Annotated in this window: 50 protein-coding genes (2 of these 50 running past the window's edge); 8 read left to right on the top strand and 42 right to left on the bottom strand. The window is 44.8% G+C overall.

All coding sequences use genetic code 11. From position 1 onward, the window contains the following. From FHS86_RS13745 to folP, 11 genes are all read right to left on the bottom strand, one after another. Positions 1–1,199: the 5' portion of an NAD(P)/FAD-dependent oxidoreductase gene (locus FHS86_RS13745; RefSeq protein ID WP_429414713.1), read on the bottom strand. 94 nt of this gene lie to the left of the window's left edge; 1,199 of the gene's 1,293 nt are visible here — the first part of the coding sequence; its start codon is at positions 1,197–1,199; the stop codon falls past the left edge of the window. Between the two features lie 144 nt (positions 1,200–1,343). Continuing rightward, positions 1,344–5,336 carry an MG2 domain-containing protein gene (locus FHS86_RS13750; protein WP_429414716.1) on the bottom strand — a complete coding sequence of 1,331 codons (3,993 nt, stop codon included), beginning with the start codon at positions 5,334–5,336 and terminating at the stop codon, positions 1,344–1,346. A 43-nt stretch (positions 5,337–5,379) separates the two neighbouring features. Then, positions 5,380–6,867: a TolC family protein gene (locus tag FHS86_RS13755; RefSeq protein WP_429414719.1), complete on the bottom strand. Its 1,488-nt coding sequence runs from the start codon at positions 6,865–6,867 to the stop codon at positions 5,380–5,382. A 27-nt stretch (positions 6,868–6,894) separates the two neighbouring features. Further along, positions 6,895–7,578 carry an ABC transporter ATP-binding protein gene (locus FHS86_RS13760; protein WP_429414722.1) on the bottom strand — a complete coding sequence of 228 codons (684 nt, stop codon included), beginning with the start codon at positions 7,576–7,578 and terminating at the stop codon, positions 6,895–6,897. A 15-nt stretch (positions 7,579–7,593) separates the two neighbouring features. Then, positions 7,594–8,832, bottom strand: coding sequence for an ABC transporter permease (locus FHS86_RS13765; protein ID WP_429414725.1), 1,239 nt, complete (start codon positions 8,830–8,832; stop codon positions 7,594–7,596). A 1-nt stretch (position 8,833) separates the two neighbouring features. Then, entirely contained in the window at positions 8,834–10,039 is a 1,206-nt protein-coding gene (locus tag FHS86_RS13770) for an efflux RND transporter periplasmic adaptor subunit (protein WP_429414727.1), read from the bottom strand. Next, positions 10,032–11,264 (bottom strand): efflux RND transporter periplasmic adaptor subunit, encoded by a 1,233-nt coding sequence (locus FHS86_RS13775; protein ID WP_429414730.1) that lies wholly within the window; start codon positions 11,262–11,264, stop codon positions 10,032–10,034. Before FHS86_RS13775 ends, FHS86_RS13770 begins: the two co-directional genes overlap by 8 nt. A gap of 15 nt (positions 11,265–11,279) precedes the next feature. After that, positions 11,280–12,500: an efflux RND transporter periplasmic adaptor subunit gene (locus FHS86_RS13780; protein WP_429414732.1), complete on the bottom strand. Its 1,221-nt coding sequence runs from the start codon at positions 12,498–12,500 to the stop codon at positions 11,280–11,282. Positions 12,501–12,619: 119 nt separating this feature from the next. Beyond that, positions 12,620–13,708, bottom strand: a complete 1,089-nt coding sequence (locus FHS86_RS13785) for a mechanosensitive ion channel family protein (RefSeq protein WP_429414735.1) — start codon at positions 13,706–13,708, stop codon at positions 12,620–12,622. 8 nt (positions 13,709–13,716) lie between these two features. Beyond that, positions 13,717–14,499, bottom strand: coding sequence for a diadenylate cyclase CdaA (cdaA, locus tag FHS86_RS13790; RefSeq protein ID WP_429414738.1), 783 nt, complete (start codon positions 14,497–14,499; stop codon positions 13,717–13,719). After that, on the bottom strand, positions 14,499–15,377 hold the full coding sequence (gene folP / locus FHS86_RS13795; protein ID WP_429414741.1) for a dihydropteroate synthase: 879 nt from the start codon (positions 15,375–15,377) through the stop codon (positions 14,499–14,501). The genes cdaA and folP overlap by 1 nt, the downstream gene beginning before the upstream one ends. Positions 15,378–15,481: 104 nt before the next feature. Here folP and FHS86_RS13800 point away from each other — a divergent pair, with 104 nt between their 5' ends. Further along, positions 15,482–16,027: a DUF1599 domain-containing protein gene (locus FHS86_RS13800; RefSeq protein ID WP_429414743.1), complete on the top strand. Its 546-nt coding sequence runs from the start codon at positions 15,482–15,484 to the stop codon at positions 16,025–16,027. Positions 16,028–16,085: 58 nt separating this feature from the next. Beyond that, complete coding sequence (locus FHS86_RS13805; RefSeq protein WP_429414745.1) at positions 16,086–17,222, top strand: BT_3928 family protein; 1,137 nt, start codon at positions 16,086–16,088, stop codon at positions 17,220–17,222. 121 nt (positions 17,223–17,343) lie between these two features. Here FHS86_RS13805 and FHS86_RS13810 read toward each other — a convergent pair whose 3' ends face one another. The 15 genes from FHS86_RS13810 to FHS86_RS13880 form a co-directional block, all read right to left on the bottom strand. Beyond that, the gene (locus FHS86_RS13810) at positions 17,344–17,793 is read right to left on the bottom strand and encodes a GatB/YqeY domain-containing protein (RefSeq protein ID WP_429414747.1); all 450 of its coding nucleotides are present in this window, start codon (positions 17,791–17,793) and stop codon (positions 17,344–17,346) included. Between the two features lie 63 nt (positions 17,794–17,856). Beyond that, on the bottom strand, positions 17,857–19,281 hold the full coding sequence (ftsZ, locus tag FHS86_RS13815) for a cell division protein FtsZ (RefSeq protein ID WP_429414749.1): 1,425 nt from the start codon (positions 19,279–19,281) through the stop codon (positions 17,857–17,859). A gap of 92 nt (positions 19,282–19,373) precedes the next feature. Beyond that, entirely contained in the window at positions 19,374–20,612 is a 1,239-nt protein-coding gene (gene ftsZ, locus FHS86_RS13820) for a cell division protein FtsZ (RefSeq protein ID WP_429414752.1), read from the bottom strand. Between the two features lie 12 nt (positions 20,613–20,624). Beyond that, positions 20,625–21,896 (bottom strand): cell division protein FtsA, encoded by a 1,272-nt coding sequence (gene ftsA / locus FHS86_RS13825; protein ID WP_429414755.1) that lies wholly within the window; start codon positions 21,894–21,896, stop codon positions 20,625–20,627. 31 nt (positions 21,897–21,927) lie between these two features. Continuing rightward, positions 21,928–22,680, bottom strand: coding sequence for a cell division protein FtsQ/DivIB (locus FHS86_RS13830; protein WP_429414758.1), 753 nt, complete (start codon positions 22,678–22,680; stop codon positions 21,928–21,930). Next, positions 22,677–24,068 carry a UDP-N-acetylmuramate--L-alanine ligase gene (murC, locus tag FHS86_RS13835; RefSeq protein ID WP_429414761.1) on the bottom strand — a complete coding sequence of 464 codons (1,392 nt, stop codon included), beginning with the start codon at positions 24,066–24,068 and terminating at the stop codon, positions 22,677–22,679. Before murC ends, FHS86_RS13830 begins: the two co-directional genes overlap by 4 nt. Beyond that, a complete protein-coding gene (murG, locus tag FHS86_RS13840; protein WP_429414764.1) occupies positions 24,065–25,171 on the bottom strand; it encodes an undecaprenyldiphospho-muramoylpentapeptide beta-N-acetylglucosaminyltransferase in 1,107 nt (368 codons plus the stop codon). Before murG ends, murC begins: the two co-directional genes overlap by 4 nt. Before the next feature lie 52 nt (positions 25,172–25,223). Further along, positions 25,224–26,435 (bottom strand): FtsW/RodA/SpoVE family cell cycle protein, encoded by a 1,212-nt coding sequence (locus FHS86_RS13845; protein WP_429414767.1) that lies wholly within the window; start codon positions 26,433–26,435, stop codon positions 25,224–25,226. A 17-nt stretch (positions 26,436–26,452) separates the two neighbouring features. After that, positions 26,453–27,793, bottom strand: a complete 1,341-nt coding sequence (gene murD / locus FHS86_RS13850) for a UDP-N-acetylmuramoyl-L-alanine--D-glutamate ligase (protein WP_429414769.1) — start codon at positions 27,791–27,793, stop codon at positions 26,453–26,455. Then, on the bottom strand, positions 27,794–29,047 hold the full coding sequence (mraY, locus tag FHS86_RS13855; RefSeq protein ID WP_429414772.1) for a phospho-N-acetylmuramoyl-pentapeptide-transferase: 1,254 nt from the start codon (positions 29,045–29,047) through the stop codon (positions 27,794–27,796). Between the two features lie 10 nt (positions 29,048–29,057). Then, positions 29,058–30,515 (bottom strand): UDP-N-acetylmuramoyl-L-alanyl-D-glutamate--2,6-diaminopimelate ligase, encoded by a 1,458-nt coding sequence (locus FHS86_RS13860; RefSeq protein ID WP_429414775.1) that lies wholly within the window; start codon positions 30,513–30,515, stop codon positions 29,058–29,060. A 27-nt stretch (positions 30,516–30,542) separates the two neighbouring features. Beyond that, positions 30,543–32,651, bottom strand: coding sequence for a penicillin-binding protein (locus tag FHS86_RS13865; protein WP_429414778.1), 2,109 nt, complete (start codon positions 32,649–32,651; stop codon positions 30,543–30,545). A gap of 6 nt (positions 32,652–32,657) precedes the next feature. Next, the gene (locus FHS86_RS13870) at positions 32,658–32,999 is read right to left on the bottom strand and encodes an FtsL-like putative cell division protein (protein WP_429414781.1); all 342 of its coding nucleotides are present in this window, start codon (positions 32,997–32,999) and stop codon (positions 32,658–32,660) included. Continuing rightward, positions 32,999–33,907 carry a 16S rRNA (cytosine(1402)-N(4))-methyltransferase RsmH gene (gene rsmH, locus FHS86_RS13875; protein WP_429414784.1) on the bottom strand — a complete coding sequence of 303 codons (909 nt, stop codon included), beginning with the start codon at positions 33,905–33,907 and terminating at the stop codon, positions 32,999–33,001. Before rsmH ends, FHS86_RS13870 begins: the two co-directional genes overlap by 1 nt. Next, the gene (locus FHS86_RS13880) at positions 33,900–34,370 is read right to left on the bottom strand and encodes a division/cell wall cluster transcriptional repressor MraZ (protein WP_429414787.1); all 471 of its coding nucleotides are present in this window, start codon (positions 34,368–34,370) and stop codon (positions 33,900–33,902) included. The genes rsmH and FHS86_RS13880 overlap by 8 nt, the downstream gene beginning before the upstream one ends. 280 nt (positions 34,371–34,650) lie before the next feature. Between FHS86_RS13880 and FHS86_RS13885 the strand changes: the two genes are divergently transcribed. Together FHS86_RS13885 and FHS86_RS13890 are read left to right on the top strand one after the other, a co-directional pair. Then, positions 34,651–35,514 (top strand): 1-acyl-sn-glycerol-3-phosphate acyltransferase, encoded by an 864-nt coding sequence (locus FHS86_RS13885; RefSeq protein WP_429414790.1) that lies wholly within the window; start codon positions 34,651–34,653, stop codon positions 35,512–35,514. 36 nt (positions 35,515–35,550) lie between these two features. Further along, positions 35,551–36,510: a GNAT family N-acetyltransferase gene (locus tag FHS86_RS13890; protein ID WP_429414793.1), complete on the top strand. Its 960-nt coding sequence runs from the start codon at positions 35,551–35,553 to the stop codon at positions 36,508–36,510. A 78-nt stretch (positions 36,511–36,588) separates the two neighbouring features. Here FHS86_RS13890 and FHS86_RS13895 read toward each other — a convergent pair whose 3' ends face one another. Both FHS86_RS13895 and FHS86_RS13900 read right to left on the bottom strand, forming a co-directional pair. After that, a complete protein-coding gene (locus FHS86_RS13895) occupies positions 36,589–38,490 on the bottom strand; it encodes an amidophosphoribosyltransferase (protein WP_429414796.1) in 1,902 nt (633 codons plus the stop codon). Between the two features lie 20 nt (positions 38,491–38,510). Beyond that, entirely contained in the window at positions 38,511–39,020 is a 510-nt protein-coding gene (locus FHS86_RS13900) for an SPOR domain-containing protein (protein ID WP_429414799.1), read from the bottom strand. Between the two features lie 211 nt (positions 39,021–39,231). Between FHS86_RS13900 and FHS86_RS13905 the strand changes: the two genes are divergently transcribed. After that, positions 39,232–40,047 (top strand): class I SAM-dependent methyltransferase, encoded by an 816-nt coding sequence (locus FHS86_RS13905; RefSeq protein ID WP_429414802.1) that lies wholly within the window; start codon positions 39,232–39,234, stop codon positions 40,045–40,047. Between the two features lie 59 nt (positions 40,048–40,106). Further along, positions 40,107–41,330 carry a sensor histidine kinase gene (locus FHS86_RS13910; RefSeq protein ID WP_429414805.1) on the top strand — a complete coding sequence of 408 codons (1,224 nt, stop codon included), beginning with the start codon at positions 40,107–40,109 and terminating at the stop codon, positions 41,328–41,330. A gap of 28 nt (positions 41,331–41,358) precedes the next feature. Here FHS86_RS13910 and ovoA read toward each other — a convergent pair whose 3' ends face one another. The 7 genes from ovoA to rpmB all read right to left on the bottom strand — a co-directional run bounded on the left by ovoA (position 41,359) and on the right by rpmB (position 47,481). Continuing rightward, a complete protein-coding gene (ovoA, locus tag FHS86_RS13915; RefSeq protein WP_429414808.1) occupies positions 41,359–43,461 on the bottom strand; it encodes a 5-histidylcysteine sulfoxide synthase in 2,103 nt (700 codons plus the stop codon). A gap of 149 nt (positions 43,462–43,610) precedes the next feature. After that, the gene (locus tag FHS86_RS13920) at positions 43,611–44,144 is read right to left on the bottom strand and encodes a GNAT family N-acetyltransferase (protein ID WP_429414811.1); all 534 of its coding nucleotides are present in this window, start codon (positions 44,142–44,144) and stop codon (positions 43,611–43,613) included. 56 nt (positions 44,145–44,200) lie between these two features. Then, positions 44,201–45,493, bottom strand: coding sequence for a 30S ribosomal protein S12 methylthiotransferase RimO (rimO, locus tag FHS86_RS13925; protein WP_429414814.1), 1,293 nt, complete (start codon positions 45,491–45,493; stop codon positions 44,201–44,203). A gap of 204 nt (positions 45,494–45,697) precedes the next feature. Next, a complete protein-coding gene (gene ftsY, locus FHS86_RS13930) occupies positions 45,698–46,651 on the bottom strand; it encodes a signal recognition particle-docking protein FtsY (protein WP_429414816.1) in 954 nt (317 codons plus the stop codon). A gap of 224 nt (positions 46,652–46,875) precedes the next feature. Then, the gene (locus FHS86_RS13935; protein WP_429414819.1) at positions 46,876–47,028 is read right to left on the bottom strand and encodes a DUF4295 domain-containing protein; all 153 of its coding nucleotides are present in this window, start codon (positions 47,026–47,028) and stop codon (positions 46,876–46,878) included. Between the two features lie 7 nt (positions 47,029–47,035). Then, entirely contained in the window at positions 47,036–47,224 is a 189-nt protein-coding gene (gene rpmG, locus FHS86_RS13940; RefSeq protein ID WP_429414821.1) for a 50S ribosomal protein L33, read from the bottom strand. Between the two features lie 14 nt (positions 47,225–47,238). Continuing rightward, on the bottom strand, positions 47,239–47,481 hold the full coding sequence (rpmB, locus tag FHS86_RS13945; RefSeq protein ID WP_429414824.1) for a 50S ribosomal protein L28: 243 nt from the start codon (positions 47,479–47,481) through the stop codon (positions 47,239–47,241). A 505-nt stretch (positions 47,482–47,986) separates the two neighbouring features. Here rpmB and FHS86_RS13950 point away from each other — a divergent pair. Continuing rightward, the gene (locus FHS86_RS13950; RefSeq protein WP_429414827.1) at positions 47,987–48,823 is read left to right on the top strand and encodes a CPBP family intramembrane glutamic endopeptidase; all 837 of its coding nucleotides are present in this window, start codon (positions 47,987–47,989) and stop codon (positions 48,821–48,823) included. Between the two features lie 84 nt (positions 48,824–48,907). After that, positions 48,908–50,179, top strand: a complete 1,272-nt coding sequence (locus FHS86_RS13955) for a DUF819 family protein (RefSeq protein ID WP_429414830.1) — start codon at positions 48,908–48,910, stop codon at positions 50,177–50,179. 11 nt (positions 50,180–50,190) lie between these two features. Here FHS86_RS13955 and FHS86_RS13960 read toward each other — a convergent pair whose 3' ends face one another. From FHS86_RS13960 to FHS86_RS13990, 7 genes are all read right to left on the bottom strand, one after another. Beyond that, positions 50,191–50,784, bottom strand: coding sequence for a DUF308 domain-containing protein (locus tag FHS86_RS13960; RefSeq protein WP_429414833.1), 594 nt, complete (start codon positions 50,782–50,784; stop codon positions 50,191–50,193). Positions 50,785–51,197: 413 nt separating this feature from the next. Further along, on the bottom strand, positions 51,198–52,883 hold the full coding sequence (gene hcp / locus FHS86_RS13965) for a hydroxylamine reductase (RefSeq protein WP_429414836.1): 1,686 nt from the start codon (positions 52,881–52,883) through the stop codon (positions 51,198–51,200). 521 nt (positions 52,884–53,404) lie between these two features. Then, positions 53,405–54,136, bottom strand: a complete 732-nt coding sequence (locus tag FHS86_RS13970; RefSeq protein ID WP_429414839.1) for a DUF4249 family protein — start codon at positions 54,134–54,136, stop codon at positions 53,405–53,407. Positions 54,137–54,203: 67 nt separating this feature from the next. Then, positions 54,204–56,534 (bottom strand): TonB-dependent receptor, encoded by a 2,331-nt coding sequence (locus tag FHS86_RS13975; protein ID WP_429414842.1) that lies wholly within the window; start codon positions 56,532–56,534, stop codon positions 54,204–54,206. Continuing rightward, positions 56,535–57,197, bottom strand: a complete 663-nt coding sequence (locus FHS86_RS13980; protein ID WP_429414845.1) for a hypothetical protein — start codon at positions 57,195–57,197, stop codon at positions 56,535–56,537. A gap of 24 nt (positions 57,198–57,221) precedes the next feature. After that, complete coding sequence (locus FHS86_RS13985; protein ID WP_429414847.1) at positions 57,222–57,566, bottom strand: hypothetical protein; 345 nt, start codon at positions 57,564–57,566, stop codon at positions 57,222–57,224. 12 nt (positions 57,567–57,578) lie between these two features. Continuing rightward, positions 57,579–57,671 carry the end of a hypothetical protein gene (locus FHS86_RS13990; protein WP_429414850.1) on the bottom strand. It continues 234 nt past the right edge of the window, so 93 of the gene's 327 nt are visible here — the last part of the coding sequence; its start codon lies beyond the right edge, outside the window; it ends in the stop codon at positions 57,579–57,581.

Raw genomic sequence — 57,671 nt, forward strand, 5'->3', positions numbered from 1 at the left:
ATGATCAGCCGGTTTTTAACCCCGACGATCGACATTAAATGGACAAACATCCATACCATCCACGCTGGAAATCCGCTAAAACGAAAGCGGGGTAAATCCACCACTGCCCGGTTTCGGCCAATGGTAGCCATTGAGCCCCGATCGTGGTATTCAAACGGTTTTAGTGCTTTGTTTTTTTGAAGTGCAATCAGATTGTAAGCCAGCTGCCTTGCCTGTTGCAGCGCTACCTGCGCTACCTGAGGATGTCCGTGAGGATATTTTTCGGTTTCCATACAGGCAATATCACCAATGGCGTAAATATGTTCAAAACCATTCACCTGATTGAAACGATTCACATTGACCCGGTTTCCCCGGGCAAGGATGCTTTGAGAAAGACCATCGGGCATCTGTCCCTTAATACCGGCCGCCCAAACCAATGTTTCACTTTCGATTTTCCGGCCGTTTTCCAGCGTAAGCAACTCACCATTATAATCAGTTACCTTATGATTGGTCAGTACGCTGATTCCCATTTCTTCGAGATATCGTCTGGCTTTTTCACCCGATTCAGGATTCATCCCCTGCAACAGATGCGCCTGCGCTTCAATCAGCGTAATGTGCATTAAATCGAAGTTAATGTGAGGATAATCCTTGGGAAGCACAAATTTACGCATTTCAGCAAGTGCACCGCAAATCTCAACGCCCGTAGGACCGCCCCCAACCACCACCACATTCATGATTTTCCGAAGTTTGGCTTCATTTGAAATGGTTACGGCCTTTTCAAAATTCAAAAGCAGGGTATTTCGCAAATACACCGCTTCGGCTGTCGATTTCATTGGAATCGTAAATTTTTCAAAACTGTCCATCCCAAAATAGTTGGTTGTGGCTCCGGTTGATAATACCAGATAATCGTACTTCAGTTTGCCCAGACTGGTTTTGACTTTTTTCCTTTCAGGAATCACTTCTTCCACCTTGGCAATTCGAACATGGATATTTTTTTCCTTCTGAAATATTTTACGCAAAGGAAAGGAGATGGCACTGGGTTCAAGCCCTGATGTAGCCACCTGATAAAGCAGCGGTTGAAACTGATGATAATTGTTCTGATCGATCAAAACAATCTGAAAACCTTTATTCAGTAATTTTCGTGCAAGTTTGAGCCCGGCAAATCCTGCTCCTACAATAACAACCCGGGGCTCTTCGGTACGCGGTATGTTGATAGCCATCGTGCGTTTTTAGGAGACAACAAGTTGCTTCAACGAATGTTTTACCTCCCGGATTACTTTCATACATTTTTTTCAGTACAAATTCTCCCTCGAAAAAGCATCGTGTTCAAACAATGATAGCCCGACAAAAATTTTCGATGCAGCTTACTGTTTGTATTCCACTTCGTGCTTTAAAAACCTGAATTGTTCATCGATGATGGATGATGAAGGCAGGAGCCAGGCTTTACGCCATTGTACCGGCTGGTATTCGGGATGACTGTTGTATCGGCTGCGCTGCTCCATTTCGTTGGCATCGCGTTCAATTAATCGTGGCCATTCCCCCTTGCTTTCATGCCATACGGCCTCACGGATGATCGAGGCACTGTTTCCGTTTTGTTTAAAATTCACTTCACTGCGTGCATAGGCCGGAAGCCACCTTGCGTCCTTGAAGTTCCAATACATTTCGTTGCGCTCATGCCTTAACTCAAAGGTCTGCTGATCGCCTCCCGAAGCCAGAAACTCATCGGGCATCAGGTACCTGTAGCCTTTCGGACTAATACGCCACTGCATCCATACAGGCCCTCTGGTTTCGGCATCGATGTACATTTCGCCGGTGTAAAGTGCCCAGGGAGCCGACTCCAGCTGATCGAAAACCAGGTGATAAACCTTGCGACCATTCCATTCCAACAAGCCCTTCGCTTTAAACTGATAGTGCTTTAGCATGTTCCAGGTGAGAAATGATTTGGCCGAATAAAAAGGATCGAAAAGAGGAAGTACATCTCCTGAACGATTTTGTGGGGTAAACTTGATGTGGTCGGTAAATCCGGATGAGCGATAACACCGCCCATTGAGCAGGTGCGTGCTTACTTTTTCACTGCTGTTTGCCAGCGAAGGCCATTGTTGCACCCATTCAAAATCGGTGAGCTGATGCAATTCCTTGTTAAATAATAGCATTTCCCGGTAGGCTCCTTCGTACAGATGATGCTGTGATGAAAGGTTTTCTCCGGCTTTCTTCAGCACTTCTTTCATTAGTTCAAGTGCATTGATTTCAACAGTTTCGTCAACTATTTTCTTTAATCGAAGTGCTTCTTTTTCAGCCTCGCCCACCCTTACTGCCAGCTCCTGATATCCTGCACACAAAAGCAGTAACTGGTCATCATCGTTAAATATAAGGGAATCAAGGTCGAACCAGCCACCAGCCGAACTTATTGTTTGCCACGAGTGTTTTTCGCTTCGAATAAGCACCGAGGCAGCCGGGTTGCCATCGGGAAGCAATACCCTGTAAGGTTTACTACCTGACGCTGAATCGGCCTGTTTCCTTGCTTCCAAATCGGACTGGGCCCTGTCGCGGTTGAATATGGCTTTTTCGCGCTCATAGATTAATGCACCCGGAACTCCGCTTTCGGAAATACCATTGATTTCAATCCGATAACGGTCTGAAACATCGGAGGTATAAAAACTCAGCTGTGCTTTTCCCGTAGAATCGCTCTGAACCCGGGGAAACCAGGCAAGTGTAGAACGAAGATCGAAAAGAATGCTGTCGGCATCGCTGCCTGCATAATTGGGATGGTAAAACTCCTTTACACGCGAAAAGCCCTGCAAGTTTAGCTTTACCATTCCCTTGTATTTTTCTTTTCCGAAAATCCCCTGCCCATCGTTGGTATAAACCGACAAGACAGCAAGCGGAGCCGAATACAGATCGGAAAACGCTTCGAGACCGGCAAGATCTTCAAATACCGACACTTCAACGTCTTCCTGCATTTCATACTCATGAAATTCGGCATCGGCATGCAGCGAGGAAGTTTTTTTGCCCATGTCAGGAAAAATAAGATCGACCGAGGCAACGCGCCCGGGATCGATGGAAATCAGATCGTCGACCTGATAAATACTGAACATTCGCGAAAGCACTCCTTCAGGATCACTGGCTCCCACCAACTCTCCGTCGACAAACACAAAGAAGCGATGCCTTGCTTCATTTTTCAGGCGAAATAGTATGCTTGAGCTTTCGTTGACAATCAGCGATGAAGCTTTGCTTTGGGTTGGCATGCTTAACGAAGGAGGTGCGGCTTGCATTTTGTTCATTCCTATTGAGGTGGGTCTCACCTGAATGTCAAGTCCGGGAAAGGCATTAGCCAGTACAGTCATCAGTCCAAAATGCCAGGGCTTTTGCTGCACCAGGTCGCTAATTTGCCGCCGTCCGACCGATTGCTCCGGCGAGCCGTATTTTCGGGTGATGGAAGCTTTGGCATTGCGTTTTTTTTCACCTTCCACCTGAACTTCGCCAATGGCATAATCGGTAGTTATCACGAAGGTGTCGCTTTCGATGGCGCGGCTTAGTTCCCGACTCAGTTCATCTGCTTCGAACAGTTGCTGCTTTGTTCTGATCCTGCCTGTATCTGCCTGTACCTGGTGCCAATCGCTCAACCATGAGTAATCGGCCGGTTTTGAATGGATGTTGCTTTTCAAATCAAGCCCAAAATCCTTGTTGTTTTTTAGTCGGTTTTTGGTTTGAACCACGGCACTCAGGGTATCGTTAAAATCGTTCAGAAGGAAAATAAAACGTCCTTCATCATCGGCTTTTTCTGTGAACAGCTGCATCGCAGTACCACTGGTCATCATGGTCACTTCGATGCCCGGCTTTACCTTGTTGTTTCGCATGTTCGACATCACCTGCCCTTCAATATAAATTCCGGATTCGACAAAATACTCAGGAAGTGCGATGGTGTCGGCCAGAATTTGATGCCAGTCATAGCGCCGCCAACCGTTGGTGAGCATCAGTAATTCATTTTTAAAACGGGCACTGCCTGTATTATCCAATAAGCCATTGGCATCGGGTATGGCTTGTCCCAGGTCGGAAAACAAAGCCAGGTAGTTCACCAGGTCGTGATGCTGATAAAGCGATGATGGAATTCGTCCGGCATCGTTTACCGATACTGAAAAATCACCCTTAACAGCCTGACCATCACTTGTAGTAAACACCAATTCGAGCTCAAGTAACTCACGCGGTGCTTTGGGTTCATTCAGCTCACGTACTGAAATGTTCAACTGGTCCTGATTGTCGATCATAACGAGTCGTTCGCTTCGGGGCATTTTATTGGCATCGAAAAGGGTGAAATGTACAATGCCGGTTTTGAAGTCTGCTTTATCGAAGCTCAGACTTACCGGCTCATCTGCTTTCAACTTTAATTTGACAGCATGTTTGGCTATGCCATGTTGCATGCAAAGCAAGAAAGCGTCCGACTCGCCCGGGGTTTCCGCTTTCAGTACGATGTTCACCTGAAGCTGATCACGATGTGCATGATTCACCACCGATAAGTTCATTCCAAGCTTTGCTGCCCCTGGTAATGGAAAGCGTTGCACTGCTCCCCGCCGGTTTTCAATCTGAGCATAATAGTGTTTGCCGGCCTGTGGTGTAAGCATAAAAAATCCTTTGCCATTCCACATTGCGTTGATGGCAGCCACCACTTCCCCCATTTCATCGAAAACCATTCCACCAGCCTTGACTGCACGGCCAGATTCATCGCGCAGTTCAAAAGCCACTTTGGAGTTGATGCCTTCGAGCAAATGTCCCCCTTCGGGATAAAATTGCATGGAATATCCTGGCTCAACGGCATTAGCCGCCTCATCTGCGATAGGCTGCTGCTTGCTCGTACTGTCTGCCACAAGCGAATCATAAACCGGTGAAGCCGTTCTTCCTGCTTTGTTAATCTGAATTTGTTTTCTGAAATAGAGCGCACTTCCGGCATTGCGTTGCCAGTTGGTATAAGCCTGTAAAAAACAGCTTCCTCCCTGCATTGATTCCGGGAGTTCCAACTGCCCTTCGGCTATTCCGTCGTTTATTTTGAAAATTTGCTTTTGAAGCAGGACGCCATCGGGCGCCAATAATTCAATATACAGAACACATTCGCTTTTATTGAGTCGTTGTGTTGCTGCACTGAGCACAAAGGCACTGAACCAGATGGTTTCACCAGCTACATAAGCCGGCCGATCGGTTTGTACAAACACTTTTTCCTGCCGGTGAATGGCCGTGTAAACCGCTGCTTTCTGAAGAATATCTTCTTCCCACGACTGTGAGCTTACCGTGAGCGGAAAACCGAACAACAGCATAGCCAGCAAAATGCAAATCCTGCCGGCAACAAAAGCAGCACCTTGAAGCATATATTTATTATTTAAGCTATTGGTAAAATAGCCGGTTTGCACGCTACATCAGCGGTTTATCGCTTTTAAAGTCGAAAAACGTTTTTCGCATTAAGTCGGCAAGGTTCAACTCGTACTGAATGTAAGCCGAAAGATGCGAAATATAGGCAGAATTCAAACGCTCCCGCTCAAGAGCAAGGTCCTGACTGTCGATGTCGCCATCGGAAAAACGCATACGGGTAATCTCAAAACTTTTTTCAGCCACATCGACATTCTTTTCCAAAAGCTGAAGACGTTTCAGGCTGCTGTTCAAGCCGGCTACCAGATTTTTCACTTCGGTTTCGATGTTTCGGGTCGTCTGTTCCTTGTCGTACAGGTTTTTTTGCAGGCGGGCTTCGGCTGCCTGTACCAGGGCTTTGTTTTCCCCCCAGTCGATGATGGGAATGTTGATGGAAATTCCTACGCCAAAGTTACCAGGACGCTCCTGAAAATCGGTAAAAGAATTGTCAAACGAAGCGCCCAGTTCATCGCTCATAGGGGAATCGTGCACCCCAATTTTTTCATAATAGGCATTCAGATTTCCGCTAATCATTCCCTGGGCCTTTTGTCTTTTCAGATTTAACTGATTCAGCTCAATGGCAATTTCCTGTTCTCTTATTTCGGTTCTGTTTTGAAGCGCGAGAGCAACTGCATGATCGGCATCGACCACAATGAGCTGGTAGGCCATGTCGTTAGAAATGATGACCGTGTCGTTTAAGCCAATGCCAATCAATTGCTTGAATTCGTTTTCGGCTGACGAACGATCGATGATCGACAAATCATAGTTATTGCGGGCTGCAGCCAGGTCCACCTCCATCTGCAGGGCATCGACCTCGCGGATGAGCCCGGCATCAAATTTATTCTTGGCAATTTGATAAGCCTCCTGCTGCCTTTCGAGGTTCAGGCGGGCAATTTCTTCACGTTTTTGCACCGAAAGCAAACGATAAAAGGCATTACTTACATAATAAACCAGATTTAATTCTTCTCTTTTTAAACGTTTTTGCGACTGCTCGTAGGCCAACTCGGCTGTTTTGAATGCCGATTTTATATTATTATAGCCATACAAGGCATCGATGGGCTGAGTAAAACCCAGTCGGGTATTCATGCGCAACCAGCGCTTGCTGTCGTTGTAATCGTCGGTTGAACTCAGTCCCGAACTGATGTAGATATTACCATCGGTGGGCAGCGGCTGGTTGATGGTCAACTCACTGCTGAGCAGGCTTTGCCGGATGGGATAAAAGGTAATACCGGTACTGTCTTCGAACTGTCGCACCGTTTCGGTATAATTGGGCATATTCAGATCCAGATCGACATGGGTTTTAAAACGGCTGGTAGTCGATTTCAGATTGTATTCTGCGATTTTCAGATCCTGCTTCAAACTGAGCATATCGAAACTTTTCATTTTTGCGATGGCGATGCTTTGATCGAGATCGAGACGATGCGTTTCGGCTTTCAGTTGCTCAAAAAACAAGCTAAGGAAAATCAGGCTGGCAAGTATCGTTGATGTTTTCATGTTCAATATCAATAGAATTTATCGGCTTTATTTCTGGTTGGGTTCATCGCTAAAAATCAAACCGTCTTTCAGGAAGATGGTCCGATGGGCATATTCGGCAATTTCCTTCTCATGGGTAATGAGGATGATGGTATTTCCTTCGGCATGTAATTCGTCGAAGAGTTCCATGATTTCCTCTCCTGTTTTTGAATCGAGGGCTCCTGTAGGCTCGTCGGCCAGCAGAATGCCAGGATTTGAAACCAGGGCACGGGCAATGGCCACACGTTGTCGCTGGCCGCCACTTAATTCAACAGGTTTGTGTTCCATACGCTGGGCAAGCCCCACCCTTTCGAGCGCGCTCACTGCCCGGTCGCGTCGTTCCTGTTTGGGAACGCCGGCATACATCAGCGGCAATTCCACATTGTGCAGCGAACTCATCCGGGGCAACAGGTTAAACGACTGGAAGATGAATCCTATTTCGCGGTTGCGCATAGCCGAGAGCTCATCGTCGCCCAGACTGCTCACATCGACCTGATTGAAAAGATAGGCGCCCGAACTGGGCGTATCGAGACAGCCAAGAATGTTCATCAGTGTTGATTTTCCCGAACCTGAGGGTCCCATGATGGCCACATATTCATTTTTACGAATGGACAGATTAATGCTTTTCAGGGCAGGAACTTCAATCTCTCCCATTACATAATTTTTCTGCAAATTTTTTATTTCGATCAACATAATTTTCTGCTCAATTTATTCGTAACGAATCGATTCGATAGGCTTCAGATTAGCAGCATTTTTTGCTGGCAAATAACCAAAGCTGATTCCAACAAGTACCGAAAAACCAAAGGCCACAATGACCGAATAGATGCGGATAAAGGTGGTAACATCGGTAAACAGGGTGATGCCCAGCGAGAGCATTACCCCGAGTACCACGCCGATAATACCTCCGGTAATGCTGATGGCTACGGCTTCGGTCACAAACTGACTCATGATGTCGGACTTTCGTGCGCCAATGGCACGCCGGATACCAATTTCGCGGGTACGCTCCATGACGGTTGCCAGCATGATGTTCATAATTCCAATTCCACCCACAATGAGCGAAATGGCTGCAATGGCGCCCAGAAGAATATTATAAATCCGCCTTTCCTTTTCTTCCTGTTTCAGCAATTCATAGGGAATCACAATGGAATAATCGTCGTTGTTATAATGATGACGGTTCACGATTTCTTCGACCAGCTTTGCAGCTGCCATGAGTCTTTCGGAACTCTCAATTTTAATGGTGATCTGTTTTAGTTCACTGGCCAGGGCACTTGCCGGCTCAAAACGCTTATGAAAGGTAGTGAGGGGCACATACACATCGTTGTTCAGATCGCGTGAGGCCAGCTCGCCAACGGTTTCGGTAAAGAGGGCTTTCGACTTCATCACCCCGACCACTTCAAGCCACTGGTCGTCGATTTTGACCATTTGTCCCAGTGGTTCCCGGCCCTGAAAGAGGGTTCGGGCTATGCCGGCACCCAACACACAAACCTTCATTCCCCGGTTGTAGTGCTGATCGTCGATAAAACTTCCAAGCGACGTTTCATAGTTCAGGATTTCGATAAATTCGGGCGTAATTCCTATGAGTGTCGAATTCGATGATTTGTCGGCAAATTTCACTTCAGACTGCTTTTCAGCTTGCGGGGCTACTTTTTCAACTCCCGGAACAATTTCGCCAATGGCATTGGCATCGCTCATTGAAAGCCCCTGAGAAAATTTGGCCCGTACTTCTTCCAGCTCCTGACTGCTCAGATTCTTTTCGCGTACAATGATGTTATTAACGCCCAGGTCCTGATATTTGGCAATGGCTTCACGTTTGGCTCCCTCGCCAATCGACAGCATGGCAATTACCGAGGCCACACCGAATATAATCCCGAGCATGGTAAGAAAGGACCTGAATTTATGTTCGATCAGCCCGCGCAGGGCAACCCGTATGTTTTCTTCAAACTGCATATTATTTTTCCTGTTTTTCGGCGGTTTGACTTATTGGCACCAAACGCTGCCCCTTTTCGATATTGCCTTCAACCACCACGTGGGTATTGTTCGAAGGGCCTGTTTTAACCTGTAGTTTGAGGTTCGAACCGGGCTTATTAAGATAGACATAGCTTTTCCCATCTACTGTTTCGACACAGTTAAGCGGTACACTGAGGGCCTGGTCGAGCCGGGCACAAATAAACTCACAGCTAACAGTCATTCCGGGCTTTAGTCGTTCATCCGACACCTTGAGTGTTACTTCCACATCGAACACTTTTTGCCTGGCTCCCCATTCGATGGGGCGGCAAAGTCTGCTCACCTGGGTCACCTCGCCCTGAAAGGTCAAATCGGGTAAAGCATCGAGACGAACCTCCACATCCTGTCCTTTAAAAACTTTCAGAAAATCAGCTTCATCAACTACCGTGTTCACTTTCATCCAGGTTAAATCGGGTACATCGCCCAGGCGGTTTCCCATCCGAACTTCATCACCCAGCTGAAGCATTTCGCGTGAACGACGCTTGGTGGCAATCTGAAAAATTCCTGAAATAGGTGTATGAACAGTTAATGTAGGCAGTATTTCGTAAGCATCGGCGATTTGCGTTTCAATGCGCTTCACCCTTATTTGTTGGATTTGCAACTGATTTTTAGCAATGATCTCGCTGTAATGGGCACTTTTTTGGGCTTTTTCAAGCCTGATTTTTGCCTGCTCAAATTCGAGTTCCTTCACCTTTTTCACCTTGTCAGATTCGAACCTGTATTGTTCCATTCCCAGCTGCTTAAGATCGAAAGCCGCCTGTTCGCTTCTTAGTGTTGAACGGATGTCGCTCCGGCGATTCTCAATTTCAACCGTTGTTTTTTCGAGATTGGCCCGTTGGGTTTCAAGATTGGTTTCCCGGTCGATAATAAATTTCTTTATTTCCGAAGGATCAAACTGGATGAGCGAGTCACCGGCTTTAACGGCCGTTCCATGTTCGAGCAGACCAATAATCTTCATCTCGTACCAGTAACGTCCAAAGCGTGGCATGACAAAGGTTTTTGCATTCACTGCGGCCAGTTCTCCCGTTTCGGTAATGGTTTGCTGAAATGGTCCCTGCACCACCACCGGCCCGCGTTCTTCGCTTGTGCTGCACGATACAAGCACTATCAGAAGCAGAAGCAGATATACGATCGGTGTTCTTCTAAACATCGCTTTCCTCCTTTTGATTCTCTTCATTTTCGCTTTCTTCGGCAAACGGATTCACCAGGGCAACCTTTTGTCCTTCCTTCAAACCGCTTTTTATCATTACAAAATCGGTATTGCTTGCTCCGGTTTCAATCTCTTTCCGTTCAAAACCGGTAGTTGTTTTAAGGTAAACAAAACTGTTGCCGGCTTCGGTAAATACGGCATCGACCGGTACATGAATCACATCATCGATTTCGTCGACGATCACACGACAACTTACGGTGAGCCCGGGTAAAAGGTTTTTATTGTTTGAATTAATCAGTATTTCAACCGGAAACACTTTAATTTTTGAATTACGCTCCTTGTTAACTGCCAGATTGGCCACCATGATCACTTCACCACTAAATACACTATCGGAAAAGGCATCGGGTTTTATTTCGGCACGAAGCCCTTTCGTCACCTTTGAAATATCGACTTCGTTAATCTGTATGCTTGCTTTCAGCTCACTCAAATCGGGCAGTTCGATGAGCGGATAACCACTCCAGCACTGATCACCTTCCTGGAATTTATTGCCACTGCTCCAGTTATGGTTGATAATGGCAATACCCGGCGAAGGAGAAACCAGAAATAAATTGGCCAGCGTTTCCCTTGCATCGCGCAGGCGACCTTCGGACTGTGAAATATCGAGCAGCTTTTGTTTCAGTTCTTCTTCCTGAATCTTTTTGCGATTTTCGAGTTGTTCATGGGCGCGGTCAAGTGCAATGTTAGCCCTTTCGAGGTTCAGTTCGATTTCTTTCTTGCGAATATCGGCTTCATAGTTGGCCGATTCGAACTCGATGCGCGAAATTTCCTGTGAAATCCGGGTTATTTCCAAATCGGCTTTCAGCTCTTCGATAGTCGATTGCTGTTGCGCCTTGAGTTGTTCCAGTTCTGCCATTTTAATTTCCAACTCGGCTTCGGAGTCAACAATGGCTTTCTGCACTTCCGAGGGGTCGAAAATCACCACGGTATCGCCAGCAGCCACTTCGCTTCCGTCTTCTACCAGCCGGGTAATTTTCAGCATTCCGTAGCGCCACGATATGTTGGGCGAATTGATATCGACCGAGCGGGTCGCCTCAATTTCTCCTTCTTCGTACAAATCGATATAAAAAGTACCTCTGCTAACTTCGGCCAAAGGAACCTGGGCTTTATCAGCGTTATTGCAACTCCATAAAAAGGTTATCAACAATAGGTAGATCAACTGCCTCATTCGTTTTCGTTTTTATTATTTAAGCCTTACTGTTTCTGTTATCTCCTGTTCCGAGGGATGGGTAAGCGCCAACACTTCGTTGAATTTCAAACCATCGAGTATGACCACCTCGGTAGCCGACTCGATGCCTTTTGTTACCTGCCTCCGTTCGTATCCTTTTTTCACTTTCACATAAACCACCGAAATGGAATCGAAAGCAAAAAGTGACACCTGTGGTATCACCACGCTATTTTCCTGTAAATCGAAAGTTATTTTGGCATTGGCCGAAATGCCCACTTCGGGTAAGGTTTGAAAACTGTCGATGCTGGCAGTGATATCAAAAACCTTAACGTTCGAGCTTCCTTGTATCGTTTGCCCGATTGGGGCTTTCTTTTCTATGTTACCCCAGGCCCGGTTGCCAGGCATGGCATCGAAAGTATATTCAATGGTATCCCCTACCTCAATTTGCTTAAATACCGACTCGGAAACCTGCATGAGTACATTTACTTTTTCAACATCCGGAATTTCAACCAGGGTCATACCATTCCATACCTCATCTCCCTCCTTCACCTTCTCATTACCGCGGCGATGTTCGGCCCGAATGGCAACACCATCAAGCGGAGCAATCATTACCAGTTCGGAAAGCAGTTTTTTAAATTCAGCCACCTGCATCTCGTCCTGCTCAATCCTGATCTTGAGTTTTCGCAATTCCGACTGGTTGATGATTTCGAGATAATGTAACTTTTTCTGTAGTTTTTCTTTTTCAACAGCAGCCCGCTCCAGCTCTAATTCCTTGATACGTCGCTGCTGCGTAGTGAGATATTGTAATTGAGCCGAATCGAGATTGGTAATCGATGTTTGTGCTTCGTTGCTTTCAACCTGGGCCTCGAGCAATGCAAAATTCATTTCAAGGTCGGCTACCCCTTTGGCATATTGTGCTTTTGACTGCTCCAGGCGCCTAAGCATCTCTTCATAGCGGTTTTCAAGTTCCCGGTTTTCAATAACACAAACGGTATCACCCTGTTTTACCCTGCTGCCATCTTCAATAATGAAAACCACGGTACCACTGAGTTGCTGCGGACAGTTAATCAACGAGGTACTGATGGCATTCACCTGGCCTTCGGCCACATAATGACTACTAAAGGTAGCCGGACTGCTAACAAAATGAAGTGCCGATTCGCCTCCCTTATTCTGGCAGGCAGTAAAAAGGAAAAGGATGAATAAAAAAAGAAGATGGTAGCTATTATTTAATTTCATTCTGTTGTTTTAGCTTAAGGCATCCATTTATTTAACAATAAATATGCCAAAGACTGTTCATTAACTGATAAACCTTCAACATTGACGCACAAAACGCCTGATGGTTTAAAAAAGCAGTATTATTTTGTGTAGTCGTTTAAGATATGCAAATCACGCTGAGGAAAAGGAATGGTGATGTTATTCTCTCTGAACTTCTGATCGATGGCAAAACGAAGCTTACTTCTTGTATTTTCAACATAGAATGAATTATTAGTCCAGAAAAAAAGCCTGAAATCGAGCGATGACTCTCCAAAATCTTCAAAGCGAACAAAAGGAGGTGGTGTCTTTTCGATTTCATCACATTCGCTGGCGCAATCGAGAAGGAGTTTTTCAACCAGCCGTACGTCGGAACCATAGGCAACACCCACCGGAACGTTGAAGCGGCTTTTTTCATCGAGATGGCTCCAGTTGATCACATTATCGGTTGTGAGTTTCGAGTTAGGTATTATAAGAATAATGTTGTCGCGATTCAGTACCTTGGTAGTTCTGACACCAATGTCCTTCACCTGTCCAACCACTTCACCAACCTGCACCACATCGTTTACCTTAATTGAGCCATCGAAAAGAATAATGACACCAGAGAAAAAATCATTGAAAATGTGTTGTAAACCAAAACCAACACCCACCAACAAGGCCGAAAGGGAAGCGATAAAGAAGGTCAGTTTCAGCCCCAGGGCGCCAATGGCAATCAGTATTCCAAAGATCCAGATCAGGTATTTGGTGATTTGCAGAATCGATTTTCCTTTTCCGACATCGAGATTTTCACGGCTTATTTTTTGGTTCATCAGGTAATCGACAATCAAAACGATCATTCTGATGACAAATAAAATAACCACAAAAATGAAAATCTTTTGTACGGTTAGTATCAATTTCTCACCCTTAAAAATAACATAAGAAAAGAAGTCGCCGGTATTCACATTTTCAAGACGAAGGAGAACAATAATACCAATGATCCAGATAAGATAGCTCAATGAGCGGGAGATGATGCGTTTCAGCCGATGGTTCATCTGGCTGTACCACTGGTTTCGCTTCATCAAACGTCGCAGCAGAATATTTACTAAACCAATGACAAAGATTCCCAGCACGAGGATGACCGTTTGCCCCAGGGTGAGTCTGAAATCGGTCATTTGTATCAGGTTACTGTTCCATAATTGTAGCAATCTTTCCATTTATTCAATCATTTTTGGGTTGCTTCTTCGAGTAGTCGCGACAGTTCGATTGGATTGATGTTTTCTTTCAGTTTTCCATCGAAAGCATACGAGATGTTTCCGGTTTCTTCCGAAACAATAATAATCTGGGCGTCGGTTGCCATGCTCATTCCAAGGGCTGCCCGATGCCGAAGCCCCAACTGTGCATTACGCATACGCTTATTGGTAACGGGCAATACACAGCGTGCAGCCAGTAAACTTTTGCCCTGAATAATCACTGCACCATCGTGCAGTGGCGAATTTTTATAGAATATCGATTCGAGCAGTGCTACCGAAACCTCGGCATTGATTCGTTCGCCCGTTTCGACATATTCATTCAGTTGTGCGGTATTGGTCAGTACAATGAGCGCCCCTGTTTTTGAGCGCCCCATCAATTCAGCAGCCATTACAATTTTCTTTACCTGTTCGTTGTCGATGTGTTGTTGCTCCCAGGAAAACAGATTTTCGAACGACAAGCCTTTCTTAAACAAATTGTAACGGGATCCGATCAGCATGAAAAACTTCCGTATCTCCTGTTGAAAAACCACCACCAGTGCCAATACGCCCGCAGCCATTACCTGCCCCATGATGGTACTTGTAAGTTCCATTTTTAATCCCTTCACGATGATCCAGGTAATATAAAACAGGAAGATACCCATGAAAATATTGAAAGCTGCTGTTCCCTTAATCGCCAGATACAGGCGATACAACAGGAAAGCCACCATGAGAATGTCGAGCACATCGAGAAAGCGGATATGGATAAAGGCCATCATTATTCGGCAAACTGTTTAATTTTTTCCACAATTGCCACTGCTTCTGCAGCGGCTTTTACGTCGTGAACCCTGAGAATGTTTGCGCCTGCCTGCAAGGCCAGGGTATTTAACACCGTGGTTCCGTTAAGACTTTCGGCAGGCGTTTGCTCCAAAAGCCGGCAAATCATCGATTTTCGTGAAATACCTACTAATACCGGCAGCTCAAAGAACCTGAATGCATCGAGGTGGTTGAAAAGCTGGTAATTGTGATCGATTGTTTTGGCAAAACCAAAGCCCGGATCGATGATTACATCGCTTACACCCAGCTGATGCAGCTGATATACTCCTTTGCTGAGTTCCTTAATCACTTCTTTTGTAACATTTGTGTAGTCAGCCTTGTTTTGCATATTCTGCGGATTTCCCCGCGTATGCATTAAAACATAGGGCACACCCAGTTCGGCAACCGTTTCAAACATGCGCTTATCGAGCGTTCCGCCTGAGATATCGTTGATAATGAAATCGCCAAACTCCTCCACCAGGGTTCGGGCTACCTCCGAACGAAAAGTATCGAGCGAAAGAAGAATATCGGGATAAAGCTTTCTGATTTGCCGCACCACAGGTACCAGTCGCTTAATTTCGATTTCGGCAGTGAGCAAATCAGCTCCAGGGCGGGTAGAACAGGCTCCGATGTCGATAATGCCGGCTCCTGCATCGAGCATCGCTCCCACATGATCGACTGCACTCCCAATGCTGTTGTACAAACCACCGTCGTAAAACGAATCGGGGGTAACATTGAGTATGCCCATGACCAAAGGATGGGTCAGATCGATCAGTTCGCCCTTGTATTTGATGGTGTGTTTCTTGGTAAAATATTTTTTCTCGGCCGGATTGACTATCATATCAATGCATTAACAGTTGAAGTGATGCTTTGAGACAAAACTACAATAATTCAATTTCAATATTCTCAAATTTTTCTACTTTTATTGGCCAAAGAAAAAAAGAAATGAAGAAAACCAACGAACAATACGATCATGTAATTACCCTTTGCCGTTCGATATTCGAACAAAAAATGAAAGACTACGGTATTGCCTGGCGAATACTACGGACCAGTTCAATGACCGACCAGATTTACATTAAGGCACAGCGAATAAGAAGCATAGAGGAAAAAAAGACCCAGCAAATTGACGAAGATGTTCGTTCGGAATTCATCGGCATCATTAATTACTGTGCCATGGCTTTAATTCAACTCGAACTGGGACCATCGGAGAAGGAAGACTTGTCGGCCGAAGAAACCATGGAGCGCTATCTCTCGAAACTTAGCACAGCCAAAGAACTGATGATGCGTAAAAATCACGACTATGGCGAAGCATGGCGCAACATGCGTATCAGTTCGTATACCGATTTAATACTCATGAAACTGAAACGCACCAAGCAAATCGAAGACAATGAGGGAGCGACCCTGATCTCGGAAGGAATCGACGCCAATTATCTCGACATGATTAATTATGCTGTTTTTGCCATGATCAAATTCGAGTTTGGAGCAGAATAAAACAGCTCAGGGCGGCAACTGCCACGATAAACACAAACCTTTTTAAAACTTTTGTAACGTGAAAGTAATTATAACAATTGCACGAATTTTACTGGGTATTACCTTTGTTTTTTCAGGTTTTGTAAAAGGCATCGACCCACTTGGTTCGATGTATAAATTTACCGACTATTTCAATGCCATGCATTTGGGCTGGGCCAGCCAGTTATCGTTTGTGCTTTCTATATTACTGTCGCTTAGCGAATACGCCATCGGCATTGCCCTGCTTTTCAATTACCGGATGAAGTTTTTCTCGTGGCTGGTACTTTTGTACATGACAATTTTCACCCCAATTACCCTTTGGGTGGCCATTACCAATCCGGTAAGCGATTGCGGCTGTTTTGGCGATGCACTGGTGATCAGCAACTGGGCAACATTTTACAAGAATATAGCCCTCCTCCTGCTTGCAGTCCTTGTCTTCAGGAAACGATTCCAAATCAGAAATCATTACAACATTCATTTTCAGAACGCTTATTTCATCCTGTTCTTACTTCTTTTCGGATGGGCACAAATGCACTCCTACAATCATTTGCCGTTGATAGATTTCAGGGCTTACAAAACAGGAAACAATATTCCTGAAGGGATGCTGATCCCCGATGATGCGCCGGCCGATGAATACAATACCGAGTTTATTTACCGAAACAAACAAAGCGGTGTTGAAAAAGAATTCGACGAAAGCAATTATCCCTGGCAGGATACAATCAACTGGGAATATGTCGATTCAAGGTCGATTCTTGTAAAAGAAGGATATCACCCACCCATTACCAACTTTACCATCGAAAATGAATTTGGTGAAGATGTTAGCGATTTCTTTCTGCTCGATCCCGCTTATACCTTCATTGTAGTTGCCTATAATCTGGATGACAGCAGCACAAAGAAACAGGAAAAACTGAATGAGCTGGCTGAAAATGCTAAGCGTGAAGGGATGAATTTTATATGTTTAACTGCTTCGACACGTGATAAAATTGAAGAATTCAAAGCAGCGTACCAGGTACCTTACGAGTTTTTCTTTTGTGATGAAATTACCCTGAAAACAATGATCCGATCCAATCCGGGAGTGCTGTTATTGCAGGAAGGCACCATTCTGAACAAATGGCACTGGAAAGATTTGCCTGAGTTTGATACAGTCAAAAAACAGCTTTCGTCAGATGATGAATAATACAGAACTTATGAATGCCTAAGCAAAGCAGGCAAATTTCATCGATCAAACAGGCAAATGGTAACTAAAAAAAGCGCCACCGGAAACCGGCAGCGCTACCTCAAAAGTTTCTCAACTTTTGTTATTGCAACAGTGAACGAACTTTTTCGGAGATGGCTCTGCCATCGGCTTTTCCAGCCAGTTGTTTGGTGGCCAGTCCCATCACCTTTCCCATATCTTTCATACCGGATGCCCCGGTTTCTGCAATGATCGCCTTTAGCGCATTTTCAAGTTCACTGTCGGACAGCATTTCGGGCAGGAAGGTTTCGAAAACCGCTACCTGCTCCATTTCAGCCTCAGCCAGGTCGCTTCGTCCCTGTTGCTCATAAATGGCTGCTGAGTCGCGCCCCTGTTTTGCCAGTTTGGCAATAATCTTTAACGATTCTTCATCGCTTAGTTCGCTGCCGGCACCGTTGGCTGAACGGGCTTCGAGCATTACTTTCTTAATTCCTCGGAGTGCTTCAAGCTTCACCTTATCTTTGGCTTTCATCGCCTCCTTAATTCCGTTGCTGATATCCTCAAAAAGTGCCATAATGTATCTCCTTTTAGTGTTGGTATGGTATTAATTGTTCTGAAAACAAGACGGTTTATCTATTTAATCGACATTGTCGTGCAAATAACTGTTGTTGTCGCTCAGAAATATTTCGTTGTTTTCGTCGTTCGAAAGCGAGTATTTTGAAACTTTCTTCTCTGCTTTCTGATTGTTCTTCATATTAATTTGCCTGCGCTTGTAGGCAGGGATCTTTTCAAGGTTTTCGATTTCCTCTTCGTCGGTACCCGTAAAATCGATGTTGAATTCTACCTTGCGTGCAGTTTGTTCCTCAAGCGGATGGGTAGCAGGAGTATGCACATTACGATAGAGTGAATCAAAATCGTCGGCAGGCCGTTCATTTTGAAAATGAATTGATTCCTGTATGGCATTCGGTTTTCCTGATGTGCTTATTGGCCTTTTGGCCGCCTGGCTTTCAGAGGAAACACCTTTACGGTCATCGAGCGTATGATAGGTTTTCTCTACCTTTTTATTGGCCAGCACTTCAGGAATCGAACTGGTGCTAAAGCCGGTGGCCACAATGGTTACACTAATTTCATCACCCAGGGTTTCATCAGCACCATTGCCCCAGATGAGGTCGGCATCGTATCCGGCCCGGGCCTGAACAAAATCGGTAATCTGGCCAATCTCGTCCATGGTGATTTCGTCGCCACCCGAGGTTACATTGAGCAGGATGTTGCGCGCACCCTTAATGTTGTTGTTGTTCAATAGTGGTGAGTTGAGTGCTTCCTCAACTGCTTCGATGGCACGGTTTTCACCCGAAGCACGGGCCGATCCCATCAGGGCAACCCCGCTTTGCCTCATCACCGTTTCGACATCGGCAAAATCGACGTTGATGTAACCATGTACCGTAATGATTTCGGCAATGCCCTTGGCCGCAGTTGCCAGCACATCGTCGGCACGGGCAAAGGCTTCCGAAATTTTGAAGTCGCCGTACATTTCTCGAATTTTCTCGTTATTGATGACCAGCAGGGAATCGACATGGCGCTCCATTTCCTGGATCCCTTCGATGGCCTGTTGAATTCGCCGCCTACCTTCGTTCCGAAACGGAAGCGTAACGATGCCCACGGTGAGCAAATCGAGTTCACGACAGGCTTCGGCAATTACAGGGCCCGCTCCGGTTCCTGTTCCACCCCCCATACCTGCAGTGATAAATACCATTTTGGTTCGTTCACCAATGGCTTTTTGTACATCTTCGATGTTTTCCTGTGCAGCCCTGCGACCTACTTCAGGCTTGTTGCCGGCACCACGGCCCTCGGTAAGCGATGAGCCCAGCTGAACGCGGTTCAGTACCGGACTGTTGCTCAAAGCCTGTGCATCGGTATTACACACCATGAAGTCGACATCTTTGATACCGCGACGGCTCATGTGATTTACCGCATTGCTTCCACCTCCTCCAACTCCTATCACTTTAATAATGCCACCTTCGTTCTCGGGCACTTCAAAATTTGTCATAATATCGCTTTCCATACTCATTCTTTTAATGGGTTTACACCGGCATTCACCGGTTTGGCCTTTAACAGCAGTATTCACGGGGAACGAAACCACTGTATGGATCAGACTTAATCGAGATCAGCACTTTTCTCTTCAAAAAAGAGATCGAGCTGTCGTTTCAGCCAGTTTTCCTTTTTCAGCTTTTTGTTGTTTTGTTTTCGTATCGGGTTTTTATTCGTTGCTTCATCCTGCATCGATGGCTCAGGGCTTGTTTGCTTCTTCTCTCCTGCTTCTTCAACCAGTGCATCATCATCAGGAAAGATGTCGGCATCGTTGGTTTCGAGTTCAATTTTTTCTTCAGGAGCTGTCTCCTGTTGCTGAAGAATGGATGAAGGATTGGTTTTAAATCCGGTGGCAATGATGGTCACACTGATTTGTTGACCCAGCGTTTCATCGTAGCCGTTTCCCCATATAATATTGGCTTCCGAACCTGCTTTTTCCTGAAGGTATTCGATGATTTCTCCAATTTCTCCAATGGTAATCTCATCCGTTCCCGAAGTAATATTGAGCAATATCTCGTTGGTCCCAAATATGTCGTTGCTGTCGAGCAGGGGCGATTCGAGTGCCCGCTCCACTGCGCTGAACGAACGACCTTCACCTTCGGCAATTCCGGTGCCCATAATGAAAACCTTGCTTCCGCTCATCACCGTACTGACATCGGCAAAATCGATGTTGATGCTGCCATGCAGGGTAATGATTTCGGCCACTCCTTTTACTGCCGTTGCAAGTATTTCGTCGGCTTTGGCAAAGGCCTGCGATGCCGGCAGGTTTCCGTAAATGGTTCTTATTTTTTCATTATTGATTACCAGCAAACTATCGACGTATGGTTTAATCAGATCAAGACCTTCGAGCGCCTGCTGGTATCGTTTACGTCCTTCGGCTTGTGCCGGAACCGTCACTACCGCAATGGTCAGAATCTTCAGTTCGTGACAGATACGGGCAATAACAGGAGCTGCGCCGGTTCCGGTTCCTCCGCCCAGACAGGCAGTAATGAAAACCATGTCGGTCGTATTTTCGAGCAAGCTGATGATTTCATCCTCACTTTCTTCGGCCGCTTCTCGGCCCAGTTCGGGCATGTTGCCGGCACCACGACCTTCGGTTAAACTGTCGCCCAACTGTACTTTAACGGGAACCGGACTGTTTTCGAGTGCCTGTGCATCGGTATTGCACAATACAAAGCCCACATCGCTGATTCCTTTACGGTACATGTAGTTTACAGCATTACCACCTCCGCCACCAACACCAATCACTTTGATCTGGGCAACGCTGTTTGATTCATTTTTAAAATTGAGTAACTCTTCAGCCATAACTGTAGGGTTTTAAAATTCTGCATCCTGATCTTCGTTAAAGAAGAATGATAACTTTTGAATAAATGCCTCGCCATAATTGGGTCTGGGCCTTTTATTTCGCTTTTTGGCAATCAATTCATCATTTTGGGCTTTTGAATTGCTAAGCGCTTTTTTCAGCAAACCAAAAGCTGTTGCATATTGAGGATTATCGATTACCTTTTCGTTTTCAGAAAGAATTCCGTTAATTGGTTTTCCAACCCTCACATCCATGCCTGTTTTAAACAGGAAAAGCTGACGCAAAGCATGAAGGCGTGCACCACCACCGGTAATTACAATGCCTGCACCCAAACGGTCGGCACAGCCGCTTTTTTCAATCTGGTAATAAACACTTTCGACAATTTCTTCCATACGTGCCTGTATGATGTAGGCCAGGCTCTTAAATGATATTTCCTTGGGTTCCCAGCCACTGATGCCAGGAATGGTAACCACCTTGTTCTCGGGAGCATGCTCGCCCATTGCCGACCCATACTGCACTTTCAGCGATTCGGCCTGTCGCATCACAATGGAGCAGCCCTCGCGGATGTCGTTGGTAACCACATTTCCACCAAAGGGTATAATGGCCAGGTGACGCAGCACATTATCGTAATAAACAGCAACAGATGTTGTTCCGGCTCCAAGGTCGACCAAAACAGTACCTGCTTCCTTTTCGTCGTCGGTAAGCACGGCATCGGCAGCAGCAATTGGATTGACGATGTATTTCACCATCTCAAATCCAGCTTTTTCAAGACTTAATTTCAAGGCCTTGTAATAACTTGCCGGTCCGCTAACTATACGGTATTCGGCCAGTAATTCGGAACCTGAAATTCCAATGGGATTGCGAATGCCGGCCTCTCCATCGACATTGTACGACTGGTTGATCACATGATAAACCATTTCTCCATCATCGAGAGGAGTTGCTTTTGCTTCGTTACACAGCAATTCAATGTCGGCACGCGAGATGATCTTCCCCGTATCGATCGATTTGCTCAGTTGGCGCCCGATGGTGTGCAAATGCTGTCCGGCAACATTTACATACAACCTGCTTACCTTAACGTCGAGCTGAGCGGAGGCTTTTTCAACTGCTTTTTGTACGGCGGCCACAGCCTCTTCAATATTGAGTACTGCGCCACGTCGCACTCCGGCTGAAGCCACAATTGAATGCCCTACAACATTCAGCTTATTATTTTCACCATCACGACCAATGAGGCAAATAATCGTGTTTGTTCCAATATCGACTGATGCAAAAATATTTCCTTCACTCATCATTAGGGGTATTTAATTTTACTTTACTGCTTTATTTCAGTGTACAAACCACCTGATTATTAAATTTCAGATTTATTGTATGGTAGCGATCCCATCCTTTGGACGCGATCCCTTTTTTATATACGGCAAGCAGGTTACCGAACTTCGTTTCGATGTTGCTTGCATCTCCAAAAAGAATCTGATGCTCACCAATTCGTGGTATCATAATCAGTTCTCCATTACGACGGACATCAATCTGTTGAATCAGTGCCGAAAGAAAAGGATCATTGCGCAGGTACTTTACCAGTGGCAAAAGCTGACTGGCAAGCAGTTCCTGACTAATGTGTCCGGTAAATACCAGTACATTGCCGGTATGATAATCGGACAGTGGCAGTTGTTTGCCTGTTTCATTTACGTAATAACCATTGGCTCCATCAACAACACGTAATACAGGAAGTTCCTGTTCGATCATAATTTTAAGCCCGCCAGTGTAATTCATCGAATCATGGCTTGCGTAACCTTTAAAAACCTCCGCATTTTTTACCCAGGCCATACTTTCAACCTTCTGCTCTATTAATTCGGTGTTGAGCGTATCAAGCCGTGTTGAATCGGTAATCCCGAAATGCTTGTTCACAAGCCTTACAATTTCAGCATCCGAAACATAGTGGTAATCCTCTTTAAACCTGACCTCAATGCCCGAATAATAAAGGTGTTTCCGCTCGGCCGAAGTGAAGCTGAGCGAAACCACGATGATGGCCAGTATAAGCAGAAGCATACTTGCTTTTATGATCAGATTGCGCTTCATTTCTTTTCAAATTTGTGATTTAACATTTGAACCAGGGGCTCAACCATGTGATCGATATTTCCGGCTCCCATGGTAAGCAACACATCGTAATGGCTTTTTCTGAGCACTTTAAGCAGCTGATCCATTGAACAAAGTCTTCTTTTTTCCAGCTTCATCTCATTGAAGATCATCGTTGAACTAACTCCTTCAAGCGGGGTTTCACGCGCCGGATAAATATCGAGCAAAATGGCTTCATCGAGCAGGTCGAGACTTTTTGCAAAGCCTTTGTAGAAGTCGCGTGTACGGCTGTACAAATGAGGCTGGAAAACACCCAGTATCTTTTTACCCCCGTAAAGTTCGCGCACCGACTGAATGGTCGCATCCAATTCACCTGGATGGTGAGCATAATCGTCGATATAAACCACTTTGTCGTTCCTGAAGCGGACATCAAAACGCCGGACAACCCCTTTGTATCCAAGCACCGCTTTTTTCACTTCCATGGGATCGGCACCTGCCAGCATGGCAGCAGCCGCTGCACCCACCATGTTTTCGAGGTTCACCCGGCCAGGATAACCGGTACGAACATCATGTATGAGCAGATAAGGTGTTTGTAAGTCGAAAATAAAATGACCATTGATGATGTTCAGGTTACGGATACAAAAATCTGCTTCTTCGTCGATTGAATAGGTATAGCCCTTCACTCCCTGCGGGAGATAATGCATCATGTTCACTCTCTTGTTAAGGAGCACGATTCCCTCGCTGCGGGTATTGGCGATGAACAATGAAAAAGCCTCCCTTAGCGATTCGAGTGAACCATAAATGTCGAGATGATCTGCTTCGAGTGAAGTAAGCACGCTGATTGAAGGATGCAGATGAAGAAAAGAACGATCGAATTCATCGGCTTCGGTAACCACCATGCTTTCTTCATTAAGTGGCAAAACCATGTTTGAGTTGAAATTGCGCGATATGCCGCCAAGAAAGGCGCCCATATCGAAACCGGTTTCATGCAAGAGGTAAGCAATCATGGTCGACACAGAAGTCTTACCGTGGGTTCCTGCAACGGCAATGCAAAAGCGGGAGCCGGTGAGGAACCCCAGTAATTCACTTCGCTTAACGATCTGGTAATTCCTGCTTTTCAGCACCTGTAGTTCGTTAAGCGAATCGGGAACTGCAGGCGTACGAACCACCAGCGAATTGATTGATTTGAAATTATCTGGAAATTGATTGATATCGTCTTCGTAATGAACAGCAATTCCTTCGCTTTCAAGTTGCCGCGTGAGACTTGTGGCCGTCAGGTCATATCCGGCCACATTTTTACCTGTTGCAGCAGCATAGCGGGCCATGGCGCTCATGCCAATGCCGCCAATGCCAAGGAAATACAGATTTGATATGTTATTAAAGTCAATCATCTTCGTTTGGAGCTGTCGATTACAATTTGAGCTATATCTTTTGCTGCATTGGGTTTAGCCAGTTCAGCTATATTTTGGGACAATTGTTGCAAATCTTCAGGCTGCTCAATCAGTTGCAAAGCCTCTTTAATGAGCCTGTCTGTTGCCTCATGATCACTGATCAGCACGGCTGCATTCCGTTCGGCAAGTGCCAGCGCGTTGCGTGTTTGATGATCCTCGGCCACATTGGGCGAAGGCACCAGAATGGTGGGTTTCTTCACCAGGCATAATTCGGATATGGTTCCTGCACCTGCCCGCGATATCACCAAATCGGCGGCTGCATAGGCCAGATCCATTCGTGACAAAAATTGATGAATGTGAACATTGGGCAGTTTCATCGAAGCCGTTTGTTCCATAACTTTTTGATAATAGAAACTACCGGTTTGCCATATTACCTCCACGTCATTCTGCGCCAACAAAGGAAGCGCATCGAGCATGCAGTTGTTAAGCGTACGGGCTCCCAGACTGCCGCCAACGACCAAAAGCACCCTGCGCTGCGGGTCAATTCCAAAATGAGAACAGGCGCCTGCCTTGTCGCTTAACGCTTCGTGCAAATCTCGTCGTACAGGATTTCCGGTGTAGACGATTTTTCCGGCCGGAAAAAAACGTTCCATTCCCTCATAAGCTACACATACTTTATCAACTTTTGCCGCCAATAGACGGTTGGTAATTCCGGCATAGGAATTTTGCTCCTGAATAACCGCCGGAATCTTTCTTTGGGTTGCCACCCGCAACACGGGTCCGCTGGCATAACCGCCTACACCTACCACAACATCGGGTTTGAATTGCTTAATCAAGCGATGCGCACTACGCAAACTTTCAGCCAGTTTGAAAAAGAACTGGAGGGTTTTAATCCCCGGTTTGCGTGGAAATCCCATTACCGGTAAACCAACGATGCGATAGCCGGCAGCTGGTACCCGCTCCATTTCCATCCGCCCCAAAGCACCCACGAAAAGAATCTCACAATCGGGCATTATGTTTTTGAGTTCGTTTGCAATTGAAATGGCCGGGAAGATATGACCTCCGGTTCCACCACCGCTGATTATGATTTTTAATTTTGTCACTTTTAATATTTTATTTCAATGCGATTCTGTTTTATTCAATTGTATCAGTAGATCAATTCACTGCACCCACTTCGGCAAAAGCCTGATCTTCATCAGGCAATTCGCTTTCGACATCGTCCACGGCCCTGGTATCGGCTGCTTCCTGCTTGTTTTGATAGCTCACCCTAAGGATACAACCAATGGCAAAAGCAGTAAACAGGGTTGATGTTCCCCCCATACTGACCCATGGCAGTGTTTGGCCTGTTACGGGCAACAAGCCTACCGAAACCCCCATATTAATCATTGCCTGTAAAACCAGCATGGTAGATAAACCGGCCACCATGAAGGCAGGAAAGGTGCGTTTGCTTTGATTGATAATAATGGCTGCACGACTTGCAAAAATGACGTAGGCCAAAACGACCAGAAAACTAAGCCATCCATATTCTTCAACCAGAATGGCAAAAATAAAGTCGTTATATGCTGCGGCCATGTGGTTCCTCACTTCACTTCCTCCAGGTCCTGAACCCAGCTGGCCACCCCGATAAATAGCCATTTCGGCATAATCAGCCTGGGTCATTCCTATTTCTGAATTGGGATCGCCTTTAACAAAACGATCAATCCGTCCTTTTACGGTGTCGAAACGACCCACATTAACGTGGGGGGCAAGAAAATATATGAGCGCCACCAGGGCTACGCCGGCACCTACTGTTGCAAGTAGAAATTTGAACGGAACGCGTCCAACAAACATCAGCACCATGATGGTAACAAACAGCAATGCTGCCGTTGAAAAGTTAGCCATTGAAATTGCCGCACAAATGAGCCCGCTAACACCAATTATGACAAGAAAGGTCTTTCGCGAAGGTTGATGATCTTTGTCCTGATGATTGGCCAGCAAGCGCGATACAAACAACACCAGTGATATTTTCGCCAACTCGGCAGGCTGGAAGCTGATAGGGCCCAGGCTGAATGTACGACCCGTAGCTTCTCCCCCAACATTCAGCACAAGCGCCGTTACAATGAGAATAAAAGAAAGCCCCAGCAGGATGGGCGAAAAAATTGAAAGGTATTTTACCGGCATCCAGTTCACAACGCCTGTAATGATTCCAAAACCAACTCCAAGCATTAAAAGCTGTTTCAGCAGGTAGAAAAAAGTATCTCCTCCCATCTTGCGATAAGCCAGCGATCCGGTTGAGCTGTAAACTACCAAAAGCGAAAACAGCGATAACAGAATAAGTACCATCCATATTCCCCGGTCTCCTTTTAATAATTTGAAAATTTTATTCATATTGAGCCTTTCTTTTCTTATAAATTACGTACGGCCTCCTTAAACTGTCGTCCACGATCTTCATAGTTTTCAAAAAGATCGAAACTGGCACATGCTGGTGACAACAGCACTACATCACCCTTTTCGGCCACAAAGTAGGCCGACTTAACAGCATGTTCCATGCTTTCAGTTTCAAAAATATCGGGAACAATATTTTTAAACGCAGCCAGAATACGTGTATTATCTTTTCCAAGACAAACGATGGCTTTCACCTTATTTTTCACCAAATCGGCCAGTTCCTCATAATTGTTTCCCTTGTCGATCCCGCCAACAATCCAGATACATGGTCGTGTCATCGATTCAAGTGCATACCAGCTTGAATTGATATTGGTTGCTTTTGAATCGTTGATGAATTCGATACCATGTACCGTCAGGTATTTCTCCAGGCGATGTTCCACCCCGGAAAATCCACTCAGACAATCACGGATGTAAGCATTTCTGATTCCTGCCACCTTGCCAACAATGGCTGCTGCCATTGAATTACAGGTATTGTGCCTGCCCTGAAGGGCTAAATCGTAAATCGACATATCGAATTTGTTTTCGTTGTAATTAACGCTAATTTGTCCATCACGGGCCCATGCACCTTCCTCGATATCCAGTTGACCGAGCGAGAATGGAATCTTCCTTGATGGTATTACACGCGACTTCACCTCTCTTGAAATATTTTCATCATCCTGAAAATAAATGAAAACATCGTCGCCCGTTTGATTCTGAATGATTCTAAATTTCGAATCAATGTACTTTTGCATGTTGTAATCGTAGCGATCGAGGTGGTCGGGGGTAATGTTCATTAAAACGGCAATGTGTGCCCTGAAATCAAACATGCCATCGAGTTGAAAGCTGCTCAGTTCTATCACATAATGGGTAAAATTCTCAAGAGCCACCTGGCGTGCAAAGCTTCTTCCCACATTCCCGGCCAGCCCGGCTTTGATGCCTGCCCGTTTCAACAGGTCGTAAACCATCAGTGTGGTGGTGGTTTTTCCATTGCTGCCGGTAATCCCGATGATAACAGCCGATGTAAACCATGATGCAAATTCGATCTCGGAGATCACCTTGATATGCTTCTCTTTGATTTGTTGAATCAGCGGAATATTATCAGGGATGCCCGGACTTTTCACAATCAGGTCGGCATTCATTATTTTTTCGTGGCTATGCAACCCTTCTTCAAAAGCCAGCTCGTGTTTTAACAGCTCATTGCGATAATCGGGACGAATGCTTCCCTTATCGGAAACCCATACCTCGTAATCGCGGGCTTTGCCCAAAATAGCAGCTCCAACGCCGCTTTCTCCGGCACCCAGTATGACCAGTCGTTTTTTCATTTATCGTACTTTCAGCGTTACAATACTGATGATGGCCAACAAGATGGCCACAATCCAGAAACGCGTTACAATTTTTGCTTCGTGGTAGCCTTTCTTCTGAAAATGATGATGCAGGGGCGCCATGAGTAAAACACGACGTCCTTCACCGTATTTTCGCTTCGTATGTTTGAACCAGCTCACCTGCAGAATCACCGAAACACTTTCGACGAAAAAGATGCCGCAAAAAATCGGAATCATAATTTCCTTCCGGATAATGATGGCAAAAACTGCCAGAATTCCACCAAGTGCGAGGCTTCCGGTATCGCCCATAAAAACCTGGGCAGGAAAGGCATTGTACCACAAAAAGCCCACCGTAGCTCCGATAAAGGCCGCTACAAACACCGACAGTTCGCCAATATTGGGGATGTACATAATGTTCAGGTAGTCGGACAACACAATGTGACCGCTCACATAAGCAAGAATTCCTAAAGTTACCCCGCTTATTGCAGTGGTACCGGCTGCCAGCCCGTCGAGTCCGTCAGTGAGGTTGGTCGAGTTGGAAACTGCTGTGATAATAAAAATGATGATGATGGCATACAGCAGCCATACAGCCCAATTTTGCATTGTTTCGGGCAACCACGACACCAGCCGCTTGTAATTAAATTCCTGGTTTTTCACAAAGGGGATGGTGGTGATGGTCGACTTTACATCGCGGGTACGGTAACGCACTACCTGCTCCCCGGTTTCGTGATCGATCTGCACTTCGGTAATTACATTTCCTTCGTCGTTCTTCATTTTCTCCCGAACCACCACGTCATCGCTCAGGTAAAGTGTTCCTGCCACAATAAGGCCGAGGGAAACCTGTCCCAGTATTTTAAATTTACCGGCCAGTCCCTCCTTATCCTTGCGAAATACCTTGATGTAATCGTCGATAAAACCAATCAAGCCCAACCAAACGGTGGTGATTACCATCAGCCAGATGTAAATATTATCGAGCCGGGCAAATAGGAAGGTAGGAATTAATATGGAAGTGATAATGATCAGCCCCCCCATGGTTGGAGTTCCTTTTTTCTGTAGCTGACCTTCAAGCCCCAGGTCGCGTACTACCTCGCCAATTTGTTTACGTTGAAGCAAACGAATGATCTTCTTACCAAAAATCATGGTAATAATGAGTGAGAGCAACACCGAAGCTGCTGCACGAAAGGAGATGTATTGTAAAATTCCGAGTCCTGGAATATCCCAATGATCAATCAATTCGTATAGATGATACAACATTTCTTTTCTTTTAAATTAAACCGAATGCGTTTGCTATTTCTTCCTTATCATCAAAGTGATGCTTCACGCCATTCACTTCCTGATAATCTTCGTGGCCTTTACCGGCTACCAGAATAATGTCGCCTGAATGAGCAAGCATCACGGCCGTTTTAATGGCCTCCCTGCGATTCACAATCACCAGCGTATTTTTGGCATTGACCGGGTCAACGCCTTGTTGCATATCATTCAAAATTGCTTCAGGATCTTCGGTACGCGGGTTGTCGGAAGTAAGAATGATTTTATTGCTGTACTTACAGGCAATGGCCGCCATTTCGGGGCGCTTGGTTTTGTCACGATCGCCACCTGCACCTACCACACAAATCAACTGTTCGTTGTTGGTTCTGATTTCGTCGATGGTTGACAATACATTTTCGAGTGCATCGGGAGTATGCGCATAATCAATCACAGCATAAACACCGGTACCTGAACGAAGCACCTCAAAACGCCCGGCCACCGGCTTTAGCTTGCTCATTTCAACCAGCACCTCTTCCTTTTCAAATTGAAGCAGGCGCGCGGCGGCATAAACCGCCAATAAATTGTAGCCATTGAAACGCCCTACAAAATGAGTCCACACTTCACTTCCGTCAATATTCATCAGCGTGCCATCGAAATGAGGCTCTAACAGTTTATTGGTATAATCGGCCATGGTCCGCAGCGAATAGGTTTTTTTTCTTGCCCTCGTATTCTGCAACATGACCTGCCCGTTTTTATCGTCAACATTGGTTAATGCGAACGCTTCGGGTTTCAACTCATCAAAAAACTGCTTTTTTGCTTTGATGTATGCACTGAAAGTTTGGTGATAATCGAGGTGATCGTGTGTAATATTGGTAAAGATGGCACCGTCGAAATCGAGTCCTGCAATCCGATGCTGATCGATGGCATGCGAACTGACCTCCATAAAACAGTAGTCACATCCGGCATCGACCATCTGGCGCATAAGGCGGTTGAGTGTCAACTGATCGGGGGTTGTGTGCGTCGATGGCAATACCTCGTCGTTGATCCGGTAATCGATGGTGGAAATCAGTCCTGCCCTAAAACCTGACTGTATGACCAGCCGATGCAGCAGGGAGACGATGGTCGTTTTTCCATTGGTGCCGGTAACACCCACCAATTTAAGCTGTTGCGATGGGTTTCCATAAAAAGCCGAAGCCACCAGTCCCAGTGCACGGGCACTACTTTTAACCTGAATGAAGGTAATCCCCTGTTTCAGGCTTTCGGGCCGCTCTTCGGCTACTACGGCTACAGCACCCTTCGCGATGGCAGCATCGATAAACTGATGCCCGTCGACATGACTTCCCCTGATGGCAAAAAACAGCGTTCCGTTTTTCACCTCTCTTGAGTCGAATGCCAAACCGGAAATATCCAATCTGGAAGTACCGGCAATTTCAATGGCATCGACACCACTGATTAGCTGTTCTAAAATCATCATTTTTGTTCTACTGTTGCAATATTCAAATTAGCCAAGATCGAGGTAAACCAGTTGCCCCTTTCGGCAGGCAGCACCCGGCAGTGGAAATTGCTTGCGCACCTTCCCCACTCCTTTCAACTTAACTTTCATTCCGGCTTTTTCGATCAGAAACAGTGCGTCGCTTGCCCCCATACCCACCACATCGGGCATGTTTAAACTGACCAAACGCTTCGCCTGCAACGACAGGGTTTCACCTGCCGATCGGGTTTGCACCCAGTCGGCATCGCTTTGTACCATTTCTACCGGAATATTCAGCTCCTCGCATACAATTTTGGTTTCGTTCACTAAGCCGCTAAGCAAGTGAGGAGCATTGTTTTTCGTTTCACTTTTATTTTGTGCAATGTCGAGCGATAAATCGGTGGTATAAACGCAATCGGCAATTTCGCGAAATACCGGACCAGCCACCGATCCACCATAGAAAGAACCTTTGGGTTCCGAAATCACCACGATGCATGAATATTTTGGATGATCGGCCGGAAAATATCCGGCAAATGAGGCACGATATTTACGGTGTGTATAGCCGGTCTCGACGTCCAGTATTTTTGCCGTTCCGGTTTTACCGGCAAAAGCATACAGCGGCGTTTTCAAACTTCGGGCAGTACCATTTTCAACAACCCCTTCGAGCAGGTCCTGTAGTTTTCCAAGGGTTGCATCAGAGCAAATAGCACTTTTCATTACTTCGGGCTTAAACTCCCTGATGCGACGCCCATTGCTCTGAACCGCCTCAACCAGCATGGGTTTCATCATCTTCCCATCGTTAGCAACTGCATTGTAGAAAGTCAAAACATGAAGTGGCGACAATTGTAATTCGTAACCATGCGATATATAAGCCAGCGAAGTTCCCCACCAGTTTTTATCGCTCGGGTATTTCAAATAGGGAGTAGCCTCGCCGCGAAATCCGGTGCCCAGTGGCTGATTCAGTCCCAGATTATAAAGTCGATCGATGAATTCACGTTCGCGTCCCTCATATTTTTCAGTAACAATTTTTGCAATGCCCACATTCGATGAATGCTCGAAAATTTCTTTCACGGTCATTTTTCCATGCTCACCATAACCGTAGTCGCTATCGTAAATGGTTTTATCGTAAATCTTCCACTTACCATCTTCCACATCATAAATATCGGAAGTATCAACACGGGCTTCATCCATGGCAATCATCAGCGAAATCAGCTTAAAGGTAGAACCGGGCTCGGTGCTGCCTTCGTGACCAATGGCATAATTGTATATTTCGGTGTATTGGTCCCCCTGAAGACCGAGGTTCGCGATGGCCCTTATTTTTCCGGTTTCAACCTCCATGAGTACGGCACTTCCATATTCAGCCTTGCTTTTAACCAATTGCCTGTGCAAAGCCGACTCAACAACATCCTGTAAATAAATGTCGATGGTGGTAATTACATCCTTACCGTTTTGAGGCTCAATCGCACTAATGTTCACCCAACGCCCTGACAGATTCTGGCGAAGCATCAGCCCGTCTTCTCCCCTTAAATAGCCTTCGTACTGGGCTTCGATTCCCGAAATTCCCATGCTGCCATGTTCACCGCCATAAGCGCCTTTATTCATCAGTCCAATGGTGCGGTAAGCCAGCGATCCGTGAGGTGTAAACCGAATGTATTCCTGTTCAACAATAAAGCCACCACCGTAGGGTCCGTGTTTAAAAATCGGGAATTGCTCAATTCGTTTCAATTCATCGTAATTCACCTTGCGGGGATGAACCAGGTGATACCTGGAACCTTTTCGGTAGGCCTCACTCAGCTGACTTTTAAACTGCCAGCGCGAACGATCGGGGAATACCTTTGCCAATTCGGTGGAAAGGGCGTCAATTTCGGCATTGAAAATTTTCTTTACCCCCGGGGCAGCCAAATCGAATCTGATTTCATAAAAAGGAACCGAAGTAGCCAACACCCTGCCAGTGGTACTGCAAATGTTTCCGCGATTTCCCTGAACTATTTCTGTTTTATTTTCGAGGGTTTGCAAACGTCCTTCCCATTTATCGGCTGTGGTAAGTTGTATATATATAATGCGTCCGGCAATGGCTACCGAGAATAGCAACACAACTGCCAAAAGCAATGCATAACGGGCCAATATGATGCGGCGCAAATCCATTTATCGTTTTACTTTTATTTTAACCGGAGGTTTCTCGGGACGAACAAGCCCCAAACCCCGTTCATTTACTTCTTCCAATACTTTCGAATAGCGACTCCTATTCATCAGTTCTGCTTCAACCGTGGCTGCTTCGGAGCGCAAGTCTTTCACTTCCTCCTGAATGACCACCATTTCGCGCAAGATTTTTTCTCCCCTAAAGCGGTTCGAAATCATTAACAAACCCATCAGCGCAAGCATTCCAACCACCGGCAACCAGCGCAACACCTCCTTGTTCAGAAAGATACTGCCAAGCAAAACCTGCCTGACTCCTATCTTCGAGCGTTTGTTGCTACTGTTGGCCATTACTGCTTATTTTTTTCAGCGATACGCAGTTTTGCGCTGCGTGCCCTGGGGTTTCTTAAAATTTCATCTTCATCGGGGACCACCAGTTTTTTTCCAACGGGCGTAAACAGGGTCTGCCTGTTTCCGTAAAAATCCTTTTCCACTTCCTTTCCGAAACTGCCATTGTTAATGTAGTTTTTCACCAGCCGATCCTCGAGCGAATGGTAGCTGATTACCACCAGGCGTCCACCGGGCCTGAGCACATCGTGCACATCGGCAAGCAAGGTTCTGAGTACCTCAAGCTCCTGGTTCACTTCAATCCGCAAAGCCTGAAAAACCTTTGCCAGGTATTTCGATGCTGCTTTTTGAGGCACCAGCGCTGCCAGCACATCGCGCAAACGGGCCGTTGTATCAACGGGCGCCTGCTCACGGGCCGCAACAATCACAGCAGCCGTTTTGCGTGCATTCTTCAACTCACCGTACTGCCCCAGTATTTTTACCAGCTCAGCCTCACTGTATTCGTTCACAACCCTGGCGGCAGTCAACTCACTACTTTGATTCATACGCATATCGAGTGCTGCATCGAAACGGAAAGAAAAGCCACGTTCAGCCTCATCGAAATCGTGCGACGAAACACCCAGATCGGCTAACACTCCGTCGACTTTTTCAATACCATAATAATGTAGAAAGTTTTTCAGGTACCTGAAATTGTGCTGCACAAAAATAAGCCGCTCGTCATCGGGAACATTGGCTGCTGCATCCACATCCTGATCGAAAGCAATCAGCCGACCATCCTTCAAACACTCCAAGATCCTTTTTGAATGGCCGCCACCCCCGTAGGTCACATCAACATAAACCCCGCCGGGCTGTATGGACAGGCCGGCAACCGACTCTTCCAATAAAACCGGTATGTGATATTCACTATTCATGCGCTCCTCCATTTAATGACCCACCCATAAATTCTTCAAACATTGAAGTATAATCTTCGTCGGGCAACAGCGTAGCCTGATAAGCCACTGCTTCCCACAACCTGATACGGTCGCCCTGTCCGGTAAATACAACATCTTTAACAATTCCAACCTTGCGCAGAAATGCATTGGGAATATTCAAGCGACCATTTTCAGCCACTGATATCTTAACAAAGCGCTGATAAAACTGATCCAGCACACGACTCTGCCGCGGATCGTTGGGATTTAAGCGCGACTTCACCATGGCCACCCGTTCCTGCCATGCCGGCAAAGGATACAGATTAAGACATTGCTCATAAGGATCATGCTCAACTGCAATGCTTCGATCGGCAACCATTCCCAGCTCACGCTTGTACGCAGCAGGAAGCACGACACGTCCCTTGTCGTCGACTGTTGCATTGTATTGACCGGAAAATTCAGACATCTTTGTTGAGTTTTTATCCAATTCAAAAATAAGACATATTCCACTTTATTACAATTTTAATCCACTTTATTACACCCCATTCCACCCAATTTCCACAAAAACTTATCAACATTCTGTTTATAACCACATTAAACAAGCACAAAAAACACTGCATGAGCTGCTTGATGCTGTTGAACAATAAACTAAGACCTGACAAATACGGCAGTCAATAAAAGCTTATTGGCCGAATCGGGTGCATATCCTAAAAAAATTATTATTTTTCGGCGCTAAATTTTTGCGAATGGAAGGGGAAAACAATCGTCAGGCATTTCAACCCATTGATTTGAGGGAAGTGGTTGGCAGCAAAAACAAACAATTGGCGAAACGCCTTCCGGGCTTCATGTACCGTTGGCTGGGTAAAATACTACACATAAATCAGATCAACGACTTTCTTCGGGAAGCGGGTCATCTTAAAGGCATCCCCTTTATCAATGAGGTAATCAACAACTTAAACATAAAGTTTGAAATTCATGGCGAGGAGAATATTCCGCGTGAAGGACGTTATATGTTTGTATCAAATCATCCGCTGGGAGGGCTCGACGGGGTGATATTGCTTAAGTTGCTGAATGAGAAAGGCGGCCCTACACGGGTCATCATCAATGATTTTTTAATGGCCATCACGCCCCTTGCCGACTGGTTTGTTCCGGTAAACAAAGTAGGCGGTCAGGCCCGTGATTCCATTGGGGCGGTTGAAGAATTGTATCAATCGGATGATCATGTGTTGATATTCCCGGCAGGTTTATGTTCACGCAAAATCGATGGTAAAATTGTTGATTTGCAGTGGCAAAAACATTTTATTCAGAAGGCGGTAAAACACCAGCTGGACATCGTCCCCATTTACTTTGAAGGCCGAAATACCAACAAATTTTACAATCTGGCTAAAATCAGAAAAATACTAAACATAAAATTCAACATTGAAATGATGTACCTTGTTGATGAGTTGTACAAGCATCAAAACAAGGCTTTTAAAATACATTTTGGACAAGCGATTTCATACAAGACTTTCAATCGCACGGTACGTCCGATCGAATGGGCCGACCGGGTTAAAAGGTTTGTTTACCGTCTTCCCACCACAAAGGAAGGGAGATTTTCCGAGGTCGATTAATCTGCATATATTTGTAAATTCTGAAAATTAAATATCATGAAGGAAATCATTTCCAAAGTACCAACCGATCTTATTGAAGCAGAACTTACTTCAGATAAGTTCATGAGAGATACGAACAAAGGGGGCAATAAGATTTTCATTATCACGGCCAACGATTCTCCCAATATTATGGAAGAAATTGGCAGATTAAGAGAGATTACATTCAGACAAGCTGGTGGTGGCACCGGAAAAGCGAGCGATATTGACAGTTACGACACTGCTGAAGTTCCCTATAAGCAATTGATTGTTTGGGATCCTGATGCGAAGGAGATCCTTGGAGGTTACCGTTATATATTGTGTGATCAGCTTTCGTACAATGCCAGTGGCGAACCCAATCTGGCTACTGCACGCATGTTTCACTTCACCGAGAAATTTAAATCGGAATACTTGCCACTTACCATCGAGCTGGGACGTTCGTTTGTACAACCCGAATACCAGAGCAGTAAAGCGGGAGCAAAGGCACTCTTTGCACTCGACAACTTGTGGGACGGACTGGGAGCACTTACGGTCGACCATCCCGAGATGAAGTATTTCTTTGGCAAAGTAACCATGTATACCCATTTCAATATCGAAGCCCGCAACCACATTCTTTATTTCCTGCGTAAGCATTTTAATGATCACGAAGAATTGGTATTTCCCAAAAAAGAATTCCGGCTCGATTTTGATTTCACTTCTATAGAAGCAGCCTACAATGGTGCCGACTTCAAGGAAGACTATAAAATTCTGTCGAAAAACGTGCGTGAATTAGGCGAGAACATTCCACCACTGGTCAATGCCTACATGAACCTTTCGCCCACGATGAAAACCTTTGGCACCTCGGTGAACGATCATTTTGGCAATGTTGAAGAAACCGGGATCATTCTTACCATCGACGACATTTACGAAGCCAAGAAAGACAGACACATCGAAACCTATCTTTCGTCGAAAGGAAACACTTCGATGGTCGTAAACCATTAGAAACGAAACAATACATAAAGAAACAGGGCAATCGAAAAATCGATTGCCCTGTTTTTTTATGTTTGCTTTCTACCGGTTTTAATAGGCCCGGCCATCTTTCCCTTCGTAATAAAGTATGAATGAAGTATTCACCACCTTGTTTCCTCCCGGCGTTGGATAATCGCCGGTAAAATACCAGTCGCCGGTATGCTCTGGTGAGGCACGGTGCAGGTTTTCAACAGTTTGATAAACCAGTTCCACCTCAGCAACACAATCGTCGGGCTTCAGCATCTCAGCTATTTTATCTGAGACCTGTTCGGGAGTAAACGGCTTATAAATTTCCTTCACATAGTTAACAATCTCCTCTTTGGGCAGATTGCGCTGCTCGTAACATTTTTTATAAACCGCTTCAATAACGGCTTCCTGTCCTGTATCTTTAAGCAGTTCGATGGCTGCGTTAAAGGCAGCAAACTTGCCCAGCTGTGCCATGTCGATTCCATAACAGTCGGGGTAACGTATTTGCGGTGCCGACGACACAATGATGATTTTTTTAGGATTCAGGCGGTCGAGTATCCGCAGAATACTTTGTTTGAGCGTGGTACCACGCACAATCGAATCGTCGATTACCACCAGGGTATCTTCATTGTTTTTTACAACGCCATAAGTTACATCGTAAACGTGCGCTACCAGATCGTTGCGTCCGCTTTCGCCGGCAATAAATGTTCGCAGTTTTGCATCCTTAATGGCAATCTTCTCCATTCGGGGTTCAACTGAAATGATCTCTGCTATTTTTTCTTCGGTCATATTACCGTTCAACGCTTTGATCTGCTTTTTCTTCCAGTCGAGCAAATGCTCACGAACTCCTTCCATCATCCCGTAAAACGAGGTTTCGGCCGTATTGGGAATGTAGGAAAAAACAGTATCGGGAAAATTGTAGTTGACCTTTTCAAGAATAATTGGCGCAAGATAACGTCCCAGGTTTTTGCGTTCGATGTAAATATCGCGATCGCTGCCCCTCGAGAAATAAATCCGCTCAAACGAACAGGCCTTTCGCTGATGCGGTACGCGCACCATTTTATTTTCAATGCGCCCATCTTTTTTAACAATCAAAACTTCACCAGGATTCACTTCCTGTACCTGATGGTATTTCACGTTCATCACCGTTTGAATAACCGGCCGCTCTGAAGCCACCACCACTATTTCATCGTCGTGATAATAGAAAGCCGGACGAATACCCCATGGATCGCGAGTTACAAACAGATCGCCATGTCCTACCATGCCGGCTATTGCATAACCGCCGTCCCAGTCGCGCGATGCATTCTCAAGAATATTCTGGATGTCGAGGTTTTGCTCAATCAAGGGGGAGATTTCCCGGTTCGAAAACCCTTCGTTTTTGTACTGCCTGAATTTCAATTCATTTTCCATATCGAGAAAATGCCCCACTTTCTCCAGTACAGTTACCGTATCGGTATAGGCACTGGGGTGCTGCCCCAGTTCAACCAGGCGGTCAAACAGTTCGTCGGTATTGGTCAGGTTAAAATTGCCGGCAAGTACCAGGTTTCGCGAACGCCAGTTGTTCTGTCGCATCACCGGATGGACAAACTCAACCGAATTACGACCGAAGGTACCGTAGCGAAGATGTCCCAGGTAAGCTTCGGCTGCAAAAGGAAGGTGCTCTTTGGCCCATTCCGGATCGTTGAACTTATCCAACTTCTTCTTTTCAACCTTTTTATAATGCTTGAATATTTGATCGTACAAATCGATAATCGGATTCGATTTCACTGAACGTAGTCGGTCGAGGTATTCTTCTCCAGGCGTATTGTCTATTTTCAGAGAAACCAGACCTGCACCATCCTGCCCCCGGTTGTGCTGCTTTTCCATTAACAGGTACAGCTTATTCAGGCCATACATCCAGCTTCCATACTTTTCCTTATAATACGATAGCGGCTTCAGCAGCCTGATCATTGCGACTCCACACTCGTGCTTAATTTGCTCACTCATAAATAAAGCTGTTGTTCATTTCAATCCCCTTTTTCCACTTCCTGTATGGCATCCGGAAAATTAACCACATCGTTAACGATGAAGGGATTGGGAAAATCCTTTTCTATTTTTTGTTTTAATTTTAATGCTTCACTGCGACTACGAAAATCACCGATCCTCACTCTGAAGTCAGGAGTCTGGAAAATTATATACACCTCGTAATCGGGATATTTTGAGAGGAAACTTGACTTTAACTGATAGGAACGTTCTTTATTGCCCTGATAAATCTGAACACGAAAACCGTCCATTCCTCCCTTTCGTATGCTTTCTTCCTTGCTTATTTCAAGCAAATCGTTGATTCGTTGATCAGCCTGGACCGACAAAGCGCTCCAGGTCCCATTGATTGAATTGCGTGAACTGTCGGAGGCAATGCTTAGCTGAATGCTATCGTTTTGAAGATTAAAACCAGAATTTATTACAGGGGCCCTTTGCGCCCGGGCGATACCCAACGCCATGAAACTCACCCAGAAAAACAAAATTACTACTCTCATTTTCAGTGTATTGATAAACATAATCTCAAATGCACCCTGACGCAACAAAGATAATTGAATTATTATAGAAACGATAAGATGCAACAGCTAGTATTTTATCACGCCTGAAACAACAGCAGCATTACGGTTTTTTAAACCTTTACTGCCAGTATAACATCGCTTGTATTAAGAATTTACTTCGAATTAAAAATTAAAGTTATCTTTAGAAACTATGGAGAAAAATAAAGACGCAGAAAACAACTATCTTTCGATTAACCGTAAGCTCTGGAACAATAAAACACCCATCCACCTGGCATCCGAATTTTATGATAACCAATCATTTTTAAAGGGGCGAAACTCACTCAACGCTATTGAGAAACAACTGCTTGGCAATGTTTCGGGCAAACGCATCCTGCATTTACAATGTCATTTCGGGCAGGACAGTATTTCACTCAGCCGAATGGGTGCAAAGGTTACAGGGGTCGATTTTTCAGATAAAGCCATTGAAACTGCCCGTGAACTGGCCCTTCAAACCGAACAGCAATGCACTTTCGTTTGTTGTGATGTATATGAGCTTAAAAAACATCTCGATCAGCAATTCGACATGGTATTTACATCGTACGGCACCATTGGCTGGTTGCCCGATCTGGAGAAATGGGCCGAAATTGTCAGTCACTTTTTAATGCCTGGTGGTACTTTTGTGATGGCAGAATTCCATCCTTTTGTTTGGATGTACGATGATCAGTTCAGTAAAATAGCGTACAGTTACTTTAACCGCGAAATAATAGTTGAAGAACAAAGCGGAACCTATACCGATGGTGGCAGCCAGCTAAAAAACCTGTCGGTTTCGTGGAACCATCCGTTAAGCGATGTACTTCAGCAACTCATGAACCACCAGCTAAAGCTCACTGTTTTCAATGAGTTTGATTATTCACCATACAATTGTTTTAATCAAACCATCGAAGTGCAGCCCGGACAATTTCAAATTCAGCACCTGGCCGGAAAAATTCCGATGGTTTATGCACTGAAGGCGACAAAGACAGAATAGAAAAGCGAACAGCCATATTGCACCGAAAGCTTGTTTAGCAATGTTTAATCAAAAAAGAAATGCAAGAGTCCAAGCTACCATATAACGAAAAAGAACGACTGCAGGCGCTTAAGGAATACGAAATTCTGGATACACTGCCCGAAGAAGAATTGGACAACATAACCAGGCTGGCATCTGAAATATGCCAAACGCCGGTTTCGTACATCAGTCTTATCGATGAAAAGCGCCAGTGGTTCAAGTCGAAAGTAGGTCTGGAGCAAAGTGAAACTCCCCGCGATGTAGCCTTTTGTGCCCATACCATTCATTCGCAGGGGGAACCACTTATAGTGCGCGATTCACGTAAAGATGAACGCTTTCACGACAATCCGCTGGTAACCGGTTCGCCCCATGTGGTTTTTTATGCGGGTATACCACTGATCAATCCCGAAGGATTTGCACTGGGTACACTCTGCATCGTTGATCAGCGCCCCCGGCAATTAACAAGAGGGCAGATTGATGCTTTGATAATACTGGCAAAACAAGCCGGCAAACTTTTTGAATTACGTCGAAGCAATTTACAGCTCAGAAGCATTCGCAGTCAACTTGAAGAAAGAAATAGTAATCTCGATAAATTTGCATCCATTGTCAGCCACGACCTGCGATCTCCCCTGTCGACCATCATTTCCTACATCGAGCTGTTTAGAATGAACTATGGTGATCGCGTTGACGATAAAGGAGCTAAACTGCTCGATACGATCAACAACACCTCGTACAAGCTAAAACGCATAATAGAAGGCATCCTCGATTATTATCGCAGTGAGTCTTTAAGTCAGTTAAAAACCGAAGCCATTTTCCTGCCCGATTTTTTTGAATCCCTGCTGCAGCTCATCAACTTTCCAACGCACGCAAAAATCACTTATCCACTCCATCATACCATCCATACCAACCGCAGCGCACTCACTCAGATTTTCATGAACCTACTTGGCAACAGCCTGCGTTACAACAACAAAAGCATACCGGTAATCGAAATTGATTTACGGGAAGATCGTTCTTTTTATCATTTCAGTATTAGCGATAATGGAACAGGCATCCCCGCCGACAAACTCGAGATGGTATTTGAGCTGTTTAACACAGCTGTTAAAAAAGATCAGTTTGGAATGGAATCGACCGGCATTGGACTTTCGGTCGTCAAACGCATTGTCAACAACATGGGTGGAAGCATTCGCATTGAATCGGAGCCCGATATTAAAACCACCTTTTTCTTCAACATAAAAAAAGAAGCAGAAGGCAAAGCTTCAACATAAAGCCTGCCTCTGCCACCAAATCGCAGCTTTATGCTTTCTTTTTCCAAACGGTGGTTTGATTTACGGAGAAAGTATAAGTGCGCGACGACAAGGGTTTGATCACCCGATGATCGATCGCCTCGCCCTGCAGTTCGAAATGACGGCCCAACACCCGGGCAATGCCGTCGAACGAAGTAACAGGTTCACCATCTTTTTTAAAACCACCAGGCCACAGTTCCCTTTTTAATCCGGCTCCAAGCCAGTCGTAATTCGACGACAATACAAGTATTCCTTTACTATTCAGCCGCTCGTGAATGCCCTCGAGAAACTTCAAGGGGTCGTAAAGTTCTTCGAGCAGCTGATCGGCCAGAATCAGATCGTACGCCCTATAAAAGCTTTTCAGATTATTGGCATCGGCCTGCATAAAACGGATGTTGTCGGTTGGTTGTAAACCAAGATCAACAAGGCTGATGTCGTTATAATGTACCAGTTCATTCTCATCGCGGCTGATAAAACGCACAAAGCCCCGCTCCTTCATGGCAGTAGCCATTTTAACGAAGCGAGCCGAGAAGTCAAGGCCTGTCACACTTTGAACATGGGCTGCCAGCTCAAAAACGCAACGTCCGGTATTGCTGTTCAGGTCGAGGACCTTTGCATCCTTTTTGTCTTTCAGCAAAGCGATGAGCAGTTGAGCCATTTCCTTTGGATGATTGACAAAAGGCGAAGGTGGTTCAGCAAAGTCGAAGACGCAGGCCCGGGCCACTTCCTCGTCGCTTTCGTAAACATCTTCTCTTATTACAAGCGGAAAATCGGATTGCACCAGCCGGAAACCAGCATGCTGATAAAAATGCCTCCTGAACGCGTAACGCGCATGGAAGGTGGCCTCATTGCCGGTCGAAATCCAGGACCCTCCCTTGATCAGATTGTGCTTCCCATCGAAGGTTGGCGTTGAAAAATCGTCGTACATGGGATGTACTTTGAAGCCGGGAAAACCGGTAATGGGCGTTTCGGTCCACTGCCAGACATTACCGGCCAGATCGTAAAAATCGCCATGCCGGTGCCGGTCTACCGGACAAGGTGATGCGAAATCGAGCAGACCAATATTTCCTTCATCGACCATCACTTCTTTATCGGACACCTTATTTTGTTGTGCCATCAACTGCCATTCCGCTTCGGTGGGCAAACGGAATGTGGCTCCACTTTGTTCGCTTTTCCAGTTGGCAAATGCCTTTGCCTCGAGATAGTTTACCTCAGCCGGCCAGTTCCAGGGCATATCAATTTCCCGATCGACCAGACGCAAAGCATAGGTCGTTTCATTTTTTCGCCAGAAACGGGGCATCGTTGCCTTTTCATAAGTGCACCAGGCCCAACCTTCGTCGGTCCAGTATTTCTGTTGCTGGTAGCCTTTGTGTTCTATAAATTGAAGAAATTCGCCATTTGAAACCAGCATTTTGCCGGCTTTAAAAGGAGGTACTTTTTCTTCGAACGATCCATATTCATTGTCCCAGCCATAAAAGCGGTGATTGTAGGCTTTTCCGAGTTTCACCACCCCGCCCTCAAGCGGTAGGAATTCATTTTCGGGAGCCATACCGGCCGCTTCACAAACTGAACCAAAAGCCCCCTGGTTGACCATCGAAAGCGGCAATTGCCTGATCAATACCGACGAGGTTTCAATGTGAATACGTTCGTGTTCAATCCCCATCATGATGATCCAGAATGGATTATTCCAGTCAACCGGCAAGTGAAGTGGCGTATGCTCAATGACCGAAAGGAGCAAATCCTTCACTTGCTTCCGGTATTCCCACACTTCATGCACCGCAGGCCAGTTATAGTGCTGTTCATTCAAATCGTCCCAGCTCATTTCGTCGACACCGATCGCGAAGATCGACTCAAAATGCGGATTGATGCGCTGATCGATCAAACCGGCAAGTATCAGTTTGTTGATATAGAAAACCGCAGTATGCCCCAGATAAAAGATCAGCGGATGACGCAAGGGATCGGCCCGCTGATAAAAAGCTTCATCATTCTTTAACAAGCCGTATAGTTTTTCATCGAGGGCATAGGTTTTTTCGAAACCGGCCTTAATGATCTTCTTCTTTTCAATGGGCTCACCATTGAGCAGATCGGGCGTTGCAGTAATCAGTTCTTCCATGAGATTCATCATTTAGGCTAAAGCTGTTTTACAATTGATTAATAAGTGAAACATTACTTCTTACAAGTTGTTTTCATTCTCAAATTACTTAAATATCAATTTTACTGTTTACCCCCATAAATAGCCTTTTTAAACATGCTAAACGTTCTTCAGAGCTTCCGGTGCAAATAGGTTTTGTGAAAATCGAACATTCCACTCCGATCGGCTTTCCATTTAGCTTGTACAATGCTGGCAAGTGGCACAAAACCTGCCTTGCGATAAAGGCGCATTGCGGCCTCATTTTCTGTCCAAACTCTGATGAAGGCATCGTGGTAAATGTGGCTTTGGGTATTCTCAAGAAAGAAGTGAAGCAACTGACTTCCGGTTCCCTGACCGCGTGTGTCGGCTTTCACCATCAATTCGGCAATATAAACCGACCTTTCTACCAGGAAATGCTTTGAAATGCTTTCGGGTACTAATTCATCAAACGAGAGTGGAACAGCCAGCAGTGCACCTTTCAGTGAGGTCGATGCGGTGGCCAGGACGATTTCGCCCATGCCGGCTATACGATCAAAATAGTCGTACGCTTCATTCCTGTCGATGTACTGAAAGGCATCGCCCAGCATAAAGGCCTCAACATAAAGATCTACCAGTTGGCTTCGGTAAAGCGCATACTGCTTCTGATTTGCTTTGAATAGCTCCATTTAATCGTGACGGGGTTAAACATCATATTGTAAAACAGCCGGCACTGAAAAATGTTTTAAGCTACCGTCACTCCATAAAGGTCGAACTGATCGGATCCTGTAATGCGAACCTGATAAAATTGTCCTACTTCGATTTCTTCTTCCCTGATAAGCACTTCACCATCCACCTCAGGCGAATCAAATTCGGTACGTCCGACAAAGTATTCCCCTTCTTTCCGGTCGATGAGCACTTTCAGGGTCTGCCCCACTTTTTGAGCAGCAATCTCTTCCGAAATGGCCTGCTGTACTTCCATCACCCTGGCCGCCCGTTCTTCTTTCACTTCCTGAGGAATTTCATCCTCAAAGCTGCGGAATCCGTAGGTGTCATCTTCGTGAGAATAAGGAAAAACACCCAGTCGGTCGAAGCGGACCGTACGAATAAAGTCGAGCAAAGCTTCAAAATCGGCCTCTGTTTCACCGGGGTGACCAACGAGCATGGTGGTACGCAGGGCCATGCCGGGAAGTTCCTTTCTGATTTTGGCCACCAGGTCGCGTGTTTGTTTTTCACTGATGTTGCGTCGCATGTTCTTCAACACATTCGTTGAGATATGCTGCAAAGGCATGTCGAGATATTTACACACCTTTGGATTGTTTTTGATCACCTCGAGCAATTCATAAGGAAAATTGGTAGGATAGGCATAGTGTAGCCTGATCCATTCAATACCCTTAATTTTGGAAAGCCGTTCGATTAGTTCGGGCAGTTTTCGTTCTTTGTACAAATCGATGCCATAATAGGTCAATTCCTGCGAAATAAGCAAAAGTTCCTTCACACCTTTTCGGGCAAGTAATTCGGCTTCGATAAGCAGGTTTTCGATGGGTACCGACTTGTGTTTACCTGTAAACTGCGGGATGGCGCAAAAGGCACAGGTGCGGTCACAGCCTTCGGCTATCTTAAGGTAGGCAAAGTGCGAAGGAGTGGTTAACTGCCGGTCGAAGAGCAAATCCTTACGTTTCTGGATGCCCAGCTCATCGATGATGGCATCAAAATCGAACTTGCCAAAAAAGCGGTCTACTTCGGGTATTTCGGCAGTGAGCTCTTCGCGATAACGTGCCGACAAACAGCCCATGACATAAAGCTTGCTGATGTCGCCGTTGTTTTTTGCATTCACATAATCCATTACCATGCCGATCGACTCCTCCTTGGCATCGAGAATAAATCCGCAGGTATTGATAATGATGATGTCGGCCGGGTCGTTGTTGTCGTGTTTTACAACAAAACCGTTGGCTTCAAACTGGCGCATGAGATGTTCCGAATCGACCAGATTCTTTGAACATCCCAGGGTTATGATGTTCACTGTTTTAAGTGACATGGTTTTAAGCATTCTGATAGATTTTCAATGTTTAGAACTACAGTAAGAGGAAACAATCCTAACGAAGAGGAGTTTAAAAAAAATGGATTGTTTGGTCGTTTCAGGCTAAGGACTGTTGTCTGATCGCATAACAACTACAGGCTTTATAACAGCCCATTAGCCGTTAACAAGCAGGCAGGTGCCCATCTGGCAACTCTTCATTAATTATTTACTAAAAAAAGTTTCGACAAATTCCTTACGGCGGAAAACCTGTAAATCTTCCATTTTCTCGCCAATGCCAATGTATTTTACCGGTATTTTAAACTGGTCGGAGATGCCGATCACCACGCCTCCTTTGGCAGTCCCATCGAGTTTGGTAAGTGCGAGTGCAGTTACCTCGGTGGCCAGCGTAAACTGTTTGGCCTGTTCAAATGCATTCTGTCCGGTCGATCCGTCGAGAACGAGCAAGACTTCGTGCGGGGCATTGGGAACCACCTTTTGCATGACACGCTTGATCTTGGTCAGCTCATTCATGAGGTTGACTTTGTTATGCAGGCGACCGGCTGTATCAATAATTACCACATCGGCTCCCGTGGCTTTAGCCGAAGCCACCGTATCGTAGGCTACCGAGGCCGGGTCGGAACCCATTTTTTGCTTCACCAAAGGCACATCAACCCTTTGGGCCCATATTTCGAGCTGGTCGATGGCAGCTGCTCTAAAAGTATCGGCAGCACCTATTACGACTTTCTTACCGGCCATTTTAAACTGATGCGCCAGTTTACCGATGGTGGTAGTTTTGCCAACACCGTTAACACCAACCACCATGATCACATAAGGTGATTCGGTTTCGGGCAGGTCGAATTCGGCACTGTCGGATGAATGATTTTCTTCGAGCAGTGCAGCAATTTCTTCCTGCAAAATGCTATTTAACTCATTAATGCCAACATATTTGTCGCGGGCAACCCGTTCTTCTATCCTTCGTATAATTTTAATGGTGGTATCGACTCCCACATCGGAGGTAATTAATATTTCCTCGAGATGATCGAGCACATCATCATCTACTTTCGATTTACCGACCACTGCCCTTGAGAGTTTTCCAAAAAAACTCTCTCTGGTTTTACTCAGCCCCTGATCGAGACTTTCTTTTTTCTTTGATGTAAAACTTCCGAAAATACCCATGTGAAAAAATTTTCTGCAATATAAGTCAAGTTCACCTAAAATGAGCCAATCACAGCTCATTATCGCCGGACAGCATTTTTACAGGAAAGCGCCGACAAAAGACAAACAATTTGTATTCAAGCGATTATACGAGCAAAGCAAGTCAGGATGATCGTGCAGCCCACGAACAAAAAAGAGCCTTCACCAGTGGTAAAAGCTCTTTTTTTAAATCATGTATTACAATCTTACTTTTTAAAGTAATTCTGTACTTCTTCGTTGGCTATCACACTTTCTTCGAAAGTGTATGATCCGGTCTTTTCTGATTTTACCATTTTGATCACTTTAGCGTGACCTTTACCAGCTCCTTTTTGAAGTGATGCTACTGCTTTCTTAGCCATAACTCAATTATTTTATTTCTTTATGAACTGTCACCTTCTTCAGAATGGGGTTGTATTTTTTCAACTCCAGACGATCGGGTGTATTCTTACGATTCTTCGTTGTAATATAACGTGATGTACCAGGCATACCACTGTCTTTGTGCTCAGTGCACTCCATGATTACCTGTATTCTGTTTCCTTTTGCTTTTTTAGCCATTGCACTTACAAATTTTAAACATTAGCAACTAAACCTTTTTCACGGGCTCCTTTTAACGCTGCTGCTAAACCAACTTTATTGATGGTGCGAATACCGGCAGCTGAAACCTTCAGCGTAATCCAACGATCTTCTTCGGGGAGATAAAACTTTTTGGCGAACAGGTTGGGATAAAACTTCCGTTTTGTTCTCCTTTTAGAGTGAGAAACATTATTTCCCACCATAACTTTTTTCCCGGTTATTTGACAAACTTTTGACATGTCTTAATATTTTTACTCCGAACACTTTTTTCAAACAGTCCGCAAAATAAACACTTTTAAATTGAACTTACAAATAAAACCTTCAATATTTGAGCACTTAAATCAAGCTTTTTTATTTGCTGAAAGAAGCAAAATGTTTGATGGCCAAAAATAATGCAAAAAAGAGAAAAAAAATGCGCTAAAATGATCAATTAAGCTCCTTGTTTGTTTTGTATCTGTTTAGTAAGAATAATAATGATAGTAACATTAGACGATGAATTGGGAACCAAGAGTTGGGCTATTGTTCATCTAATTGATAGGCTTTTGATTTTTTTTTTGTTTAAGAGCGTTGACACAGATCAAATTTTTGGTTTAAAAGGTCGCTGGAATTTTCCGGCGACTTTTTTTTTTTTCTATCATCGCTGTTTAAATACAAGCAAGCATGCTTCCCGCTGGCAGCATGAAAACTATAAACAAAAGAAGCAAAAAACCGTTGCTTTACGCAGGAATCACTAATTTTAGCCCCATGCTTAAAGGACGGTCAAAATATTACCCTACTGCACTGGAGTCCATCCATCTGCTGGTTTTGTACATCGTGTTACAAACGCTGGTCGACTTTCCGCTGGCCATGTACGATTACCACCACGACAGCAACTGGCTTTCGCATCCCTGGATCAGTTTTGGCTCAACGGTGCTGATTACCGGCTTCATATTTATTTATGGATTCAGAAAAGCACAGAACACCTTCAGGGAAGTTTTTGCACTGAAACTATTCAACCCCCTCATCATTATTCCGGTCATTTTGATGTTGCCAGCCATGCAGTACCTGGTGGGACTGCTCAATGCCCGGGTCGATGAGCTGCTCCCTGCTCCACCCTGGTTTTGGGAACTCTTTGAACGGATTTTTGACAACCGCTTTGGATTTTGGGGCGCCGCACTCAAGGTGGTGGTCATTGCTCCCATCATCGAAGAAGTACTGTTCAGGGGCATCATCATGCATGGTTTGATGAGAAACTACCGCAGCTGGTATGCCGTGCTGCTCTCGGGCATTCTCTTTTCGGTTTTCCACCTGAATCCCTGGCAAATGACCTACACTTTCTTTCTCGGCCTTTTGCTGGGCTGGATCATGGTGCGCACCCGTTCGTTGCCACTGGCCATTTTGGTTCATGCACTGAACAACCTGCTGGTTTTACTAAGCATCACTTTTGAAGACCAACTGGCCGAACATGCGATTTCCACCCTTAGCAATGAGCAATACCTCTACATCAGCGCTTTGGCCATTGCATCATCACTGCTGCTGATTATTGCCATCACCTTAAAAAAAGGAAAAGCAGAAGCAAAAAACAAAATTACTGACAAATAAGGTCTTCACTTTTGCAAAATGATTTTGCACGAATAATAAATTGAAGCAAAATGTTATTTTTGTTTTCACACAAAACGTTTCGTCATGACCAAAGTGTACCTCTTGCTTTTCTATTTTCTTACCCCCCTGCTCATTTTGTATCTGTGTCATGTTTCAAAAACCATGAAGAAAATCGGGGCTGTTGTTATTGCCTACATCATTGGAATTCTGGCGGGGAACATCGGAATTTTTCCGCGAGCGGGAGCTGCATTTAAAGCGCTGACGGGGAGCAAAAGCTTTCTACCCGGCGACGAGGCATTGAGCTACCTCGAACAGGGTATGATAAGCCAAAGCGACTTCCTGCTCAATCAAATTCATGCTACCCAGGATTTGGTGATGACCATTGCCATTCCCATATCCATTCCGCTTTTGTTATTTTCTCTCAACCTTCGCAGTTCATTCAAACTTTTACGCTCGGGGATGCTTTCGTTTGTTGTGGCCGTGTTTTCATTGCTGATAAGCATCACCATTGGTCATTTGCTTTTTCATGACAGCATTCCCGAATCGTGGAAAATATCAGGCATGATGGTGGGACTTTACACCGGTGGCACCCCCAATCTGGCGGCACTGGCCACCGCACTCGATGTTCAGCCCAATCTTTTTGTTCTGACGCATACATATGACTTAATTGCCGGAGTAATTCTGCTTTTCTTTTTCATTACCATTGCGCAACAGCTTTTCAACAAGATACTCCCTCATTTTAACGGAAGAGGAAAGCACAAAACTCCCGGTGAAATTATCAGAGAGAGTGAAGCGCCCGATAATCTGATCGACCTGCTGAACAAAAAAACAGTGCTTCCTTTACTTTCTGCCCTGGGAATCACCATCCTCATTTTCGGAATCGGCGGAGGACTCAGCTTTTTGGTTCCCGGCGAGTTTCAAATGGTAACGGTCATACTCACCATCACCACCCTGGGAATTCTGGTCAGCCTGATTCCGGCTATCAATAAAATTGGAAAGACCTTCGAACTGGGCATGTATTTCATTCTGGTATTTTGTATCACCGTGGCATCGATGGCCAACCTACACACCATTTTTCAGATTGAATTTCTGAATCTGTTTCTTTACGTGGTCATTGCAGTCTTTGGATCGGTGCTGATCCACGTAGTACTTTCGATGCTATTCAAAATTGATACCGATTCAACCATCATTACCATAACCGCCCTGTCGATGTCGCCGCCTTTTGTGCCGGTTGTGGCAGGTGCGCTGAAAAACAAGGACGTCATTGTAATGGGAATCACAATTGGCGTGATTGGCTATGCCATTGGCAACTATCTTGGAATATCCATCGCCTATTTGTTGAAAGGGCTGATGTAGTATACGGAAATCTACGGTAGCTCTTCGTATTCGGTATCGACTACTTCGCCCGGCTGCGGTGGCTGACTTTTCTGGTATTTTCGGAGTTTCACCGACCAGATAATTTCGCCAATGCCATAGATGCCTATAATTACTCCAAAGAAAACCAGAATGGCCTGCGCACTTTCGAAGGGCCTGGTTAACATTACAATACCTGAAATGAGTGCCACGATTGCGATAAGGGTAAGCAACCACGAAAAGCCCATAATACTCCTGCCGCTTATTTGGGTACTAAGTTGTGAAAGCCCGGCAAGCAACAGAATCAGTCCAATTACAAAAACAAAAATATTCACCAGCAAAGTAGGAAATACAAGTAAAATAGCACCAAGAATCAGACTGGCTGCTCCACGGGGGACAATGGCAAATGCACTTTGAGGCTGTTTTTTTCTACGATAATAAGTGATGAGCATTGCAATTAGACCGTCGAGTAGCAGAAATACGCCCAGACCACGCATTACCATGATAAGGGACAAGTCGGGAATTGCCACCACAGCAATAGCTATTAGCATTGAAATAAGCCCTCTGAAGAGCAAACGATTGGGATTGGCTGATCGGACTGAGAACATAATTTTAATTTTTAGTTCCTTCAAAGATAAAGGCTATTGACAAAATAAATGTGTCGTTCAATCATTTTTTTGTTTTAAATGACATTTATACGATTTAATACTTTTTTAATATTCCATAAATCACAAGCAAACAGCGTACGCTCTTTCCATCGGCAGATACAAAACGTTAAAAGAATGCCTGGGGAAGCGATTTACATGCAGGGTTAGGCAATGAACATAAAGTTATTAAATACATTTCATTATCTTTGCAACTCATTTTTAAAGAAGATTATCAATTCAGCAAAAAAACATTCAACAAAATACATCACATTGAATACAAGCACCTTAATCAGATAAGATTTAAGGAAAACACGTTACGTTAACAAAAAAAGCAGGACTTCTCCTGCTTTTTTCTTTGATATACTGACAGTTTGCTATGCCATGAATTTTGCAATATCCGCCTCTACTTCAGCTTTAACATTTATACCGAATTCCTTTACCAGAAAATCGGCCACTGCAGGCGAAAGGAAAGCAGGAAGTGTTGGTCCGAGGTGAATGTTTTTAACTCCCAGATAAAGCAAAGCCAATAATACAATCACTGCTTTTTGCTCGTACCATGCAATGTTGTAAACAATGGGCAGTTCGTTGATGTCGTTCAGCTCGAAAACTTCTTTCAGCTTCAGGGCAGTAACTGCCAGTGAATAGGAGTCGTTGCATTGTCCGGCATCGAGTACACGCGGGATACCGCCGATGTCGCCCAGTGGCAGTTTGTTGTAGCGGTATTTGGCGCAACCGGCTGTAAGGATTACCGTGTCCTGTGGAAGTTTTTCAGCAAATTCGGTATAGTACTCGCGCGACTTCATACGACCATCGCAACCGGCCATCACAAAGAATTTCTTAATGGCCCCTGTTTTAACTGCATCAACCACTTTATCGGCCAGTTGCAGCACCTGGTTGTGAGCAAAACCGCCCACGATGCTTCCTTCTTCAATCTGGATCGGGGCTGCACACTTTTTGGCGTGTTCGATGATGGCACTGAAATCTTTCTGCTTTCCGGGCTCACGATCGGCTATGTGTTTTACCCCGTCGAAACCAGAGGCTCCGGTGGTGTAAACACGGTCTTTGTAGCTCTCCGAAGGTGGTACCAGACAGTTGGTAGTAAAAAGTACCGGACCGTTAAAGGCTTCAATTTCCTCTTTTTGCTTCCACCATGCGTTTCCATAGTTTCCTACAAAATGTTCGTATTTTTTGAACTTCGGATAATAGTTGGCAGGCAACATTTCGCTGTGGGTGTACACATCCACTCCGCTGCCTTCGGTTTGGGCAAGCAGCTCTTCCATGTCTTTCAGGTCGTGACCGCTGATCAGAATGGCCGGCTTGTTGCGGGTACCAATGTTTACCTCGGTGATTTCGGGATGACCATAGCTTTCGGTATTGGCTTTGTCGAGCAGCGCCATTACATCGACACCATATTTCCCGGTTTCCATTACCAGTGGAACCAGTTCGTCCATTCCGATGTCGGTGCGGGTAGTTGCCGCCAGGGCACGGCTCATGAAACGAAATACCTCCTGATTGTCGTAACCCAGATTGGCTGCATGCTCGGCATAGGCTGCCATTCCTTTCAGTCCGTACACTACGAGTTCTTTCAGTGAACGCAGGTCTTCATTGGCCTCGGCTTTGATGCCCACCAGTTTGGCCTTGCGCTCAATTTCAGCCATATTGTCACTTTCCCAGCTCACCGAGCTGTGCATATTTGCAGGAAGTTCCACTCCGGCAGCAGCCAGTTTCTGCGTGATGGAGCGTCGCACCTCAAAGCCCTGGTTGATTTTGGCCACGATTTTTGCTTCGTCGAAATTGGCATTGGTAATGGTCATGAACAAAGCCTCGTAAAGATAACGATCGGCTTGAACTATGCTAAGTTCGTTTTCATTGGCAAGCGTATTCAGAATGGCAACGCCCTTGCTTACAAAAATTAAAAGATCCTGCAGGTTGGAAACTTCGTCGGTCTTTCCACAAACCCCCTGAATGGAGCATCCCACTCCTTTGGCTGCTTCCTGGCACTGAAAACAAAACATGTTGTCGGTAAGTACTTCTTTCGCGCTTAAAACTTCGTTGTTCATATCTCTGTTTTTAATTGTTTTTCTCGTTTAACGGCGGCAAAAGTATGTTCAGGAGCATGGTTGATTTGTCACTTATGTTACAACTGACGATTTTTATCTAAATTTTTCATGTGTGTTGTCCGGTTTGAATTTTTATTCCCTCTCCCGATATCCCCTCTGCTTGCGGGGCAAACTGTTCCTCATCAGCTTACATACAACGACGGCGGTTTCATGCATTTGGGTGTGAAACAGTTCAATGTGAGATGCATTCAAAATTTTTATGAATTGCCGTCAGCTTCAGCTGACGGAATTCAAATGATTGATACAAAGCCGGCCACGGTTACATGTTCAATAAAAGAACAACTGCTCCTTGGCCGGAATATCGAATTTAACAAAAGAGTGAAAAACATGTAGGTTGTTATGGCTTAGGTTAATACAAAAGTATGTCATAAGTAGAAAAGCGAAGCCAAAACGATGTGGAACTTCATTAGAAAATCTGTTCAAATAATTTTAAATTAACCTGACAACAGTGAATTGAGAAATTAAAAACGAATAGTGTACCTATCAGTTGCAAATGCCCCCCAATAGCCGTATCCGTTGCTAATATTGCTAAAAACCGGAACCGGATACTCGCTAAAAGGATCATCCTCTGTAAAGAAATTTTCCTCCCGGCTATAAATGTATTGAACCAAAGATGGTGACAGATGGTATAAAATAACCGTTACTTCATCGTGTTCGTCATTCAGATAATAAATCAATTCACCCTCAATTGTTCCATTTTTAGCAACCTCATCACCTATAAGAAGATTAAACGTGGAATGATTGTTCAACATATATCTTTCCGCATCTTCGGCAACAACTCGTGCCAGGTAATGATTCCGTTCATTCGGAATATCGTCAAAACGATAATTGATTTTAACACGGTATGGGTTATCGCTAGTTTCAATATAAGCAGTATCGATGGCGACATTTTGAATCAGGCCAACCGACGAAGAAATTGCGGTTGGCATTTTATCGGCCTGGGTTTTTATTTGGTATTCGTTGCCTATGACAGGAAGAAAGGACGATTGGGAATAGTACCAATAACCATCATCGGTGTTCAAGTCGAACAGGTAAGCCCCATTCTCATAAAGCGAGACCACCGCATTACTTACACTATCGTTGCAATTGGTGCACGAATGCGGTATGGTTTTTTGCACAAATAGCCCCACACCTTCACCCTGATCAATATACCCATGAAGTACGAAAAGGTCTCCCTTGTACGGAATATCCAATTCTGTTTCTATTTCGGCGACATTGCACGAAAGAGTTGTCAATACGATCAACAGATAAATTATAAATCTAAAAACTGATTCCATAGCTTATGGTTGGTATTATTCCAAAAATAGATGTTAACACTAATTTCCCGCTCGAACGATTGACATGGGCAAATGATGCATTACGCTGGTTATAAACATTGTATATACTAAAACGAAGATGCTCTAAATTACCCTTCTCTGATTCCCACTCATGGGTCAGCATTACATCCAAACGGTGGTACGTTGGCAACCTGTATCCATTCATTGAAGAATAAAGGTTGTGCGGTTCCGAAATATCATTGCCTGCAAAATAACCATCGGTTAATGTAAATGCCTGCCCCGACATCAACCTAAACGACGATGCAAGCTCCCATCCTTTTTGAATTGCAATAGAATTAGTTAAAGATAGCACATGCCTGTAATCATAGGTAAACGGGAATGGTTCTCCCTGGTTAATGTCGCTAAAAGTCCTGTTGCTCCACGAAAGCGTATAAGAAATTGTCCCCTTTACTTTACCGGTATTCTTCTCACCAAAAAACTCCAGGCCATACGCCTCGCCCTGCCCATCTGACGATATCCTGTCGTAAACATTGCCAGTACTCTGTTCAATGCCCGAAAACCGATATTCCACAAGCTTGTACATTTTTTTGTAAAACCCTTCTATTCCGTAGTCGATATGGGGGCTTGTGCCAAAAAAACCTGCTGCAAGCTGATGCACTTCCTGGGGTTGAACTTTGTTATTGGAAAGTATCCAAACTTCCATTGGGTTTCCCCTGAAATTGCTAAGCAGCAAATGGGTAAACTGATGGTTAAGTGTATAGCTGGCTTTGACGGAGTAGTTGTTGCCAAGCATGGCCTTGTATGAAATACGGGGATCCAACCTGAAATAATTGGTGCCTTCTGAGGCAAAACCACTTGTTCTTAACCCTACATTAATTGAAGTGTTATGAAATGGTTGATACTCCAGCTCAAGGAAAGCCGACAAATTTGTTCCCCGATAAACAAAACCTTGTCCATAGGTGGTGTCTCTTAGTATTTCTGATGCTTGTTTAAAAAACTCCCTTTGAATGTTTGGTTTTGAGGAATATGCAGAGCCCTCGATCCCAAACTTGCAATGTATTTTGTTCGAAAAATTGTAATCGGCCATACTCTTTACCGAGAGGTACGATATTTTTGAATAGTCTGACGATTTGTAGTGTTCGTCTTTCTCATCATCTTTTCGGATGATATCATTGAAGAATGTATTGGTATACAAGGAATAGGCAACTGATGTTGAAAGGAACAGTTTTGCTGAATAGTTTTTCATGCTCCCCGCTGAAACCAAAAAGTTATGATGGTTAAAGCCGGAATTGTCGGCACCGGACCAATCGGTGTTGTCTACCGAATAAAAATCGCTAGATGTAAATACGTTGAGATATTGCTTTGAACTTGCGGATCGTTGGTGGCTAAGCTTCGCGTTAATGTCGAAAGCATTGAGGCTTACCATGCTGATCCCGTTTTGGAGATCGGCCTGGTATTCTAATTCATCAAGATACTTTATACGCTTGGGCAGGTTGATTAAATCAAAATAGGTGGCCCTTGCAGCTACCATGTATGATGTTTTGCCTTCAGCAATTGGTCCACCAATTGAGGCGCCAGCGCTTAGTGTTCCAACTTCAACTTTATAATCATGTTCTAAGCGGCTCCCTTCTTTCATGCGGATATCGAGAATAGACGAGGAGCAGTTGCCATAGCGAGCCGGGAAACCGCCTTTATAAAGATCGATGTTTCCAATTGCACCTGGGTTGATGCTCGATACCAAACCCAGTGCATGGTTGGTGGTAAACAGTGGCGCATCATCAATAAGAAAAAGATTCTGCCCCGCAGTACCTCCCCTCACATAAAGCCGCGAAAAACCCTCTTTCCCATTGGTAATACCGGGCAGGTAGGTAAGACTTTTCAGTATATCGGGCACGCCTGCAAATGTTGGTAACGACACAATTTTGCTTAGCGGCACATTGATTTTTCCAAGTATGGTCTGCTTGTGTAGTTTCTCCCTCGTTATAAGCACCTCGTCCAGTTCATGTGGATGCAGGTAAACCATTAGCAGGGTATCGGTTAAACCTTGAATAGAGATGGTATCGGGACGACAACCTACAAAGCTGAATACAAGGGTAGCCGGGCCATCGCTTTTCATGCTAAAAAAGCCCTCATTGTTGGTATAAAAAATGCGTTGGTCGTTGAGATTAATACAATAGGCATAAGGGATACTCTCAGATGAACCTTCGTACTTCACATATCCATACACATTATAGCTTTGCGCTTTTAAGCCAACACCAAGCACCAAAAGACTGCTAAAGATTGAAAAAAAAGCTAAACGATTTAAACTATTCATCTATTCATTATGTTTTGAAAGCCTTATTTTATAGGAAACGTAAACGTTCCATACGTCGTACTTGAAGAATACGCTTGGTTCAATTCCATTCGTTTGCTCATACCAGTTAGTGTAAGTAGCGAAATTCGACAGGTACAGGTGATCGATAAAACCTACTTCCAATCTATCGAAGAACGTGTAGCTAAAACCCCAATAAGGGATGGCAGTGTACTTTTTAATGTTGTAGAAAAATTGTACATCTTGATAGGTATGTTTCAGAAAATAATTATTCACAATGCCTGCTTCTATGTTCAAGCCCCATTTGGGATTGTACCTTACACCCACAGGGAAGGACAAGTAGTTGAACTTGTTTAATTTATCATAGTAATCATTAGAAGAAGGCACATACCCTTCAGGCAAACCTACCGTGCATGAGTATGCAGAAAACCCGCCACTAGCTCTTACTGAGAATTTACTTGTAAGATTATGACTTATACCTAGTTCATAAACATGGTATAAATTTGGGATAAAAGTATTAGCCAGTCCACCATAATGAAGCTTAAATTTTTTAACCTCGCTTCTTCCTATACCAACTGTACCATAAAGGTATGTTTGGGCATATGCCCCGGCAAAAAGCAGCACCGAAAAAACTATTAATAGAAAGGCTTTACGTAAGTTTGTCATAGATATATTATTTATTTGCAATCACTAATCCTCACGTTTTGTCAACCTTATTTTATAGGAAACATACACGTTCCAAACGTTGTACTTGAAGAATACACTAGGTTCAATTCCATTCGTTTGCTCATACCAGTTAGTATAATCAGCGAAATTCGACAGGTACAGGTGATCGGTAAAACCAACTTCCACCCTGTCGAAGAAAGTGTAATTGAACCCCCAATAAGGTATGGTACTATACTTTTTGAACTTGTCATACTCTTTGACATCCACAAAGTGAGCATGAGTACCCTCTTGTGAATAAGTGCTAAAGAAATTATTTAACAAACCAAGTTCCACTCTCAAATTTAAAAGTGGATTGTAACGTATCCCCATAGGCACTGAAATTTAGAAGAAATCCACATAGGTATCGCTATAGTCAGGAGTAATCTGCCTGACATTATTTGGAGATGAAATAATGCAGGAATAATTTGACAAGCC

The sequence above is a fragment of the Roseimarinus sediminis genome (genome assembly GCF_050433125.1).
GTDB lineage: Bacteria > Bacteroidota > Bacteroidia > Bacteroidales > Prolixibacteraceae > Roseimarinus > Roseimarinus sediminis.

Bases quoted from the DNA above. Each gene is read 5' to 3' on its own strand.
- FHS86_RS13750 (WP_429414716.1), bottom strand. From the start codon at position 5,336: ATGCTTCAAGGTGCTGCTTTTGTTGCCGGCAGGATTTGCATTTTGCTG.
- FHS86_RS13755 (WP_429414719.1), bottom strand. From the start codon at position 6,867: ATGAAAACATCAACGATACTTGCCAGCCTGATTTTCCTTAGCTTGTTT.
- FHS86_RS13760 (WP_429414722.1), bottom strand. From the start codon at position 7,578: ATGTTGATCGAAATAAAAAATTTGCAGAAAAATTATGTAATGGGAGAG.
- FHS86_RS13765 (WP_429414725.1), bottom strand. From the start codon at position 8,832: ATGCAGTTTGAAGAAAACATACGGGTTGCCCTGCGCGGGCTGATCGAA.
- FHS86_RS13770 (WP_429414727.1), bottom strand. From the start codon at position 10,039: ATGTTTAGAAGAACACCGATCGTATATCTGCTTCTGCTTCTGATAGTG.
- FHS86_RS13775 (WP_429414730.1), bottom strand. From the start codon at position 11,264: ATGAGGCAGTTGATCTACCTATTGTTGATAACCTTTTTATGGAGTTGC.
- FHS86_RS13780 (WP_429414732.1), bottom strand. From the start codon at position 12,500: ATGAAATTAAATAATAGCTACCATCTTCTTTTTTTATTCATCCTTTTC.
- FHS86_RS13785 (WP_429414735.1), bottom strand. From the start codon at position 13,708: ATGGAAAGATTGCTACAATTATGGAACAGTAACCTGATACAAATGACC.
- cdaA (WP_429414738.1), bottom strand. From the start codon at position 14,499: ATGATGGCCTTTATCCATATCCGCTTTCTCGATGTGCTCGACATTCTC.
- folP (WP_429414741.1), bottom strand. From the start codon at position 15,377: ATGATAGTCAATCCGGCCGAGAAAAAATATTTTACCAAGAAACACACC.
- FHS86_RS13800 (WP_429414743.1), top strand. From the start codon at position 15,482: ATGAAGAAAACCAACGAACAATACGATCATGTAATTACCCTTTGCCGT.
- FHS86_RS13810 (WP_429414747.1), bottom strand. From the start codon at position 17,793: ATGGCACTTTTTGAGGATATCAGCAACGGAATTAAGGAGGCGATGAAA.
- ftsZ (WP_429414749.1), bottom strand. From the start codon at position 19,281: ATGGAAAGCGATATTATGACAAATTTTGAAGTGCCCGAGAACGAAGGT.
- ftsZ (WP_429414752.1), bottom strand. From the start codon at position 20,612: ATGGCTGAAGAGTTACTCAATTTTAAAAATGAATCAAACAGCGTTGCC.
- ftsA (WP_429414755.1), bottom strand. From the start codon at position 21,896: ATGAGTGAAGGAAATATTTTTGCATCAGTCGATATTGGAACAAACACG.
- FHS86_RS13830 (WP_429414758.1), bottom strand. From the start codon at position 22,680: ATGAAGCGCAATCTGATCATAAAAGCAAGTATGCTTCTGCTTATACTG.
- murC (WP_429414761.1), bottom strand. From the start codon at position 24,068: ATGATTGACTTTAATAACATATCAAATCTGTATTTCCTTGGCATTGGC.
- FHS86_RS13845 (WP_429414767.1), bottom strand. From the start codon at position 26,435: ATGAATAAAATTTTCAAATTATTAAAAGGAGACCGGGGAATATGGATG.
- murD (WP_429414769.1), bottom strand. From the start codon at position 27,793: ATGAAAAAACGACTGGTCATACTGGGTGCCGGAGAAAGCGGCGTTGGA.
- mraY (WP_429414772.1), bottom strand. From the start codon at position 29,047: ATGTTGTATCATCTATACGAATTGATTGATCATTGGGATATTCCAGGA.
- FHS86_RS13860 (WP_429414775.1), bottom strand. From the start codon at position 30,515: ATGATGATTTTAGAACAGCTAATCAGTGGTGTCGATGCCATTGAAATT.
- FHS86_RS13870 (WP_429414781.1), bottom strand. From the start codon at position 32,999: ATGGCCAACAGTAGCAACAAACGCTCGAAGATAGGAGTCAGGCAGGTT.
- rsmH (WP_429414784.1), bottom strand. From the start codon at position 33,907: ATGAATAGTGAATATCACATACCGGTTTTATTGGAAGAGTCGGTTGCC.
- FHS86_RS13880 (WP_429414787.1), bottom strand. From the start codon at position 34,370: ATGTCTGAATTTTCCGGTCAATACAATGCAACAGTCGACGACAAGGGA.
- FHS86_RS13885 (WP_429414790.1), top strand. From the start codon at position 34,651: ATGGAAGGGGAAAACAATCGTCAGGCATTTCAACCCATTGATTTGAGG.
- FHS86_RS13890 (WP_429414793.1), top strand. From the start codon at position 35,551: ATGAAGGAAATCATTTCCAAAGTACCAACCGATCTTATTGAAGCAGAA.
- FHS86_RS13895 (WP_429414796.1), bottom strand. From the start codon at position 38,490: ATGAGTGAGCAAATTAAGCACGAGTGTGGAGTCGCAATGATCAGGCTG.
- FHS86_RS13900 (WP_429414799.1), bottom strand. From the start codon at position 39,020: ATGAGAGTAGTAATTTTGTTTTTCTGGGTGAGTTTCATGGCGTTGGGT.
- FHS86_RS13905 (WP_429414802.1), top strand. From the start codon at position 39,232: ATGGAGAAAAATAAAGACGCAGAAAACAACTATCTTTCGATTAACCGT.
- FHS86_RS13910 (WP_429414805.1), top strand. From the start codon at position 40,107: ATGCAAGAGTCCAAGCTACCATATAACGAAAAAGAACGACTGCAGGCG.
- ovoA (WP_429414808.1), bottom strand. From the start codon at position 43,461: ATGGAAGAACTGATTACTGCAACGCCCGATCTGCTCAATGGTGAGCCC.
- FHS86_RS13920 (WP_429414811.1), bottom strand. From the start codon at position 44,144: ATGGAGCTATTCAAAGCAAATCAGAAGCAGTATGCGCTTTACCGAAGC.
- rimO (WP_429414814.1), bottom strand. From the start codon at position 45,493: ATGTCACTTAAAACAGTGAACATCATAACCCTGGGATGTTCAAAGAAT.
- ftsY (WP_429414816.1), bottom strand. From the start codon at position 46,651: ATGGGTATTTTCGGAAGTTTTACATCAAAGAAAAAAGAAAGTCTCGAT.
- FHS86_RS13935 (WP_429414819.1), bottom strand. From the start codon at position 47,028: ATGGCTAAGAAAGCAGTAGCATCACTTCAAAAAGGAGCTGGTAAAGGT.
- rpmG (WP_429414821.1), bottom strand. From the start codon at position 47,224: ATGGCTAAAAAAGCAAAAGGAAACAGAATACAGGTAATCATGGAGTGC.
- rpmB (WP_429414824.1), bottom strand. From the start codon at position 47,481: ATGTCAAAAGTTTGTCAAATAACCGGGAAAAAAGTTATGGTGGGAAAT.
- FHS86_RS13950 (WP_429414827.1), top strand. From the start codon at position 47,987: ATGCTTAAAGGACGGTCAAAATATTACCCTACTGCACTGGAGTCCATC.
- FHS86_RS13955 (WP_429414830.1), top strand. From the start codon at position 48,908: ATGACCAAAGTGTACCTCTTGCTTTTCTATTTTCTTACCCCCCTGCTC.
- FHS86_RS13960 (WP_429414833.1), bottom strand. From the start codon at position 50,784: ATGTTCTCAGTCCGATCAGCCAATCCCAATCGTTTGCTCTTCAGAGGG.
- hcp (WP_429414836.1), bottom strand. From the start codon at position 52,883: ATGAACAACGAAGTTTTAAGCGCGAAAGAAGTACTTACCGACAACATG.
- FHS86_RS13975 (WP_429414842.1), bottom strand. From the start codon at position 56,534: ATGAATAGTTTAAATCGTTTAGCTTTTTTTTCAATCTTTAGCAGTCTT.
- FHS86_RS13980 (WP_429414845.1), bottom strand. From the start codon at position 57,197: ATGACAAACTTACGTAAAGCCTTTCTATTAATAGTTTTTTCGGTGCTG.
- FHS86_RS13985 (WP_429414847.1), bottom strand. From the start codon at position 57,566: ATGGGGATACGTTACAATCCACTTTTAAATTTGAGAGTGGAACTTGGT.